This window comes from Pseudomonas sp. NFACC56-3, from assembly GCF_900100025.1.
GTDB classification, from domain to species: domain Bacteria; phylum Pseudomonadota; class Gammaproteobacteria; order Pseudomonadales; family Pseudomonadaceae; genus Aquipseudomonas; species Aquipseudomonas fluorescens_AA.
The window spans coordinates 113,431-169,750 of the sequence record NZ_FMTK01000002.1 but is presented as its reverse complement, the minus strand read 5'-3'; the positions used below and the strand labels follow the sequence as shown (position 1 = coordinate 169,750).

50 protein-coding genes, 3 tRNA genes and 3 pseudogenes (2 of these 56 running past the window's edge) are annotated in these 56,320 nt (G+C 60.2%); 34 read left to right on the top strand and 22 right to left on the bottom strand.

The annotated features are described in order from the left end of the window. Positions 1–545: the 3' portion of an NAD-dependent epimerase/dehydratase family protein gene (locus BLO80_RS03825; RefSeq protein WP_092197308.1), read on the top strand. The gene continues 271 nt to the left of window position 1, outside the view; only the last 545 of its 816 coding nucleotides appear in the window; its start codon lies beyond the left edge, outside the window; its stop codon occupies positions 543–545. Between the two features lie 514 nt (positions 546–1,059). Here the strand turns inward: BLO80_RS03825 and BLO80_RS03820 are convergent. From BLO80_RS03820 to BLO80_RS03810, 3 genes and pseudogenes are all read right to left on the bottom strand, one after another. Beyond that, positions 1,060–1,815: a metallophosphoesterase gene (locus BLO80_RS03820; RefSeq protein ID WP_256574101.1), complete on the bottom strand. Its 756-nt coding sequence runs from the start codon at positions 1,813–1,815 to the stop codon at positions 1,060–1,062. 57 nt (positions 1,816–1,872) lie between these two features. Continuing rightward, positions 1,873–2,471, bottom strand: a pseudogene (locus tag BLO80_RS03815) (putative adenosine monophosphate-protein transferase Fic). Next, entirely contained in the window at positions 2,471–2,641 is a 171-nt protein-coding gene (locus BLO80_RS03810) for a YhfG family protein (protein WP_003199786.1), read from the bottom strand. The pseudogene BLO80_RS03815 and the gene BLO80_RS03810 overlap by 1 nt, the downstream one beginning before the upstream one ends. Before the next feature lie 164 nt (positions 2,642–2,805). Between BLO80_RS03810 and BLO80_RS03805 the strand changes: the two genes are divergently transcribed. The 3 genes from BLO80_RS03805 to BLO80_RS03795 all read left to right on the top strand — a co-directional run bounded on the left by BLO80_RS03805 (position 2,806) and on the right by BLO80_RS03795 (position 5,865). After that, the gene (locus BLO80_RS03805; RefSeq protein WP_092326885.1) at positions 2,806–4,026 is read left to right on the top strand and encodes a putative DNA modification/repair radical SAM protein; all 1,221 of its coding nucleotides are present in this window, start codon (positions 2,806–2,808) and stop codon (positions 4,024–4,026) included. Further along, on the top strand, positions 4,017–4,895 hold the full coding sequence (locus BLO80_RS03800; RefSeq protein WP_092326883.1) for a TIGR03915 family putative DNA repair protein: 879 nt from the start codon (positions 4,017–4,019) through the stop codon (positions 4,893–4,895). Before BLO80_RS03805 ends, BLO80_RS03800 begins: the two co-directional genes overlap by 10 nt. A gap of 694 nt (positions 4,896–5,589) precedes the next feature. Further along, the gene (locus BLO80_RS03795) at positions 5,590–5,865 is read left to right on the top strand and encodes a hypothetical protein (protein ID WP_092326882.1); all 276 of its coding nucleotides are present in this window, start codon (positions 5,590–5,592) and stop codon (positions 5,863–5,865) included. 204 nt (positions 5,866–6,069) lie between these two features. Here the strand turns inward: BLO80_RS03795 and BLO80_RS03790 are convergent, their stop codons facing one another. Continuing rightward, a complete protein-coding gene (locus tag BLO80_RS03790; protein ID WP_092326880.1) occupies positions 6,070–7,005 on the bottom strand; it encodes a LysR substrate-binding domain-containing protein in 936 nt (311 codons plus the stop codon). A 182-nt stretch (positions 7,006–7,187) separates the two neighbouring features. On the opposite strand from BLO80_RS03790, the gene BLO80_RS03785 reads away from it, so the two are divergent. Then, a complete protein-coding gene (locus BLO80_RS03785) occupies positions 7,188–8,483 on the top strand; it encodes a dicarboxylate/amino acid:cation symporter (protein ID WP_092326879.1) in 1,296 nt (431 codons plus the stop codon). A 10-nt stretch (positions 8,484–8,493) separates the two neighbouring features. Next, the gene (locus BLO80_RS03780; RefSeq protein ID WP_092327190.1) at positions 8,494–10,008 is read left to right on the top strand and encodes a cysteate racemase; all 1,515 of its coding nucleotides are present in this window, start codon (positions 8,494–8,496) and stop codon (positions 10,006–10,008) included. Positions 10,009–10,069: 61 nt separating this feature from the next. Here the strand turns inward: BLO80_RS03780 and BLO80_RS03775 are convergent. Beyond that, positions 10,070–10,590, bottom strand: a pseudogene (locus BLO80_RS03775) (AraC family transcriptional regulator N-terminal domain-containing protein). 420 nt (positions 10,591–11,010) lie between these two features. Between BLO80_RS03775 and BLO80_RS03770 the strand changes: the two are divergent. Beyond that, positions 11,011–11,538 (top strand): annotated as a pseudogene (locus BLO80_RS03770) (MFS transporter); the annotation flags it as partial. A gap of 358 nt (positions 11,539–11,896) precedes the next feature. Continuing rightward, entirely contained in the window at positions 11,897–12,133 is a 237-nt protein-coding gene (locus BLO80_RS29835; RefSeq protein WP_175459444.1) for a hypothetical protein, read from the top strand. Positions 12,134–12,178: 45 nt separating this feature from the next. Here the strand turns inward: BLO80_RS29835 and BLO80_RS03760 are convergent, their stop codons facing one another. The 3 genes from BLO80_RS03760 to BLO80_RS03750 all read right to left on the bottom strand — a co-directional run bounded on the left by BLO80_RS03760 (position 12,179) and on the right by BLO80_RS03750 (position 13,404). Continuing rightward, complete coding sequence (locus BLO80_RS03760; RefSeq protein WP_092326877.1) at positions 12,179–12,667, bottom strand: hypothetical protein; 489 nt, start codon at positions 12,665–12,667, stop codon at positions 12,179–12,181. A 132-nt stretch (positions 12,668–12,799) separates the two neighbouring features. Further along, entirely contained in the window at positions 12,800–13,087 is a 288-nt protein-coding gene (locus BLO80_RS03755) for a helix-turn-helix domain-containing protein (protein ID WP_058545613.1), read from the bottom strand. A 2-nt stretch (positions 13,088–13,089) separates the two neighbouring features. Continuing rightward, the gene (locus tag BLO80_RS03750) at positions 13,090–13,404 is read right to left on the bottom strand and encodes a type II toxin-antitoxin system RelE/ParE family toxin (RefSeq protein ID WP_092326876.1); all 315 of its coding nucleotides are present in this window, start codon (positions 13,402–13,404) and stop codon (positions 13,090–13,092) included. 126 nt (positions 13,405–13,530) lie between these two features. On the opposite strand from BLO80_RS03750, the gene arsN2 reads away from it, so the two are divergent. Next, on the top strand, positions 13,531–13,962 hold the full coding sequence (gene arsN2, locus BLO80_RS03745; RefSeq protein WP_092326874.1) for an arsenic resistance N-acetyltransferase ArsN2: 432 nt from the start codon (positions 13,531–13,533) through the stop codon (positions 13,960–13,962). On the opposite strand, the gene chrA is transcribed toward arsN2, so the two are convergent. Beyond that, entirely contained in the window at positions 13,959–15,317 is a 1,359-nt protein-coding gene (gene chrA / locus BLO80_RS03740; RefSeq protein WP_092326872.1) for a chromate efflux transporter, read from the bottom strand. The genes arsN2 and chrA overlap by 4 nt on opposite strands. A 325-nt stretch (positions 15,318–15,642) precedes the next feature. On the opposite strand from chrA, the gene BLO80_RS03735 reads away from it, so the two are divergent. The 5 genes from BLO80_RS03735 to BLO80_RS03715 all read left to right on the top strand — a co-directional run bounded on the left by BLO80_RS03735 (position 15,643) and on the right by BLO80_RS03715 (position 23,426). Beyond that, positions 15,643–17,214 (top strand): sensor domain-containing diguanylate cyclase, encoded by a 1,572-nt coding sequence (locus BLO80_RS03735; RefSeq protein ID WP_092326871.1) that lies wholly within the window; start codon positions 15,643–15,645, stop codon positions 17,212–17,214. A 203-nt stretch (positions 17,215–17,417) separates the two neighbouring features. Continuing rightward, positions 17,418–19,994, top strand: coding sequence for a bifunctional diguanylate cyclase/phosphodiesterase (locus BLO80_RS03730; protein ID WP_092326869.1), 2,577 nt, complete (start codon positions 17,418–17,420; stop codon positions 19,992–19,994). Positions 19,995–20,064: 70 nt separating this feature from the next. Further along, positions 20,065–20,859 carry an exodeoxyribonuclease III gene (xth, locus tag BLO80_RS03725; RefSeq protein ID WP_072405365.1) on the top strand — a complete coding sequence of 265 codons (795 nt, stop codon included), beginning with the start codon at positions 20,065–20,067 and terminating at the stop codon, positions 20,857–20,859. Between the two features lie 102 nt (positions 20,860–20,961). Further along, positions 20,962–21,786: an arylamine N-acetyltransferase family protein gene (locus BLO80_RS03720; RefSeq protein ID WP_092326868.1), complete on the top strand. Its 825-nt coding sequence runs from the start codon at positions 20,962–20,964 to the stop codon at positions 21,784–21,786. A gap of 122 nt (positions 21,787–21,908) precedes the next feature. After that, entirely contained in the window at positions 21,909–23,426 is a 1,518-nt protein-coding gene (locus BLO80_RS03715; protein ID WP_092326866.1) for a nucleobase:cation symporter-2 family protein, read from the top strand. 80 nt (positions 23,427–23,506) lie between these two features. On the opposite strand, the gene BLO80_RS03710 is transcribed toward BLO80_RS03715, so the two are convergent. Beyond that, complete coding sequence (locus BLO80_RS03710; RefSeq protein ID WP_092197252.1) at positions 23,507–23,860, bottom strand: hypothetical protein; 354 nt, start codon at positions 23,858–23,860, stop codon at positions 23,507–23,509. A 257-nt stretch (positions 23,861–24,117) separates the two neighbouring features. Between BLO80_RS03710 and BLO80_RS03705 the strand changes: the two genes are divergently transcribed. Then, the gene (locus BLO80_RS03705) at positions 24,118–24,939 is read left to right on the top strand and encodes a shikimate 5-dehydrogenase (protein WP_092326864.1); all 822 of its coding nucleotides are present in this window, start codon (positions 24,118–24,120) and stop codon (positions 24,937–24,939) included. A 6-nt stretch (positions 24,940–24,945) separates the two neighbouring features. Here the strand turns inward: BLO80_RS03705 and BLO80_RS03700 are convergent, their stop codons facing one another. Beyond that, complete coding sequence (locus tag BLO80_RS03700) at positions 24,946–25,593, bottom strand: YceH family protein (RefSeq protein WP_053120815.1); 648 nt, start codon at positions 25,591–25,593, stop codon at positions 24,946–24,948. A 130-nt stretch (positions 25,594–25,723) separates the two neighbouring features. Here BLO80_RS03700 and BLO80_RS03695 point away from each other — a divergent pair, with 130 nt between their 5' ends. Continuing rightward, positions 25,724–26,233, top strand: coding sequence for a DUF1993 domain-containing protein (locus tag BLO80_RS03695; RefSeq protein WP_060738333.1), 510 nt, complete (start codon positions 25,724–25,726; stop codon positions 26,231–26,233). Positions 26,234–26,442: 209 nt separating this feature from the next. Here the strand turns inward: BLO80_RS03695 and sstT are convergent, their stop codons facing one another. Beyond that, on the bottom strand, positions 26,443–27,675 hold the full coding sequence (gene sstT, locus BLO80_RS03690; RefSeq protein WP_092326863.1) for a serine/threonine transporter SstT: 1,233 nt from the start codon (positions 27,673–27,675) through the stop codon (positions 26,443–26,445). Positions 27,676–27,957: 282 nt separating this feature from the next. On the opposite strand from sstT, the gene BLO80_RS03685 reads away from it, so the two are divergent. Beyond that, on the top strand, positions 27,958–29,118 hold the full coding sequence (locus BLO80_RS03685; RefSeq protein WP_092326861.1) for an MFS transporter: 1,161 nt from the start codon (positions 27,958–27,960) through the stop codon (positions 29,116–29,118). On the opposite strand, the gene nhaR is transcribed toward BLO80_RS03685, so the two are convergent. After that, positions 29,115–30,011 (bottom strand): transcriptional activator NhaR, encoded by an 897-nt coding sequence (gene nhaR, locus BLO80_RS03680; RefSeq protein WP_063322135.1) that lies wholly within the window; start codon positions 30,009–30,011, stop codon positions 29,115–29,117. The genes BLO80_RS03685 and nhaR overlap by 4 nt on opposite strands. Before the next feature lie 139 nt (positions 30,012–30,150). On the opposite strand from nhaR, the gene BLO80_RS03675 reads away from it, so the two are divergent. Together BLO80_RS03675 and BLO80_RS03670 are read left to right on the top strand one after the other, a co-directional pair. Next, the gene (locus BLO80_RS03675) at positions 30,151–30,402 is read left to right on the top strand and encodes a hypothetical protein (RefSeq protein ID WP_092176397.1); all 252 of its coding nucleotides are present in this window, start codon (positions 30,151–30,153) and stop codon (positions 30,400–30,402) included. A 26-nt stretch (positions 30,403–30,428) separates the two neighbouring features. Beyond that, positions 30,429–31,178 carry a TerC family protein gene (locus BLO80_RS03670; protein WP_092326860.1) on the top strand — a complete coding sequence of 250 codons (750 nt, stop codon included), beginning with the start codon at positions 30,429–30,431 and terminating at the stop codon, positions 31,176–31,178. Positions 31,179–31,258: 80 nt separating this feature from the next. On the opposite strand, the gene BLO80_RS29830 is transcribed toward BLO80_RS03670, so the two are convergent. Then, a complete protein-coding gene (locus BLO80_RS29830) occupies positions 31,259–31,423 on the bottom strand; it encodes a hypothetical protein (RefSeq protein ID WP_170842391.1) in 165 nt (54 codons plus the stop codon). Between the two features lie 224 nt (positions 31,424–31,647). Here BLO80_RS29830 and BLO80_RS03665 point away from each other — a divergent pair, with 224 nt between their 5' ends. Further along, positions 31,648–32,325 carry a hypothetical protein gene (locus BLO80_RS03665; protein ID WP_092326858.1) on the top strand — a complete coding sequence of 226 codons (678 nt, stop codon included), beginning with the start codon at positions 31,648–31,650 and terminating at the stop codon, positions 32,323–32,325. 101 nt (positions 32,326–32,426) lie between these two features. Continuing rightward, positions 32,427–32,621, top strand: coding sequence for a DUF6021 family protein (locus BLO80_RS03660; RefSeq protein ID WP_092326857.1), 195 nt, complete (start codon positions 32,427–32,429; stop codon positions 32,619–32,621). A 114-nt stretch (positions 32,622–32,735) separates the two neighbouring features. On the opposite strand, the gene pbpG is transcribed toward BLO80_RS03660, so the two are convergent. Together pbpG and folD are read right to left on the bottom strand one after the other, a co-directional pair. Continuing rightward, positions 32,736–33,674, bottom strand: coding sequence for a D-alanyl-D-alanine endopeptidase (pbpG, locus tag BLO80_RS03655; RefSeq protein WP_092326855.1), 939 nt, complete (start codon positions 33,672–33,674; stop codon positions 32,736–32,738). A 331-nt stretch (positions 33,675–34,005) separates the two neighbouring features. Then, positions 34,006–34,860, bottom strand: a complete 855-nt coding sequence (gene folD / locus BLO80_RS03650; RefSeq protein WP_092326854.1) for a bifunctional methylenetetrahydrofolate dehydrogenase/methenyltetrahydrofolate cyclohydrolase FolD — start codon at positions 34,858–34,860, stop codon at positions 34,006–34,008. Between the two features lie 281 nt (positions 34,861–35,141). On the opposite strand from folD, the gene BLO80_RS03645 reads away from it, so the two are divergent. From BLO80_RS03645 to BLO80_RS03595, 10 genes are all read left to right on the top strand, one after another. Then, a tRNA-Arg gene (locus tag BLO80_RS03645) sits at positions 35,142–35,218 on the top strand. Positions 35,219–35,259: 41 nt separating this feature from the next. Further along, positions 35,260–35,335 (top strand) — tRNA-His (locus tag BLO80_RS03640). 58 nt (positions 35,336–35,393) lie between these two features. After that, a tRNA-Leu gene (locus tag BLO80_RS03635) sits at positions 35,394–35,478 on the top strand. Between the two features lie 422 nt (positions 35,479–35,900). Continuing rightward, entirely contained in the window at positions 35,901–37,211 is a 1,311-nt protein-coding gene (gene tig, locus BLO80_RS03630) for a trigger factor (protein ID WP_092326852.1), read from the top strand. A 93-nt stretch (positions 37,212–37,304) separates the two neighbouring features. Next, entirely contained in the window at positions 37,305–37,946 is a 642-nt protein-coding gene (clpP, locus tag BLO80_RS03625; RefSeq protein ID WP_003183177.1) for an ATP-dependent Clp endopeptidase proteolytic subunit ClpP, read from the top strand. A 107-nt stretch (positions 37,947–38,053) separates the two neighbouring features. Further along, positions 38,054–39,337 (top strand): ATP-dependent Clp protease ATP-binding subunit ClpX, encoded by a 1,284-nt coding sequence (gene clpX / locus BLO80_RS03620; RefSeq protein ID WP_092326851.1) that lies wholly within the window; start codon positions 38,054–38,056, stop codon positions 39,335–39,337. A 161-nt stretch (positions 39,338–39,498) separates the two neighbouring features. After that, positions 39,499–41,895, top strand: a complete 2,397-nt coding sequence (gene lon, locus BLO80_RS03615) for an endopeptidase La (protein ID WP_014339302.1) — start codon at positions 39,499–39,501, stop codon at positions 41,893–41,895. Positions 41,896–42,045: 150 nt separating this feature from the next. After that, positions 42,046–42,318, top strand: coding sequence for an HU family DNA-binding protein (locus BLO80_RS03610; protein ID WP_003183171.1), 273 nt, complete (start codon positions 42,046–42,048; stop codon positions 42,316–42,318). 224 nt (positions 42,319–42,542) lie between these two features. Then, positions 42,543–44,414 (top strand): SurA N-terminal domain-containing protein, encoded by a 1,872-nt coding sequence (locus BLO80_RS03600; protein ID WP_092326849.1) that lies wholly within the window; start codon positions 42,543–42,545, stop codon positions 44,412–44,414. A gap of 341 nt (positions 44,415–44,755) precedes the next feature. Further along, positions 44,756–45,640 (top strand): DUF2242 domain-containing protein, encoded by an 885-nt coding sequence (locus BLO80_RS03595; RefSeq protein WP_092326848.1) that lies wholly within the window; start codon positions 44,756–44,758, stop codon positions 45,638–45,640. Positions 45,641–45,919: 279 nt separating this feature from the next. On the opposite strand, the gene BLO80_RS03590 is transcribed toward BLO80_RS03595, so the two are convergent. Continuing rightward, the gene (locus tag BLO80_RS03590) at positions 45,920–46,957 is read right to left on the bottom strand and encodes an AraC family transcriptional regulator (protein ID WP_092326846.1); all 1,038 of its coding nucleotides are present in this window, start codon (positions 46,955–46,957) and stop codon (positions 45,920–45,922) included. Between the two features lie 2 nt (positions 46,958–46,959). Beyond that, complete coding sequence (locus tag BLO80_RS03585; protein ID WP_092326845.1) at positions 46,960–48,090, bottom strand: carbon-nitrogen hydrolase family protein; 1,131 nt, start codon at positions 48,088–48,090, stop codon at positions 46,960–46,962. A 342-nt stretch (positions 48,091–48,432) separates the two neighbouring features. Between BLO80_RS03585 and BLO80_RS03580 the strand changes: the two genes are divergently transcribed. Together BLO80_RS03580 and BLO80_RS03575 are read left to right on the top strand one after the other, a co-directional pair. Then, complete coding sequence (locus tag BLO80_RS03580) at positions 48,433–50,472, top strand: oxidoreductase (RefSeq protein WP_092326843.1); 2,040 nt, start codon at positions 48,433–48,435, stop codon at positions 50,470–50,472. A 184-nt stretch (positions 50,473–50,656) separates the two neighbouring features. Then, on the top strand, positions 50,657–51,565 hold the full coding sequence (locus BLO80_RS03575) for a 1-aminocyclopropane-1-carboxylate deaminase/D-cysteine desulfhydrase (RefSeq protein WP_092326841.1): 909 nt from the start codon (positions 50,657–50,659) through the stop codon (positions 51,563–51,565). 7 nt (positions 51,566–51,572) lie between these two features. Here the strand turns inward: BLO80_RS03575 and BLO80_RS03570 are convergent, their stop codons facing one another. Continuing rightward, the gene (locus BLO80_RS03570) at positions 51,573–52,121 is read right to left on the bottom strand and encodes a cytochrome b (RefSeq protein WP_092326840.1); all 549 of its coding nucleotides are present in this window, start codon (positions 52,119–52,121) and stop codon (positions 51,573–51,575) included. A 123-nt stretch (positions 52,122–52,244) separates the two neighbouring features. Continuing rightward, positions 52,245–53,651: a type VI secretion system Vgr family protein gene (locus BLO80_RS03565; RefSeq protein WP_092326838.1), complete on the bottom strand. Its 1,407-nt coding sequence runs from the start codon at positions 53,649–53,651 to the stop codon at positions 52,245–52,247. A gap of 218 nt (positions 53,652–53,869) precedes the next feature. Between BLO80_RS03565 and BLO80_RS03560 the strand changes: the two genes are divergently transcribed. Beyond that, positions 53,870–54,574 carry a YebC/PmpR family DNA-binding transcriptional regulator gene (locus tag BLO80_RS03560; protein ID WP_003183149.1) on the top strand — a complete coding sequence of 235 codons (705 nt, stop codon included), beginning with the start codon at positions 53,870–53,872 and terminating at the stop codon, positions 54,572–54,574. Positions 54,575–54,577: 3 nt separating this feature from the next. Here BLO80_RS03560 and BLO80_RS03555 read toward each other — a convergent pair whose 3' ends face one another. Beyond that, positions 54,578–55,930 (bottom strand): leucine-rich repeat-containing protein kinase family protein, encoded by a 1,353-nt coding sequence (locus BLO80_RS03555; RefSeq protein WP_092326837.1) that lies wholly within the window; start codon positions 55,928–55,930, stop codon positions 54,578–54,580. A gap of 231 nt (positions 55,931–56,161) precedes the next feature. Beyond that, on the bottom strand, positions 56,162–56,320 hold the 3' end of the coding sequence (locus BLO80_RS03550) for an ABC transporter substrate-binding protein (RefSeq protein ID WP_072405345.1). The gene runs 903 nt beyond the window's last position; 159 of the gene's 1,062 nt are visible here — the last part of the coding sequence; its start codon lies beyond the right edge, outside the window; its stop codon occupies positions 56,162–56,164.

The following is a 56,320-nucleotide window of genomic DNA, read 5'->3' as shown; positions in this document are numbered from 1 at the left end:
TCGCGGCGGCCAGAGCCAATGCGCCCGGCGCCCGCTTCATCATGTCGAGCACCACCAACATTTATAACCCCGACAGCCCGCGTCCTGGCCGTGAAGACGATGCTGCCGATCCACAGCACGCTTACCCGGCCAGCAAACTCGCGGCTGAACAGCTGTTACGTGAGAGCGGGCTGAACTGGTCAATCCAGCGGTTTGGGTTTGTCTACGGAGACCAGGACGGGCATCTGGAAATGCTGCCCAAATATGTTGTTCAGGGCAAATGGCACCCGGCTCAGAAAATGAGCTTGATCCATCATCGTGATATTGCCACGGCCATGCTGCTCGGATTGACTGGGGCAATGGACGGCCATGTGGTCAACATCGTCGATGAGGCACCGACGTCCTACTACGAACTCATTGAGTTGTTGGGCGAAACTATGGAGCCGTCAGCGGAGCCAGTCATCAACCCATGGCACTTGCATGTCGATGGGGCGTTGGCCCGTCGCCTTGGCTTTGTGCCGACGTTCGCCACGATCTACCAAGCTCAGCGGGAGGGAGCGCTTTAGAGCATTAATTGCACGAGTTTGAGGCGTGGTAGTCAGGATGAATGGCTGCTGCTAGCCGATTCTGTTGAATAAAGTCGATCTTGGTTTCCACGATAGAAAATTACGCGCTTCAGATTGAAATCTTTACATTAAGCAGGGGATTCCTTGCTCAGATTTCGCGTAACCTCCGAACACCAAGCTGAACTGAACCCAGTCTACATAGCGGTGTGGATTCTGGCCCAGCGGCGCACCGATCAAGTAAGGAACCCAGTTGGAGGGCGCTAAATATTTGCTACAGGGAAGACTCAAAAAGCGCCTATAAGCAAGCATAACGGGAGGTAAAGCGGTTAATCCATCCAATCCATCATCGGGGCCACGCTGAAGCGCCGAGAGAGAGGCTGTGATGGAATATGTTCTAGGGGCATGGTGATCGGATACAAATTGCGAAAGGGGCACAGTTTATCAGGTCTGGGGTGGCGTGAATGAGAGGGAGCTCGTGCTCCGGCATTCAGAATAAATAAAACTCGCCCTGACCTCACTCGTTCATGCTGATGCTCACGACAGTTTCGAATGGGATTTCTATCAGGCTTAACGCGCCATCAGCAAATCCACAGCCCGTATCGATATAGACGACATTGCCCAGCCTCATGACCCCGGATACGGTTGAGTGCCCTACATAGAGCTGGCTTATTCCGTTGATGGAAGAGTGGTCTTGCCGCTCGATTTTTTTCCTGGCATACAGCGCTGTTTTCAAGGCTTGTCGTTGATTCGACTTTCCAGATTTTCCGCTAATAGCGTCCTTCGCTTCCTGCCAGCCATCGTTACTTTTAATGATTGGCGCTTCGGCATGTACTACTCCAACTGTTTGATCGCTTGGTAGATTGATTTCAATGATCAGCGGAAGTGCTTGCAAGGCTTGCAGGAGTTCATGTTGGAGAGTGGGTTGTAACTCGTAGAGCCAGGTCCCACCATTTCGGATATGCCTAGGTATATTCCCGTGGCCGGAGATGCAGTCAATGAGCATCTGCTCATGATTGCCGCGCACGGCATGGAACCATGGTTTCTCAAGCCAATTCAGTACATCTGAAGAGTCGGGGCCTCGGTCGATGAGGTCGCCCACAGAAAAGATACGGTCTGCTTCGGTATTGAAATTTACTTTGCCCAAGGCTTTTTTCAGAAGCTTGAAATGCCCGTGAATGTCGCCCACTACAAAGTCACGACCTTTTTGGTTGGGTGGGAAGGATTTTGTCGTGAGCATTTTTATGCTTTGGCAGATGTTAGTTGCTGACAACTGTAGCACTTTGACGGGATGCACCGTGAGGCGCTGAGCAGGGTGACGTCGAGGCGATCAAAGTTGAATCGTTTGCCCGATACATTTCTCGAAGACCTGCTCCATAGGCTCCATAACGCCGTTATAGGCCGCAATATTGGCGTAGACCCACTCGTCCTTCTCAATCCCCCACCAACTGATTTCAAACCCGGCGTTCATGATCAGGTGTTCAAACAGAATTCGCTGGGCACGGCCATTGCCTTCGCGGAAGGGGTGTACGACGTTGATGTCGGAATAGGTTTCTGCAACGGCGACGATCAGGTCTGCTCTGTCGAGCCCTTCGAACCAGTTGGCCGTCGCCATGTTCATGAAGATTTTGTTGGCTTCCGCCTCCATGTACTGGGGTTGGCAAAAGCGGGTCACTTGCTTGGACATGCCGACGGTGCGCACTCGCCGGCCCACTCGAACAAATCTGCAAACAGGATTCGATGAATGTTTTGAAGGTAAGCCAGGCTGTAGGGAGGAGGGCTGAATTCGACGTTGTCCGCTGCGATGGCCGAGAGTTGTTGTTCGGCTTCGCTTAGGGTCGGTTCGTCCCGAAGATCGAGCTTGTTGCGAAGGACCGTGGAGCCGGGATAGCAATAAGCGTCCTCGCCGACTCCATATTTGTCAGCCATCAGGTTCTGGTCTGGGTGAAGGCCTTCAAGACCTCTTCGCGCGTTGGCATTTTGCGTTCGCCGTCCGCGAAGGTCGTTTTGAAGCCCTCCAGGCGGAGGCTGGCCGCGTAGTTGGATCTACGCGTTCTGGCGGCATAGGCCTTTTTGGTTTCAAGGCTGACATTGCCCATGGGCTGGACCTCAATCGCGTTGGTTGGCCGATTATAGCCCATCCCACTGGCATGGCCTACGTCACGGCCAGGCGACTCATGGCAGGTGTTGAATGGACCAATGGCGCTTGCATTGAGGCGTATCTCAAAATACTGTGTTTATATCCAGTATCTGAGTTCTCTTCATGCAGCTTATCGCCAAGCTCGGCATTCTCGCCGATGCTGCCAAGTACGACGCCTCCTGCGCCAGCAGCGGTGCCCCCAAGCGTAGCTCCCGTGGTCGTGAGGGCCTGGGGGCCACCGACGGCGTGGGCATTTGCCATAGCTATACGCCGGATGGACGCTGCGTTTCGTTGCTGAAGGTGTTGCTGACCAATTTTTGCCTGTACGACTGCCAGTATTGCGTCAACCGTCGTTCCAGCAACGTGCCGAGGGCGCGCTTTACGCCGGAGGAGGTGGTGCGGTTGACCCTGGATTTTTATCGCCGCAACTGCATCAGTGGGTTGTTTCTGAGTTCCGGCATCATTCGCTCGGCCGATTACACCATGGAGCAGTTGATACGAGTGGCGCGGTTGCTGCGGGAGGAGCATCAGTTTCGTGGTTATATCCATCTCAAGACCATTCCCGATGCCGATCCGCTGTTGATCGAGGAAGCGGGGCGGTTGGCTGATCGCTTGAGCGTGAATATCGAGCTGTCCTCGGATATCAGCCTCAAGCGTCTAGCACCGGAAAAGCAGTTGACGACCATCCGCCAAGCCATGGGCACCATCCACCAGGGGCAACAGGCGGTGGCCGGCGAGCCGCGGGCGCCTCGCTTCGCCCCGGCCGGGCAGAGCACGCAGGTGATTGTGGGGGCGGATGCCACTGATGATCACGCCATCCTGAGCAACGCCGAGTCGCTCTATCAGGGGTATGGTTTGCGACGGGTTTACTATTCAGCGTTCAGCCCGATTCCCGACAGCCCCGCCAGCGTGCCCCTGGCGGCGCCGCCGTTGCTGCGCGAGCACCGGCTTTATCAGGCCGACTTTCTCATGCGCGGTTATGGCTACAAGGCGGGCGAGCTTTTGAGCGAAACCCACAACCTGGACTTGGACATCGACCCCAAGCTGGCGTGGGCGCTGGCCAATCGCGAGGTGTTCCCGCTGGATATCAATCGCGCCGAACCCGCATTGTTGGCGCGTATTCCGGGGATTGGCCTGCGTAGTGTGCAACGCCTGGTTGCACTGCGCCGGGAGCGGCGGGTGCGTTATGACGACCTGGTGCAGTTGCGGTGCGTGCTGGAGAAGGCGCTACCGTTCATTGTCACCAGCGACTACCGGCCTGCTGACGCCCAGGTGCGCAGCGGTCTGCTGCGGGCGCGGTTGCGTGACCCCCAGCGGCCGGTGCAGATGGGGCTTTGGCCGTGATTGCCCTGGATTGCGAGGATGATTTCGCTACGTGGCGGGACCAGGCTCGAACGCTGCTCGGCCACGGTATCGACCCGAGCGATGTCACGTGGGCCCAGGGCCCAATGGCCGACTTGTTGGCCGTGCCGGCGCCGCTGCCCCAAGGGCCGGGCCCGTTCCGCACGCGGGTTCCCGCAGCCTTGCTGACCCAACTCGAACAGGCTGGTCGCTACCAGGGCGAACAACGTTGGAATCTGCTGTATGAGGTGCTTTGGCGGGTTGCCCATGGCGACCGCACTGCAATGCTCGCGGGCGACCGCCTGGGCAGTGAGCTGCAGCGGCGGATCAAGCAGGTCCAGCGCGAGGCTCATCATCTGCATGCCTTCGTCCGCTTCGTTCCCTTGCCGCAAGCATTGGCCGAGCGACTGCAGCTGGATCTGGTCGCCTACCACCAGCCGGCCCATGACATCCTCGAAAGCGCCAGTGGCCATTTTGCCGAGCGACTGGGACAACAGCGCTGGCTGATCGCAACGCCTCGCGACGGTATCCGTTTCGATGGGCAATCGTTGGATTACCAGCGACGTTGCCCTGAGCAGTGGCAGCATTGGGCGCGTCACGCTGAAGATCCTGGGGCTGAGCTGTGGCGGACCTATTACAGACACATCTTCAACCCGGCGCGGCTCAATCCCCAGGCGTTGCGTCAGCATATGCCAGGGCGATTCTGGCAGCACTTGCCGGAAGGCGAGTTGATTCCGCGCCTGGTGGGTTTGGCGCGGCGGGGGAAGCAGCGGGATGGGCAGGCGTTGGAGGTGGGGGAGAAAATGGGCAAGCGGATTATTGTGGGTGTGGGTGAAGGCACTGGGTTAAGACAGTGCCTTGCTCCTGAGTAAATCGATCTTCTCGGTTCATACCGATGCTTTGGCTTTACCGGGCCTGGATGCGTCCACCATCTTGTGCAGCTCCTCAGTCATGGCGGCTAGGCGCTTTTCCAGATCCTTCACGTCGGACCGGGTAATACCGTTTGCGTAGGGTTTGACTCGAAATCATTCTTGCTTCCCATCGCCTGAACTGTTGAGTCCAGCGCCGGACACCCCCATCGGAAATTTCCCTCAAGCTGCGTCGCTCCCCGCTGACTATCCACCCAATCACCCCGTGCGCTAAGTTTTCTCCGTCGCTGCAAATTCAGCGAGAGGGTGTGGAAGCCCTTGTGAAAACCTAGCGCGTTGCACCGCTAAATTAAAAAGCAGACGCTTTTCCTAGGTCTGCTGTTAAATTACGGCGGCTGTACGCGGGGCGCCTTCGGGTGCGCCGGGTCCTAGGTTCTCGGTCTTCCACACCCGCGTACAGCTGCCACCCACCAGGTGGAAGTGGTGAAGGCAGTTCCTTTACATAACCTAGGTACAAGCCAATGAAAAAACTCACCCCCAACCCTCCGACAGCCACAGCCAATCCAAGGTGGCTTTCGTCTAGCGTCACCCACGAACATCTCCTGCCAAGTATCCGAATCTCGATCCAGGATTCGCTCCCTTTGCCAGCGGCATCCCAATCCGCCACTGACCTCCCATTCCCGCAGGAGTAACCGCCATGTCCCGCTACATGCCCATCACCGGTATCGAAAACAATTTCCACGCGCTCCTGATCGACACTGAAGCACCGTTGGACGTGTTGCACGACACCGCCGCTTACCGCATCGCCGCTGTCACCCAGTTACTGGAAAACCTCGCCATGCGTTCCGACATCAGTACGGACGCGGTGGTACTCCAGGATTTTGCCCAAGTGCTGGCGATCCCCCTGCGCGACGGGTGTGATTTGCTGGATGTGATCGGGCGGCGATTGCAGGCGCAGGTGTTGGCGTCGTAATGGAAGTGGGCGACCTCATGAGGTCGCCTGCATTGCCTTGCTCATCATCTGTGCAGCCTGGAACCTGTGGGAGCGAGCTCGCTCGCGATAGCGGCGGGTCAGTTGATGGCGATGCTTGATGTGCTGCCGTCATCGCGAGCAAGCTCGCTCCCAGAGTCAATCGGCGTGTACCTACCATTTGCCAACAACGCTTGGGTGGCGTGATCAGTTCGCACTCGGTGCGCTGCCCAGCCGATGCAACGATGCACCTTCCAATGTCTTCCACAACTTGCGCATCGTCGGATTGCGATTGGCAATCGCACAATACGAGCGAATTTCTAATCGCGTGCTCCATTGCTCGCCGCCGGCCCGCACCAATAGCCCACGCTCCAACTCGTCGGCCACCGCACTCTGCGGCAACCAGGCCACGCCATAGCCCTCGATGGCCATGCGCATCAGCAGCATCGCCATGTCCGCTTCATAACAGCGCTCCAGCGCGATCGGTTCAGGGCCGTTGTTGATGACGATGTCGGCGACGCGCCCGAGGAATGTCGTTGCCGTATAGGCCAGGTAGGGCACCGGTTTGCCGGCGCGGCCGGGCAGGCGGAACAGCGGTTCGCCCTTGGGGTTGGGCGCGCATAGGGGAATGAACGCGTCGTGGCCGAGCACCAGGCTGCCAAAACGCTCGGCGTCCAGCAGGATGGGGGCAAGCGGATGATGGTAGACCATCATCAAGTCGCAACTGCCTTCTTCCAAGGCAATGACGGCGTCATGAATGTTGGCGGCCACCACCCGGGCGTTGAACTGCTCGTTGTGTTGCTGGAATTGCGAGAGCCACTTGGGCAGGAAGGTCATCGACAGGCTGTGGCCAGCGGTGATCTGGATGGAGCGTCCCGGCATTCGTTCCACGTCGCGCAGCGTCGAGCGCAGCCTCAGCAATCCGGCGAGGGCTTCTCGGCTTTCATCGCAGAAGGTGACTCCGGCCGGGGTGAGTTGGACAGGGTAGGTGCCCCGATCCACCAGCTTGACGCCCACCCATTCCTCAAGTGAGCGGATACGCCGGGACAAGGCCGATTGCGTCACGCATCTAACCTCGGCCGCGCGGGAGAAATTTTTCCATTCGCCAATCGCCAGAAGATCATCCAGCCATTTGAGTTGCATATCGAGAACTCCCCCTGTGAGAGCGCGATTTTACTGCGCAATCCCCCGGTATAGCGCGGCCTTTCGCGAACTATTCCGAAAGCGCATGGGGTTAGCCGGATTACTCATCATCCTCCCGGATCCGCTCCTTAGAATCGATCCTGCCAAGTAAAAAACTCCAAGAACTACTTGAGGACAGCACCGTGAAGAAGAATAAGCTCCCACGTCGAATTGCAATGGGCATAGCCCTGGGCGTGCTGGTCGGTTGGGCGTGTCACCATTTCGCAGGGAGCGAGCAAAGTGCCAAAGAGATCGCCAGTTACTTCTCGATGGTCACTGATATTTTCCTGCGCATGATCAAGATGATCATCGCGCCCCTGGTATTCGCGACGTTGGTGGGCGGTATCGCCAGCATGGGCAATTCTCGTTCTGTCGGCAGGATCGGGGCCCGGGCGATGGCCTGGTTTGTCACCGCCTCGGTCGTCTCGCTGCTGATCGGAATGGGGCTGGTCAACCTGTTTCAACCCGGTGCCGGGCTGAACATGGACGTGGCCCAGCAAGCAACGGCGGCCGTGCCGGTCAATACTGGCGACTTCAGTCTCAAGGCGTTCATCGGCCACGTGTTTCCCCGCAGCATTGCCGAAGCGATGGCCAACAACGAGATCCTGCAGATCGTGGTGTTTTCGCTGTTTTTCGGCTTTGCGTTGGCGGGGGTAAAGCGGGCGGGCTACACCCGGATCACAGACTCCATCGAAGAGTTGGCGAAGGTGATGTTCAAGATCACCGACTACGTGATGGCCTTCGCGCCGATTGGGGTGTTTGCCGCCATCGCCTCGGCAATCACCACCCAGGGGCTTGGCTTGCTGGTGGATTACGGCAAGCTGATCGCCGAGTTCTACCTGGGGATCCTGATCCTCTGGGCGTTGCTGTTCGGTGCCGGCTACCTGTTCCTCGGTCGCTCTGTTTTCCACCTCGGCAAGCTCATCCGTGAACCGATTCTCCTGGCCTTTTCCACCGCCAGCAGTGAGTCCGCCTACCCAAAAACCATCGAGGCGCTGGAGAAGTTTGGCGCGCCAAAACGTGTGTCCAGCTTCGTGTTGCCCCTGGGCTATTCGTTCAACCTTGACGGCTCGATGATGTACCAGGCGTTCGCCATCCTGTTCATCGCCCAGGCCTACAACATTGATCTGAGTCTCACTCAGCAGTTGCTGATTCTTCTGACGCTGATGGTCACCAGCAAGGGCATGGCCGGTGTCGCCCGAGCTTCGGTGGTCGTGGTCGCGGCCACGTTGCCGATGTTCAATCTTCCCGAGGCAGGGCTGCTGTTGATCATCGGCATCGACCAGTTCCTCGACATGGCCCGCACGGCCACCAATGTGGTGGGTAACAGCATTGCGACGGCGGTCGTCGCCAAGTCCGAACCCCACGAAGAAGCCGGCGAGGAGGAGGGTGGACATGCCTCGGCTCGTTCACGATCCGAGCCGGTGCCGGTGGTTTGAGGACAGACTCATGAAGGTTAAAGCGAAGTCCAGCCACAAGGCTTCTGTGGTGCGCAAGTTGGGAATCGTCGGTGGCCTTGGGGCACTGGCCGGGGGCGATCTGTTCTACAAGTTGGTCAAGTCCCGGGCGGTGCTCGAGGATCAGGGGCGCTACCATTTCCTGTTCGAGCAGCACCCCTTCAAGGACGTGCTGCTGCCGCTGGACCGGGGCGCGAACATGACGTCGCGCAAGTTCTATGTGTTCCAGGTGTGCAAGTCGTTCGAGGACAGTGGCTTCGATGCGGTGATGCTCCCATGCTTCGCCAGCCACACCTTTCGCGCTGAAATCGAGGAGGCGCTGGGCATTCCCGTGCTGGACATGATGGCCGCCTTGTCCCTGCACGTCAGCCACACGGTGCCGTCCCAGGCGACGTTGGGGGTGATCGCCTCCGACTTTGTGCGCCATTGCGGGTTGTTCGAGCGCCATTTCGGCAAAGACTTTCAGATCGTTTACCCCGACGCAGACGCTCAAGCAGGGTTGATGGAGGCGATGTACGGCCTCAACGGCATCAAGGACGGTCATCTCGAAGGCGTGCCGCTTGAGGCGGTCTATCGGGCGTGTCGCTCAGTGCAGGCCCAGGGTGCGACGGTGATCCTGCCCGGCATGACCGAGCTTTCCCTGGTCTGTGCCGACTTGCAACGTCGCGGGATCAGCGTGCTGGACATCAATGAGATCTACGCCGACTTCGCGACGCTGGACCAGCAGCCCAGGCGCCCCCCCTTCAAGCTGGGCATCGTGGGGGGCGTCGGGCCTGCCGCCACGGTGGATTTCATGGCCAAGGTGGTGGCCAATACGCCAGCGGTAAAGGACCAGGACCATATCAAGATGGTGGTCGAGCAAAATCCGCAGATACCGGACCGGACGGCGAACCTGTTGCGGGATGAGACCGATCCGACGATGGCGATGTACGCCACGTGCAAACGTCTCGAAAGTGCCGGCGCCAACGCCATCGCAATTCCCTGCAACACCGCCCATGCCTTCGTCGAGCGGATCCAGGCGCACCTGAGGGTGCCCATCGTGAACATGCTGAGTGAGACGGTGGCGTGGATCGCGCGCACTCATGGTTCGGGCCAGGCGATTGGCCTGCTGGCAACGTCCGGTACGGTGCAGAGCCAGGTTTATCACCAGGCGGCGCGTCATGCCGGGCTCCAGCTCCTAACGCCAGGTGTCGATTACCAGGCGATGGTCATGGACGCGATCTACGGACCGCGGGGTATCAAGGCTGGCTTCACGCAAGGGCTTTGCAGGGAGCAATTGTTGCTGGCGGCTGAGCACCTGTGCGAGTTGGGGGCTGGGGTGTTAATCCTGGGGTGTACGGAGTTGCCGCTGGTGCTGGCGCATTGCGAGGCGTTCGATATCAATGGGCACACGGTGGCGCTTGTTGATCCGACGATGATTCTGGCGTTGAGGTGCGTTGCGTTGGCGCAAAGGCATGGCTCTGTGGGAGCAAGGCTTGCCCGCGATGAAGCTGATGCGGTCTTCTGAAAGCCAAGGTAACGGCATCGCGAGCAAGCTTTGCTCCCACAGGGCCATGCTCGATGATGAGTCAGCCAGCCTTGGCCGGCCCACGCAATGCCGCAATGTCCCGCTTGGGCGGGACGCCAAACAAGCGGGCGTATTCGCGGCTGAATTGCGAAGGGCTTTCATAGCCCACCTTGAAGGCCGCACTTGCTACGCCGATTCCGATCGCGCGATCACGCGGCGCGACAGGCTGCCTTGGGCGACCAGATCGGCCACCATGCGCAAGTCGAGCCTCAGGACCAGGCCCAGGCAGGGTTGTTCCGGGCTTGCCTGCAGCACTTCGGAATTGGCCGGGATGTCCAGGGAGGTCATGAGGAACCGCCCGGTGTCGTAGCCATAGGATTCACCACCGATCCACACCTGCTTCTCGCCTTGGGCCACCAGCACGATGCTCGGTTCGATCATGCAAATCACCGGCGGCGCCGGGGTTTCACGCCGGAAGAAGACGACGCCGGGAATGGGCGTTTCGAAGTCGCCCGGGTGTGGCGTCCAGGCGCTGATGATGGCGGTCAGTGTCTCTTGTACGGATCTGCGTTGGACGGCCATGTCGGCTCCGGGGTGTCATCTTGGCTCAAGCGCTATAGGCAGAACATTAACGTGCTAAACGAAGCGCTGCCTATACGCGACGGAAGAACTCATAGGATCAGGCAAGCATCCCAGCGTAATGCGTTAACGGCCGGCCGGATTGAGCGCTGAAAATACTCCCCCGCTCAATCCACAAAGAATCGCGAGCAAGCTCGCTCCCACAGGGGAGGTGTGGCGGGCACGAAATAGGTGAATCCCCCCGTTCAAAACTGTGGGAGCGAGCTTGCTCGCGATAGCGGTCTGCCTGAGGCACTGATGTTGAATGCGCCGCCGTTATCGAGAGCAGGCTCGCTCCCACAGCTCCATCAAGCAATACAGGATTGTCATTCAACCGATAACCCATTGTCACAAGACCCGCCCGCCTGGGGCGCGGTACTTGCCATGGCGCTCGCCGCGTTCGTGCTGGTTGCCTCGGAGTTCATGCCCGTCAGCTTGCTGACGCCGGTAGCGGCCGATCTTCATGTCAGCGAAGGGCAGGCCGGTCAAGGCATTGCCGTCTCTGGTGCCTTTGCCCTGATCACCAGTCTATTTATCGCCTCGATTGCCGCACGGGTCGACCGTAAATGGCTTCTGCTGGGGCTGACCTTGCTGATGATCGTTTCAGGCACCGTGGTGGCGTTCGCACCGAATTACTCGGTCTTCATGGTCGGTCGCGCGTTGATCGGCATAGCCATTGGCGGCTTCTGGTCGCTGTCGGCGGCCACGGCCATGCGGCTCGTGCCGGACGCTCAGATTCCTCGGGCACTGGCTATCGTCAATGGCGGCAATGCCTTGGCGACCGTGGTCGCTGCACCGCTGGGCAGCTTCCTGGGGGCGATCATCGGTTGGCGTGGCGCGTTTTTCTGCATCGTGCCGATCGTCGCCATCGCCCTGGTCTGGCTGCTATTGCGCCTGCCCGCCCTCCATGCCTTCGAAGGCGAAGCAGGGCAGTAGCAGGGCCCGATCAGGAAGGTGCCCAGCAGCCCCGCCACACCGATCACTAACAACATGAAGGACACGAAACCAGTGCGTCCGTGTTGGCTATGGCCGCTGTGCTGACTGTGCTGACTGTGCTGGCTGCCCGGTCAGCGGTCCGGGAGTCGTCATCGACTGGGGGGCGGCGTCCTATGGCGCGGCGGGTTGAGGCGAATCATGCACGCCAGGAAGGGCGACCGTTGGGCGCCTTGAGTTGGTGGCATATTAATGGCTTGTTATGCTCTGGGTTTGTTATCCATCACGTTGGTTCATTGTGACGACCGAGCGAATTTCCCAATTAGAGCAAGCCCTTATGGCCGTGATCGCCGCAGCCGGGAAGATGGGCATCAGCAGCGATGAATTGTGCGCACAGGCGGTGGGCGGGCTGATATCCGATCCGTACTGGAGCTGGGCGGATGTTCGATATGCGCAAGGCGCGGCTGACGAAATCGACAATGCCTTGAATAGACTTGTGGGAAGGCCGGCCCAAGAACTGACGCTGCCAGTGCCCGGAAGCGATCCAGCACTCGAATCAGCGCCGCAGATCTAGCGTGTTCTCCAATGGAAATGGGCGATCAAGGGTCGCCCATTTACGTTACAGGCCAAGGCCTTCTTCTACCAGCGAGAGCAAGGCGTCTTCGTCCAGAGTGGCAGGTTCAGGGCGCTCTTGCCCGGTCGAGCGCAGGGCCTGGATATGCCAGCGCGATTCACCATGCTCACCGAGCGTGCGCACGATGCAGTGTTCCTGCCCCTTCATATGGACTTCAATGCAGCCCTCTCCCTTGGCCGAGAAGCGCGCAATCGGGTCGAATAAAATGCGGCGATGATTGCCTTCGATCATCAGTTGGTCGATGGCGTAGTTGTACGTTGAACCGCTGGAATGACTTTCAAAGACGTGGGTGGGGTTGCGCCGGATGTCCAGGCCCGCCTCGCACACGGGCGTCAGCCAGGTTTCGATCTGGCGATACAGCTCGTAGACCTGGGCCGGCCAGTGCTCGATCGCCAGGTCGGCGCAGTTGTCGGTATCGGCGCGGGTCTGCTGGGTTTTCCTCAGTTTGGCCGCTAGCTCGTCTGCCTTGCTCATGTCGATTCCCTGTCGTGATGATAGGTTGAGCTTAGCTGATGGGCTGGGGTGTCCATTTGCGCTGGGTCATGGGAGCAAGCGCCTTCGCCACATGAAAGCATTGCCTGAGCGTTCTGTTCATTTCGGCAATGCTTAAACGGCTAAGGCGCTGATCACGTGTTTCGGATCATTATGAATCGCCCGCAGCAGCGCTTTGGCGGGGCCGGTAGGCTCGCGTCGTCCTTGCTCCCAGTTGCGAAGCGTGCCCAGTTGGACATCGATCAGTGCTGCGAATTTGGCTTGGGTCAGGCCGGTAGCCTTGCGTATCTCCTTAACTTGCAACGCATCGACGATGAATTCCCGTGACGGCTGGCGTTCGCCTCGGACGATTTCATCCATCTGTTGTACGCTTTCCATCAGCTCATCGAAAAATTTGCTCATGGTTATCTCCAGTGCTCGACAATCAATTTCAACGCTTTTCGTTGATCGACAGTCAAGTCTTGCTGTTCATTTTTCGGATATATCATCAGTAACGCGATCCGCGAAGCATGGACGAAGTGGTAGTAGATCACCCAGGCTCCCCCCCGTTTGCCATGGCCTTTGGCTGCGATACGAATCTTTCGGATCCCCCGGGTGGCTTCCATAACCTCACCAGCGGAAGGGCTGCAGACCAGTATTTTCTGTAGGACAGCGAAATCATCGTCATCCATCAGTTCTTTGACCCGACGGGTAAAAATTGGAGTTTCAATAAAAATCATTGCTAATGTACGCCAGTGGCTTACTTTCGAGCAATCCTATTGAACCCCGCTCTCCGATGCACCCGTGGGTTGTAACCAAATTCGGGGTGCCCGATGATCAAGGCAAGACATAGACGAGCACCCACCATGCACATGACCGCTCTAAGCAATAACGACCTGGGACCATTGCGCGATGCGCTCACCCAGGCCGGGCTACCCGTGGACGACCTGTCATATTCCGGTCGACAGTTCTTCAGCTTCAACCACCAGGGTGTCGACGTGGGATTTGTGGGCATCGAGGGGGAGGGGGCCGAGCGGTTGCTGCGCTCGTTGGTTGTCCTTGAGGGACAGCGGGGACGGGGGGCTGGGGTGGCGGTACTGGCCGCTGTCGAAGCGTTTGCGAGACGCGAGGGGGTGGAGCGGCTCCACCTGTTGACCGACAGCGCCACCGCGTTTTTTACCGGCCAGGGCTATCTGCCGGAGGATCGCTCGCTGGCGCCCGCTTCGATCAGCGCGACGGCCCAGTTCAAGACCTTGTGCCCGGCCTCGGCGACGTACCTGATCAAGCGCCTCGTCTAGCGCAGCAAATGCACCGCCAGCCCGGCCAGCCCGCACGCCAGTAACACCTGGATCACCCCGCGCTTGTAGCGAAACAGCGCAACCGCCGCCGCAATCGCGATGATCGCTGACGGCCAGTCGAGGGCACCTGCAAAACCGTTGGGCCAGAGCACGTGGTAACCGAAGAAGCAGGCCAGGTTGAGGATTACCCCGACCACCGCCGCGGTAATCGCCGTCAGCGGTGCGGTGAATTTCAATGCGTTGTGGGTCGATTCCACCAGCGGGCCGCCGGCCAGGATGAACAGGAACGAGGGCAGGAACGTGAACCAGGTCACCAGCGTGGCCGCGACGGCGCCGGCGAGGAAGGCCTGTTCAGGGCCGAACACCTGCATCACGTAACCTCCGACGAAACCGACGAAGGCCACGACCATGATCAGCGGCCCGGGGGTGGTTTCGCCCAGGGCCAGGCCGTCGATCATTTGGGTCGGCGTCAGCCAGCCGAAGTGCCCGACGGCGCCCTGGTACACGTAGGGCAAGACCGCATAGGCACCGCCGAAGGTCAGCAGCGCGGCCTTGGTGAAGAACCAGGCCATTTGCGTCAATGTGCCGCCCCAGCCGAATACGGCGGTCAGCAGGCCCATGGGCACCATCCACAACAGGGCACCGACGACCACCAGGCGGGCCAACCTGGCGGCGCTGAACCGGGCGTGGTCCGGGGTCGGCGTGTCGTCGTCGATCAAGGCGGGGCCGAAGGATTGGTGCTGGGTAGCGTGACCGCCCAGGCTGAATTTTTCCGGTGCCCAGCGGCCGCCGAGATAACCGATGGCAGCCGCCCCCAGCACGATCAAAGGGAAGGGAAGATCAAGGGCAAAGATCGCGGTGAACGATGCGGCCGCGATTGCCCACAGCCAATTGTTCTTGAGTGCGCGAGAGCCGATCCGGTGTGCGGCATGCACCACGATGGCTGTCACGGCCGGTTTGATGCCATAGAAAATACCCGCCACCACCGGCACTTCGCCAAAAGCGATGTACAGCCACGACAACGCGATAAGGATGAACAGCGAAGGCAGTACGAACAGCGCGCCGGCGATCACTCCACCCCAGCTTCGGTGCATCAACCAGCCCAGGTACGTCGCCAATTGTTGGGCCTCAGGCCCCGGCAGCAACATGCAGTAATTGAGGGCGTGCAGGAAGCGTCGCTCGGAAATCCAGCGCCGCCGCTCCACCAACTCCTGATGCATGATCGAGATCTGCCCCGCTGGGCCGCCGAAACTGATGAAACCCAGTTTGAGCCAGAACCAGAACGCCTCGCGCAGACTGACGGTGCCGGGGCGGGTCAGGGCCTGTTCATCATCGCTTCGGGTCGGTTGGCTCATGGTCGACGGGGCACTTGGAAGTCAAAGGCGACCATACGTTATGGGGCGTCACGCAATTTAGATAGCCCCCCAGGAAGGTTTGCTTGTAAAAAAACAGTCTTTCAACGCTGTCGAACGTGCGGGTGTGCATGCCCTCGCCACGGAGATTTATTCGTTCTGAAGCGGACATTCTTACTGGCCCAGGGGCGGGGTTTTGGATCCACTCCAGCCACCCATCGGCTCCGCTGCACGGGCAAATTGCCGCGTCACAAGCGGTAGGCTAAGCTCACGAATATTGGGGGTTATGCGCGAATTCGCACATGCTTTGCCCTCTTCAGGAATTCGCTTGCCAATCTCCATCTACGATCCTTTTCATATCCCTGCCGGTGCCCTGAAACGCCTGCCGCTGCTCAAGGCTGCGGTTATGTTTATCGCGGCGGTGTGCCTGTGCCTGTGTGGTTTGCTTTACCTGCAGTTGGAGCAATCGCGCAGCCACGACGTGGCGTCGGCCCGCATCGCCTCGGCCACCCTTACCCGAGCCATGGCCCAGCAGGCCCAAGACACCTTCATCCAGGCCGATCTGGTCCTGGCCAGTCTGGCGGATTGGATCCAGGTCGACGGTTTGGGTCCTGCGGTTCAGCCACGCTTGCAGCAAACCTTTGCCCGCCGCGTGCAATCGCTTGAACAGCTGCATGGCCTGTTCCTGTTCGACAAGCACGGCCACTGGATCACTACCTCCTTCGACGACCTGCACAGGGGCGCAGGAGTGGCGGATCGAGACTATTTCGTTTTCCACCAGCAGAACGCCTCCCTGATCGTCCATATCGGTCCGGCGATCCGCAGTCGGCAAAACGGTGAGTGGATCATCCCGGTTTCCCGGCGTTTGAATGACCGAGACGGCAACTTTCAGGGCGTGTTGCTGGCCGGCATCAAAATGTCCTACTTCGATCGGTTCTTCAAAAGCTTTAGCCTGGATGAGCAAGGCGAGATGGCCCTGGCTTTGTCTGACGGGACGCTGTTGGCCCGGCGCCCTTTCGATGAGGCGCGGATCGGCCTCCCGTTGGCCGAGGAAGAGATCTACAACCATACCGCGACCGACGGAATGTCTGGCGATGCGATCATCCGTTCGGCCATCGATGGTGTCGTCAGGCTGTATGGGCATCAACATTTACAGGCTTATCCGTTGGTGGTCACCGCCGCGGTGTCCGAAGAATCGATCCTGGCGGGCTGGCATGAGCGGGCGTTCCAATCCAGCCTTATCGTGGGCCTGGTGGTCCTGGGCATTTGCTTGTTCGGCTGGGTCTTCGTGCGCCAGGTACGTAACAGCGAAAAGATCGAAGCGGACTTGCGCAAGGCGCAGGAGGCGTTGGAACTGATTGCCACCCATGACAGCCTCACCGGGCTGGCGAACCGGCGTCTGTTCGAACGGGCCCTGGACATCGAGTTCGGCCGGGGCGCTCGTCAGCGCAGCCCCTTGAGCCTGATCATGCTCGACATCGATTTTTTCAAACGCTACAACGACGCCTATGGGCATGTGGCCGGGGATCACTGCCTGGCGGAAGTGGCCAAGGTGCTCAAGAGTTGCTGCCATCGCAAGGCCGATCTGGCGGTACGGTATGGCGGCGAAGAGTTTGCGGTACTGCTGCCCGACACCAACCTTTCGGGGGCCATGGCGTTGGCCGAGCAGATCCGCCGCAACGTCATCGACAAGCACATCACCCATTCCGGCTCCCCGACCGGCTTCCTCACGGTGAGCCTGGGCTGCTATGCCTTTGTACCCAGCAGCCTGGACAGCATCGAAGTCTTCATTCAGCGCGCCGATGCGGCGCTTTACCAGGCCAAGCACAGTGGCCGCAACCGGGTGGCGGTGTTATCGACAGAAAGCGGGCTCGATACGCTGGCGCGCTCGGATCGTTGAGATCGATTGGAATCATCGGCCATGGGCCACGGTCAACTGTTCAGGCATCGCGCTGGTGACCTTCAAAAGGTGTGTAGGCTCTTTCGCAAAAGACCGTGGGCTCGCCAACTGATCGAGTAGTGGCTGCTAAGGTTGGGAGCGACTGGCCTCGGTCCTTACCTTTCCACTCGTCGAAGCCAGCGTTGACAGGATAGGAGCAGGTAATGGATTCCACTGCCGATACCCCTTCGAGCACTGCACGTCACACCCCGATTACCCGTCGCCTGGTGGTGGCCGTCGCGGGGCTGTTTGTCCTGGGTGTTCTGGTGGCGATTGCCGCGCTGTTCAACATTGCGCAAAAGCTCGACGTGGAGGATGTGCGCAAGACGCACTTCTATATCGAGCGCGCCCTCGAGAATCGCATCACCGCTTCGAAAAACTACATCGCCAGTTATGCCTACTGGACCACGGCCTACGAGCGCCTCAACGGTGAAGTCGATGTGCAGTGGGCCTACGCCGAACAAAACATGGGCAAGACCCTGTTCACCAATGATGAATACGAAGGCGTGTTCGTCATCGATCGGCAACGCACCAAATATGCTGTGGTGCGTGGGCGCAATGTCCAAGGTGATGCCGCGGTTTACATGAACGCGCCGCTCACCGACCTGGTGGACCAGCTCCAGGCGCAGCCCGACCTGACAATGTCGACGATCCGTTACACGTTGTTCGAGGGCTGGCCGGCCATCGTCACCGCTTCGGTGATTCTGCCCAACGATGAACGGCCCCAGGTCGAGGCCAAAGGCACCTCGGTCCTGTTGTTCGTCGACCAGCTGACGCCCGTCAAGCTACGCAAACTGGGCAAGAGCTATGGCCTCACCGATTTGAATCTCAAGAAGGACACCGAGCTTGAGCCCGGCCAGCCGGCCGTACCGCTGGACAGTACCGGCTACAGCCTCGTGTCCCGCCTGGATCGCCCGGGCCAGCACTTGCTCTGGTCCCTCGTGCCGCCACTGGGGGGCGCCTTGCTGATTCTGGCACTGCTGACCGCTTACTTTTTTCGCTATGCACTGCGCACGGCACGGCATGTGGACGCCAGTTACGACAGCCTGGAAAGATCGGCACACGCCCTCGAGGCCAGCGAAGAGCGCTTCCGGGCCGTGGCCGAGGCCGCCTCCGACTGGATCTGGGAAATCGACGGGCAGCAGCGCATCACTTATCTGTCGGGGCGCTTCAGTACGGTCACCGGGTTTTCCGACCAGCAATGGCTGGGGCAAGACATCGAGCAACTGTTGTATTGCGACACCACGCCAATTGCCCTCTGGTTAGGCAAGCTGACGCAGGAGCAGAGCGCCAGCAACTTGCGCTGTTCCTACCGCGATCATTCCGGGCAGTTGCGCTTCTGTCGGGTGTCGGCGCGCCCGATCTACAGCAAGGCCGAGGTGGTGGGTTATCGCGGCACCGCCAGTGATATCACCGACGAAGTGGCGGCCCACGCCCAGGTCCAGCATCTGTCGATGCACGATGCGCTGACCGGCCTGCCAAACCGCAACAAGCTGGCGCGGCACCTGGATGATGCGCTGGTGGCCAAGGAGCATTCCACCCCCCTGGCGTTGCTGATGGTGGACCTGGACAACTTCAAACCGATCAACGATTCCCTCGGCCATCCGGCCGGCGACGCGGTATTGCTGGAAGTGGCCCAGCGGCTGCGCGACGGCACCCGCGAGCAAGACCTGGTGGCGCGCCTGGGGGGCGATGAGTTCGTGGTGGTGCTCAACGGGATGGAGCACACCACTGAGATCGATCGATTCTGTGAACGGCTGATCGACAGGCTGCAGCAACCGATCCTCTACGAAACCCATTCGCTGCACATCGGCGCCAGCATCGGTATCGCCGTGAGCCGCCGCCAGGGTTATGTGCCCGGTGAACTGATCCGCTGCGCCGACATTGCCTTGTACCAGGCCAAGTCCGAGGGCAAGAAAACCTGGTGCTATTTCGCTTCGCAAATGAACGATCAGATCCAGCATCGTCGCCAATTGGAAAGCGACCTGCGCCAGGCCGTGAAGAACAACGAATTCGTCCTGCACTTCCAGCCGCGCTATACCGTCGATGGTCGGGATATCGTGGCGGTCGAGGCCTTGGTTCGCTGGCTGCATCCGACCCAAGGCTTGTTGGGGCCCGATGCCTTTATTCCATTGGCCGAGCACACCGACCTGATTGTCCCGCTTTCCCGTTGGGTGTTGCGCGAGGCCTGCGAAACCGCGCTGACCTGGCCGGGGGAACTGATGGTTTCGGTCAACCTGTCGCCGGCGCAGTTCCAGCGTAGCGACGTGGTGGAAGATGTGCGACAGGTGTTGATCGAAACCCGTTTCCCGGCGAGTCGCCTGGAACTCGAGATCACTGAAAACGTGATGCTCAACGACGTTGATGGCGCCCTTCAGGTCATGAATGCCCTGAAGGAACTGGGCGTACGCTTGAACATGGATGACTTTGGTACCGGTTATTCCTCCCTGGGTTACCTGCGCACCTATCCATTCGACGGCATCAAGATCGACAAGCGCTTCATCGCTTCCATGAGCAACAGCAGCAACGACCGCGCCGTGGTGCAGGCGATCATCAACCTGGGCAAGGCCATGGGGCTGACGGTCACCGCCGAGGGCGTGGAAACCCTGGCCCAGCTCGGTTCATTGGGCTCGGACCAGTGCCATGAAGTACAGGGTTATTTCCTCAGCCGGCCGATCGACAAACAAGCCTTTGCGCAGTTGCTGGAGAGTGGCCGGCCCTTACCGAAAACCGGCTCCTGAAGACCCGTTGCAACCACCGCGCCGGGTTGACGGTCACAGCCAGTAACGTGACATTTTGAGTGCTGGGTCTATGAAAAACCTGCGGATCGCGACGTTCAATATCAATGGCATCCGGGCACGGCTGCCCAACCTGCTGGAATGGCTGGAGCGGGAAAAACCCGACATTGTCTGTTTGCAGGAGCTCAAGGCAGTGGACAAGGATTTCCCGGCGGCGGAGCTGGAATCGGTGGGGTACGGAGCAATCTGGCACGGGCAGGCGTCCTGGAACGGTGTCGCGATCCTGGCCCGTGACGCGCAGCCGTTGGAGAGCCGCCGTGGCCTGCCCGGCGGGGATGACGACAGCCACAGTCGCTATCTGGAGGCGGCGGTTCACGGCGTGCTGGTGGGGTGCCTCTACCTGCCCAACGGCAATCCGCAACCGGGTCCCAAGTTCGACTACAAGTTGGCCTGGTTCGAACGGCTGATCGAATACGCCCAGGGGCTGCAGGCCAGTGACCATCCTGTGGTGCTCGCCGGTGACTACAATGTGGTGCCCACCGACATGGACATCTACAACCCGCGTTCCTGGCTCAAGGATGCGCTGTTGCAGCCGGAAAGCCGGGAGTGTTACCAGCGCTTGCTGGACCAGGGCTGGACCGATTCGCTGCGCCACCTGTATCCGGACGAACGCCTCTACACCTTCTGGGATTATTTCCGTCAGCACTGGCAAAAGAACTCCGGGCTGCGCATCGATCATCTGCTGCTCAATCCGGTCGCCAGCGCCTACCTGAGCGAGGGCGGCGTGGACGCCTGGGTCAGGAACCAGCCCCACCCCAGCGACCATGCGCCCACCTGGATCCGGCTGGCTTCGCGTAAACGGCGCTGACAGGGCCGATTGTTGTCTCGGTGAGAGGAATGCCTTATACCTGCGCCCATGAGCCGTGCGCTTGTTGTGAGCGCTGGCCGACCCCGGGAAAAGGACACCCTCATGAGTCATCCCCAACTGAGCGATACGACCCGTTATTTGCGGCGCCTGGGTTTCGACGCACCACCGGCGCCGACGCTCGACACCTTGCGCCAGCTGCAATGGCGCCATACCGCTGAATTCCCCTTTGAAACCCTGTCGACGTTGCTGCGCCAGCCTGTGCCCATCGACCTTGAATCGGTCGAGCGCAAGGTTTTTGAAGACGGGCGTGGTGGCTATTGCTATGAACTCAACCAGCTATTCCTGGCGCTGTTGCAGACATTGGGTTTCGATGCCCGTGGCATCACTGGGCGCGTGGTGATGAATGCGCCGGAGGACGCCTGGCCTGCCCGGACCCATCGGCTGAGCCTGGTGACGATCGACGGTGTGCGCTATATCACCGACGTCGGTTTTGGCGGCATGGTGCCCACCGCGCCGCTGCTGCTGGACAGCCGCGAGACCCAGGTCACGCCCCATGAGCCGTACCGCATCGAGACCCCTGCGGACGGCTATCTGTTGCGCGCCAACGTTGCCGGCGAATGGCGGCCGATGTACCTGTTCGACCTGCAACGCCAGGAAGACATCGACTACACCGTCGGCAATTGGTACGTCTGCAGCCATCCGGAGTCGCCGTTCATGGGCCGGTTGATGGTGGCCCGCACCGGTGACGGATTGCGCAAGACCCTGAACGGCAACAGCTATGCCGTGCACCGCATAGGGCAGGAGAGCGAGCGGCGGGTGATCATCGATGCCGATGAGTTGATCGATCTGCTGGAACAAGAGTTCAGCCTGCGCGTGCCGCCAAGGGAGCTGTTGCGGCCCGCGCTTGTGGGGTTGCTTCAAGGATAAAGGCGGTTGACCGCAGGTCTGTTCCAGATGTGCATGCTGTAAGTTGTATACAACTCTATGGACATTTGTCCTGAGTTTTGAATACAGTGTGCCCATAACAAAAAACAGGGAATCCCCGAACCATGAAAACGCCCCATGTTTCACTCCCACGGCCCGAGGACGAAAATCTCGGCGTCGGCGCGAATATGGCTTACGGCCTGCAACATGTGTTGACTATGTACGGTGGCATTGTCGCCGTACCGTTGATCATCGGCCAGGCGGCCGGGCTTTCGCCGGCGGACATCGGCCTGTTGATTGCCGCGTCATTGTTCGCAGGGGGCCTGGCCACGTTGCTGCAAACCCTCGGCCTGCCGTTTTTCGGCTGCCAGTTGCCTTTGGTGCAGGGCGTATCGTTTTCGGGTGTCGCGACCATGGTGGCGATTGTCGGCAGCGCAGGGGAAGGGGGCTTTCAAGCCATTCTCGGCGCGGTGATCGCAGCGTCGCTGATCGGTCTGCTGATCACCCCGGTGTTTTCACGCATCACCCGGTTCTTTCCGCCACTGGTCACTGGCATTGTGATCACCACCATCGGCCTGACCCTCATGCCGGTGGCGGCGCGTTGGGCGATGGGCGGCAACAGCCACGCCGCCGATTTTGGCAGCATGGCGAACATTGGCCTGGCCGCAGTGACCTTGGTACTGGTGCTGCTGTTGAGCAAAATGGGCAGCGCGACCATCTCCCGGTTGTCGATTCTGTTGGCGATGGTCATGGGGACGGTCATCGCGGTGTTCCTCGGCATGGCGGACTTTTCATCGGTCAGTCAGGGCCCGATGTTCGGCTTCCCGACACCGTTCCATTTCGGCATGCCGACGTTTCATATCGCCGCGATCCTGTCGATGTGCATTGTGATCATGGTGACCCTGGTGGAAACCTCCGCCGACATCCTGGCGGTGGGCGAGATCATCGACACCAAAGTCGACTCCAGGCGCCTGGGTAACGGCTTGCGAGCTGACATGCTGTCGAGCATGATCGCGCCGATCTTCGGTTCCTTCACCCAGAGTGCCTTTGCCCAGAACGTCGGGCTGGTGGCCGTGACGGGAATCAAGAGTCGTTTCGTGGTGGCGACCGGTGGGGTGTTCCTGGTGGTGCTCGGCCTGTTGCCGTTCATGGGCCGGGTGATCGCCGCGGTGCCGACCTCGGTGCTGGGCGGCGCCGGTATCGTGCTGTTCGGCACGGTGGCTGCCAGCGGCATCCGCACGCTGTCGAAAGTCGATTACCGCAACAACGTCAACCTGATCATCGTCGCCACCTCCATCGGCTTCGGCATGATTCCTATTGCCGCGCCGAATTTCTACGACCATTTCCCGAGCTGGTTCGCGACCATCTTTCATTCGGGCATCAGTTCTTCGGCAATCATGGCGATCGTGCTGAACCTGGCGTTCAATCACTTCACCACGGGCAATTCCGACCAGCAGTCAGTCTTCGCCGCCGGCACCGAGCGGGTGCTGCGCTACCAGGATCTGGCGGCGCTGCGCGAAGGCGACTATTTCAGTGACGGCAAGCTGCATGATTGTGATGGCAACGAGATTCCGGTGGTGGAACCTGTCCACGAGCCAGCGGAGCATGGGCCGATCCGGTTGAAAAGCAGCGAGCACGTCTGACCAATACCGGTTTATCCAGCAGACATGAAAAAGCCTGTGATCAATGATCACAGGCTTTTTTTGTGCCGCCCGGGAGCCGCTTACCAGCGGCCGTAATGACCCCGAGGTGGACCATAGTAGTAGCCCCGTGGTGGCCCGTAATACACCGGCGCCGGGCGATAGTAGATAGGCTGTTCTACATACACCGGCTGCGGCTGGTAGTAGACCGGTGGTGGTGGCTGCACATAGACCGGCTGCGGTTGGTAGTAGACCGGTTGTTGCTGCACATACACCGGCCGATCACGGTTGATGATGGCTGAGCCAACGATGGCCGAACCGACGATGGCACCAAAAACGGCGGGCCCCTCCCAACCACCACGACCGTGGGCGGATGCCTGGCCGGTGACCGCGAGTGCCCCCATGAGCAGGGCGATGATGGGAAGTCTACGATTCATGGCTGTTCCTCGTTTCGGCCCCGGCGCCTATGGTCTGCAACAGACCCGATGAGTGTCGCGGGGATACTTGCTATGACAGCGATTTTCTCAGGATTTGCGACGCCGTTGGGTAAATATTGTGTAAGGTCTGTAGCGCTTTTCTTTACCGCGCCGCGTCATCCAGCGGCCTGAGATCGGGCCGGACCTGGCGGTATCATCGAATAAACCTTTGGCGACGGTGTTTCCGTCTGTCCGAAAGTGAATGCAAGGAGACACGCATGCAGATCAATCCCAACAAAGACACCCAGCTGTGCATGTCGCTCTCGGGGCGTCCCGGAAACTTCGGCCTGCGCTTTCATAATCATTTGTATGAACAATTGGGGCTGAATTTCTACTACAAGGCGTTCAGCAGCCAGGACCTGCCTGGGGCGGTGGGTGGTATCCGCGCGCTGGGCATCCGCGGCTGCGGCGTGTCGATGCCGTTCAAGGAAGCCTGCATCGCCCTGGTGGACGAGTTGGATCCTTCCGCCGCCGCGATCCAGTCGATCAACACGATCGTCAACACCAACGGCCATCTGAAGGCTTACAACACGGACTACATTGCCATCGCCCAATTGCTGCAAAGCCATGCCGTGCCCCAGGATTCGACCTTTGCCCTGCGCGGCAGCGGTGGTATGGCCAAGGCTGTGGCCAGTGCCTTGCGCGATGGGGGCTACAAGAACGGGCTGATCGTTGCCCGCAATGAAGCCTCCGGGCGAGCCCTGGCCGAGTCCCTGGGGTATGAATGGCAAGCGGAACTGGGCGCCCGGCGGCCGCAGATGCTGATCAATGTCACGCCGATCGGCATGACCGGCGGCCCGGAAGCCGATCAGCTGGCGTTTGAACCCGAGACCATCGCCGCGGCCGAGACCGTGTTCGATGTGGTGGCGATCCCGTCGGAAACGCCGCTGATCGTACGCGCCCGGGCCGAGGGCAAACGGGTCATCACCGGGTTGGAAGTCATTGCGATCCAGGCCCTGGAGCAGTTCGTGCTGTACACAGGTGTGCGGCCCAATCTCGAGCAATTCGAAAAAGCCGTGGCCTTCGCTCGGTCGGCGTAAGCGCTGCTATTCCAGCCGCGCCAGGCGTTCTTCCAGCGCCGCGATCCGCGCTTCGAGCTCCTCGATGCGTTCCAGCGAGACACCGCCGCCGGCGCCACGCTCCACCGGGTGCTGACGGGCGGCGAGAATCGCTTCGATGTCCGCCGGGTCGCCCATGGCGTGCACATAGCGGTCTTCGCGCTGGCCGGCCTGGCGTGGCACCAGCAACGCCAGGCCGCGGGCGATCAGACGTTCGAGCTGGTGCACCACTTGTTCGGCGTCTTCGAAGTCGTGCATCCGTCCGCTGCGGGTCAACAATTCATTGACCGTTTGCGGGCCACGCAGGAACAGCAGGCCCATCAGGACCACTTGGGCCGGTACCAGCTCCAGGGCTTTGTCGACCCGATGCTCCCAGCGGTCGGCGCGGCTGCCCATCACCAGCTTGGTGAAACCGCGGCCTTCCAGCGCCCGCAGGCTCTGGCCGACCTGGCCCGGGTTGAGGTTCATCACCGGTTCGCGGCTGGTTTTCTGGTTGCAGGCCAGTACCAGGGCGTTGAGGGTCAGCGGGTAGGTCTCGGGGTTGGTGGCCTGTTTCTCGACCAGCGCGCCGAGGATGCGGATTTCCGTGCTATTGAGCCGTGGTTCTTCAGCCTGCTGTTGTTCTTCGATGCTCATCGCGCGTTCCCTATGCTGTGGAAGCCGCCTAGCCTAATCCTTGCGCAATAAAAGACAAGCCGTGCAACAAGGCGTGGCTATAATCGCAGCCGTTTGATTCATTCTTCCCTGCCACCTGCATGAGATTGCCATGACTATTTCCCTGTACGCCGCTTCCGTCCCGGTTTTCAAGCAGATGCTCAACGCGTTGAGCGATGTTCTGAACAAGGCCGAAGCCCACGCCACCGCGAAGAACATCGACCCGAACGCTTTCCTGCAAGCCCGCCTGTACCCGGACATGTTCCCGCTGGTGCGCCAAGTGCAGATCGCGGTGGATTTCGCCAAGGGTGTGTCCGCCCGCCTGGCCGAGGTCGAGGTGCCGAAGTATGAGGACAGCGAGACCACGTTCGCCGAGCTGCAAGCCCTGATCGCCAAGGTCCTGGCCTTTATCGACGGCATCAGCCCTGCGCAGATCGATGGCAAGGAAGGCATCGAAATCGTTACCCGTCCGGGGACGCCGAAGGAGAAGCGCTTCAGCGGCCAGAATTATCTGCTGACCTACGGCCTGCCGCAGTTCTTCTTCCACGTCACCACCACTTATGCCTTGCTGCGCCACAATGGCGTGGAAGTGGGCAAGCGCGACTACATGGGCGCGTTCTAACCCCGCAGGCATGAAAAAGCCCGGGACGATGTGGGCCGTTCCCGGGCTTTTTTGTGGCTGTCTGTTACATCCTCGGCGGGTTTGCCGCCGCTATCGCGAGCAAGCTCGCTCCCACAAAGGATTGGTGGCGTGGCGGCTATTGTGTGAGCGCCGCTGCCCCTGTGGGAGTAAGCCTGCTCGCGATGACAAGCCCACAGCCACGGCAATTGTCACGCCGTACGCGCGAGCTTCTCTTCCTCGCCCAGGCACGCCGCCGCCGTGAACAGCACATCCGTCGATGAGTTCAACGCCGTCTCCGCCGAGTCCTGCAGGACACCGATGATGAAGCCCACCGCGACCACTTGCATGGCGATCTCACTGGGAATGCCAAACAGGCTGCACGCCAGGGGAATCAGCAACAGCGAACCGCCGGCCACCCCGGATGCACCGCATGCGCAAATGGCGGCGACAACGCTCAGCAGCACGGCGGTTGGCACGTCCACCGCAATACCCAGGGTTTGCACGGCCGCCAGGGTCAGTACGGTGATGGTGATGGCGGCGCCGGCCATGTTGATGGTCGCGCCCAGGGGGATCGACACCGAATAGGTGTCTTCGTGCAGGCCCAGGCGTTTGCTCAGTTCCAGGTTCACCGGAATATTCGCCGCCGAGCTGCGCGTGAAAAACGCCGTGATGCCACTTTCCCGCAGGCAGGTGAACACCAATGGGTAAGGGTTGCGACGCAGTTTCCAGAACACGATGAGCGGGTTGACCACCAACGCCACGAACAGCATGCAACCGATCAGCACGGTGAGCAGTTGCAAGTAGCCGAGCAGGGCGCCGAAGCCGGACGTGGCCAGGGTCGAGGCCACCAGCCCGAAGATCCCCAGCGGGGCGAAGCGGATGACCAGGCGCACGATCACGGTCACGCCGTTGGACAGGTCTTCGAGCACGGTCCGCGTGGTCTGGCCCGCATGGCGAATGGCGATGCCCATGCCGATGGCCCAGGCCAGGATGCCGATGAAGTTACCGTCCATCAGCGCTCGGACCGGGTTATCCACCACGCTCAGCAACAGGCTTTGCAGCACCTCGCTGATGCCACCGGGCGCCGTGACCGCGACGTTTTGGGTCGACAGCACCAGGCTGGACGGAAACAGCGTACTGGCAACCACCGCGACCACTGCTGCGGCGAAGGTGCCCAGCAGGTAGAGGAACAGGATGGGGCGGATATGGGTTTCCTGGCCGTGTTTGTGGTTGGCGATGGACGCCATGACCAGCACGAATACCAGGATCGGCGCCACGGCCTTGAGCGCGGACACGAAGACCTTGCCGATGAATGCGGTGGATTTCGCCAGGTCGGGCGCCAGCCATGCCAGGACAATACCGGCGATCAGGCCAATGATGATTTGCGCCACCAGACTGGTGCGTTTGAGGCGTTGCAAAGGGGTAACGGACGAAGCTGTCATAGCGGCATCTCTGATTTTATTGTGTTCAACGGTCGACGAATCAGGGCAACAAGCGGGCAGGCCACATGAGCGGACCGAGAGAAAGTACGGCATTTGCAGGCCGCGGACTTTATCACAGCCGATGAAAAATCTGACGGACCTGTGACAGTCCGTCACCCTTATCCGGGCCATGCCGAGCGTTTGTATGAGACGCGCATTCTGTTAGGCTTTGCCGCTCTCACTTTCTTTCCGCCAGCGGGCCTTTCGGCTAACGCTGGTGTCGTCGTTTTGCTGGAGTTCTGCATGTTGTTACCCATTTTTCTGTTGTCGGCCGCCGGTTTTACCGTGCTGACCACGGAATTCGTCATCGTTGGCCTGTTACCGTCCATTGCCCGCGACCTGCACGTCACCATTCCCCAGGCTGGGCTGCTGGTGACGTTGTTCGCGTTTACGGTGGCGGCGTTCGGGCCATTCCTGACGGCCTGGTTCGCTCGCTTCGAGCGGCGCAAGCTGTTTATCAGCGTGCTGGTGATGTTCGGCCTGGCCAACCTGCTGGCCACCTTTGCCCCCAACATCTGGGTGATGGCCATTGCCCGGTTGATCCCGGCCCTGGGCCTGCCGGTGTTCTGGGCGCTAGCCAGTGAAACGGCGGTGGACATTGTCGGGCCGCAGCTGGCCGGGCGGGCCATCGCCCGGATCGGCTTCGGCATCGTCTGCGCCACGGTGTTCGGCATTCCAGTGGGCACGTTGATTGCCGATGCGTTTGGCTGGCGCAGCGCGTTTGCGATCCTGGCGGTCATTGCCTTCGCCAAGGCTTTGTTGCTGTTTATCTATTTGCCGAAAACCAATTTGCACCAGCATCAGGTGAGCTTCCGCTCCCAATTGAAGATCCTGCGCAGCCCACTGATGCAGGGGCACGTGCTGTTGTCGATCCTGGTGTTCAGCGGCATGTTCACCGCCTACACCTATCTGGCGGATATCCTCGAGCGCCTCGCCGGATTCGATGGCACCCTGGTGGGCTGGTGCCTGATGGGCTTTGGCGCAGTCGGGCTGTTGGGCAATTCCCTGGGCGGTCGTGCGGTGGACCGGCATCCGTTGATTGCGTCGATGGTGTTCTGCCTGTTCCTGATCGGCGGCATGGTGGCGTTGGTGCCGAGCATTCATTCGCCCCTCGCGCTGGCGGCGGCGATGGGTATCTGGGGCGTGACCCAAGCCGCGTTGTTCCTGGTCAGCCATGTGCGGCTGATGAAGGCGGCCCCGCAGGCCCCGGCGTTTGCCGCCTCGTTGAACATCGCCGGGGCCAACCTGGGGATTGGCCTGGGGGCGATGGTCGGTGGCCGAGTCATCGATAACCTGGGCCTGGGCAGTGTCGGGTTCGCGGCAGCCGGGTTCATCTTTGTATCGATTCTGCTGGCGTTGCTGCTGATGACCGTCAAGCCCCGCGGGACTTGCATGGATGGCTAAGCACTGAACAACTCGCGACGCGCACCTTCGGCAATCGCGACGATGCCGGGGTGGCTGACCTTGCGTTCCACGGAAATGGCGTAGAAGGATTCACTCACCGCATCGGTCTGGCCGATCACTTCTACGCCGTATTGGCGCTTGACCTCTTCGGCGATCACGCTCGGGCCGATGAAAATCCCGCTGCCGGATTGACCGAAGGCCTGCATCAGTGCGCTGTCGTCGAATTCGCCGACGATGCGCGGCTGGATCTGCTGTTCGGCGAACCAGCGTTGCAAGCGGCTGCGCACCACGGTTTCCGGCCCGGGAATCAGCAGCGGAGCGTCATGCAGGCCATGGGGGAAATCCTGCCCGTAGCGTTCGGCCAGCGCGGCGGTGGCGAAAAAACTGATCCCGCATTCCCCCAGTTTCTGGCTGTAGCCCTTGATGTCCAGGTGAGTCGGCATCGGGCTGTCGGAAATCACCAGATCCAGACGTTGGATCGCCAGGTCCGCCAGTAGCCGTTCGAGCTTGTCCTCGCGGCAGGTGATGCGCAGCGGCTCGCTCAACTCCATGGTCGGCGCCAGCAGTCGATAGACGATGGATTTGGGCACCACATCCGCCACCCCGACCCGGAACAGGGTTTGCTGTTCGTTGGGCTGGGCCCGCAGCATCAGTTCCAACTCACCGCCCAACTGGAACATGTGTTCGGCGTAGGGGAGCGTCTGGCGGCCGGCTTCGGTCAGTTCCAACTGCCGCCCGACACGACGAAACAGTTTGATGTTGTACGTCTGCTCGAACAGGGAAATCTGGCCGCTGATGGTCTGTGGCGTCAGGTTCAACTGCTCGCACGCGCGCACGATGCTGCCGGTTTTCGCCACCACCCAGAAGTAATGCAGTTGTCGATAATTGAGCATGGGATCACATGGCTTCGTAAAAACCGAAGTATAACCGCTGAAAATACGAATTTTCCTGAAGTATTCGCGTCTCTAGAATGCCTCGCCATGGGTGGGCCACTTTCCTGCTCCTTTCATTCTCCCAAGAGGCATTCATTCCATGACATACAAATCCCTGGGGCTGGCAGCCCTGTTGGTGATGTCCGTAACGACACTGGCGGGTTGTGAACAGGCTGAAAAAAGTGCCCAGCAACTGATGGGACAGGCAGCGGAAACCGCCAAGCAGGCCATCGACGATACCCACAAGGCCGCCGAACAGGCGATCAGCGAAGCCACCGGTGGCTTGATCAGCCCGAAGAAAGAGCCGGCGGACGAAGCTGACGAAACACAAACCCCTACCAAAACCATCTAACGCGTCACATCAGTCAGGACTGACCCATGGATTATCTTTTACAGCTCGCCGCCAGCCCCACCGCGTGGATCGCCCTGGCGACTCTGGTCGTGATGGAAATCGTGCTTGGCATCGATAACCTGATCTTCATTTCGATTCTGACCAACAAGCTGCCTGCACAGCATCGTGCCAAGGCGCGGCGGATCGGTATCGGCATGGCGCTGATCCTGCGCCTGGGCTTGTTGAGCACCATTGCCTTCATTGTGCAGTTGACCGAACCGGTCATCGAAATCCTGGGCCAGGCGTTCTCTTGGAAAGACATGATCCTGATCGCCGGTGGCCTGTTCCTGCTGTGGAAAGCGACCACTGAAATCCACCACAGCATGGACCCAGCGCCAAATGATCCCAAATCGGAGACGTCCGGCGTGACCCTGGGCTTTGCCGCGGCCATCGGTCAGATCCTGATGTTGGACCTGGTGTTCTCCATCGACAGCATCATCACCGCCGTGGGCATGACCGAGCACTTGCCGATCATGATCATCGCTGTCGTCGTATCGGTGCTGGTGATGCTGTTGGCGGCTGAGCCGCTCGCCAAGTTCATCAATGACAACCCGACCGTGGTCATGCTGGCCCTGGGCTTCCTGATCATGATCGGCATGACGCTGATCGCCGAAGGCTTCGGTGCCCATGTACCGAAAGGCTACATCTATGCGGCCATGGCGTTCTCGGCGGCGATCGAGGTGTTGAACATGTTGTCCCGTCGGGCCAGGGAAAAGGCGCTGGCCAACAACGCCTGATTCCAGGCACACAGAAGCCACCCGGGGCCAGGCCCGGGTGGCTTTTTTTATTTGAACGCTATGGGTTTGAATGTGAAAGATCAGTGTGCGGCGGCGTGGCGCCGGGCAGGTTTGGCGGCTTTTTCCGATGGCGCAGGTGGCGCATGATGATGGCGCCGAGCGATTCGAAGCACTCCCCACAGCATGGCCGTGGCTACGCTCAGCCAGCCGAATATCAGCATCAGGATTGTCGTCGTCAGGCTCATTTGTGCCTCCTTCTATCCCCGGTTCGGGATATCGCACCCAGTACAATGGACAGTCTAGTCGCTCAAGTGTTGCAGCTAATCGATGCACGGCGCTGGGGTTCGGATCGGTTCGTTCTATTGCCGCCGTAAAACGATGCTTATGGCTATACCCAGGGCTGTGCGCACCTTATGATCGTCGACCCAAGCCCGGCCCGGATGCCGGGTGCCTGAACAAGAGAGTCGTCATGTCGCCGGTCATTCCATCGTTTCGATCACTGGTACTGGCGGTGTCTTGCCTCGTCGCCCTGGCGGGTTGCGCGGGCAGTGTATCGCCGCAGATCCAGCGCCTGCCCGAGCGGGTGGAGCTCAATAGCGTGCCGTTCTACCGTGGCGAAATGTACCAGGGGGCTCCGCAGTCCCTGGCCGCCTTGCTGACGTTGCAAGGCACTGTCATCACCCCGGGGCTGCTGGAAAAGCCATTGCACCTGCCCGGTGGCGAAGCCGATTTGCAGCAGAATATGCCCACCCTGGCGCGGGAGTACGGGTTGCTGGTGTATCCCCTGGACGCCAAGCTGCCTGCGCTGTTGGAGCAGGTCGCGGCGGGCTATCCGGTGCTGGTGCGCTATATCGACGGTTCGGCGTTCTGGGCCGCGCCTCGGTATGGGATTCTCGCCGGCTACAACCGCCAGAAACAGACGGTGTTGCTGCGTGCAGGCATGAACCGGCGGCAGTTAATGAGCTTCAGTGCCTTTGAGTCGGCCTTCCAGAGCGCGGGCGGTTGGGCGGTGCTGGTCCAGCGACCCACGCAGCTTCCCGCCAATGTCGACGCGCAGCGTTGGCTGAAAGCGGCGGCTGATCTGGGTGGGGCAGGGCAGGAGCAAGCCGCAGCGCGGGCCACCAAGGCCCTGGGCGCTGCGCATTGATCGAGCGCCCCGTTCGTCACTTGCCGGGCACGACCCGGCAAGCCCGAGGCTCCTATCGTCAGGGTTGGGCATTTTTCCGACCGTGATTGGAGGAGGCACGAATGGCACAGTCGAAAACACCTACGGGGCCACATTCATCAGAGCATTCCAGCGGTGATGACCTGGGATTCGATCCGGACTCGCCGGACCTTGAGGATCCTCAGGTCGACCCGGTAGGGCCGGCCAAGGCGCCCCTGGACAAGGAGGCTGAGCGCAAGCCCAAGCCCTATGATCCGCTGGGTGACTTGAAGTCATAAATAACCTGTGGGAGCAAAGCTTGCTCGCGATGGTGGCAGACCAGTCAGCGGCATTGTCGACTGGCTTATCCCTATCGCGAGCAGGCTTCGCTCCCACAGTTTTGTGCCGTTGGGTTATTTGGAGGCTTCCACCACGCCACTCTGGCGGCTCTTGAGATTCTTGGCGGCCTTGTATTGCAGGGCCACCGCTGGCACCGCGGCGCTTTTTCCGGTTTCCACCCAGCTACGAATCCGGCTGGCGTCGGCGAAGTGCGTGTACTTGCCAAAGGCGTCGAGGATCACCAGCGCCATCGGGCGATTGCCCATTTTCGTCACCAGCACCAGGCAATGACCGGCCTGGTTGGTGAAGCCAGTCTTGGTCAACTGGATATCCCAGTTGGCCTTATGGATCAGGTGGTCGGTGTTGCGAAATCCCAGGCTGTACACAGGCTTGCGAAAGGTAACGGTCTTTTCCTTGGTCGTGCTCAGTTCGCTTAGCAGTGGGTACTTGCGGGCGGCGATCAACAGCTTGGTCAGGTCCCGGGCGGTGGAGACGTTGTTGATCGACAAGCCTGTGGGTTCGACGTAATGGGTGCTGGTCATGCCCAGTGCCTTGGCCTTGGCGTTCATGGCCGCAATGAATGCCGCATAGCCGCCCGGATAGTGGTGGGCGAGGCTGGCGGCGGCGCGGTTTTCCGAAGACATCAACGCGATCAGTAGTACGTCCCGGCGCGACAGTTCGCTATTGAGCTTGACCCGGGAAAACACGCCCTTCATCTCCGGGGTGTTGGCGATGGTGATGGAAATGTATTCATCCAGGTTCTGTTTGGCGTCCAGCACAATCAGGCCGGTCATCAACTTGGTCACCGAAGCGATGGGCACCACCACGTCCGGGTTGCTCGAATAAACGACTTTGTCCGTCTGCAGGTCCAACAGCATCGCGCTGCCCGAGGCGACTTGCAGCTTGGCCGCATCCCGAGGGGCCGCGATGGTTTCCTGTGCAACGGCATTTTGCGTGATGAAGGGGCCTGTGAAAGCGATGAACAGGCTGATGATCGAAAGACGGATTTTCACGCGAGTAGACTCGATGGAGTTGAAGGTGCCGTTGAGCAACGACTTTTAAAGAAAACGTCGCATTTTAGGAGTATGGGCGATAGCAGCGCTACATGCCTGTATCGCAAGGCTTGTGAATAAATAAAGTTTAATGAAGGGCGATTCTGGCGAATCGAATCTGAAAATTTTGTAGTTTGCGCGACCGACATACCTGGCGGCTAAGTCCGGGCCCGGAAACACCTGTGGGAGCGAGCTTGCTCGCGATGGCAGTGTGTCAGTCAACTTGGATGTTGGCCGGTGCACCGCTATCGCGAGCAAGCTCGCTCCCACAGGGTCTTTGTTGGCGCGTCGATCAGCTATGCAGCGTCTCGGCCGCGTACAACGTGTTTTCCAGCAGGCAGGCGCGGGTCATCGGGCCTACGCCGCCGGGAACCGGGGTGATCCAGCCAGCACGGGGCAGGGCGGTCTCGTAGACCACGTCGCCCACCAGCTTGCCGTCTTCCTGGCGATTGATGCCCACGTCGATGACGATGGCGCCTTCCTTGATCCACTCGCCCCTCACCAGCCCGGGTTTGCCGGCGGCCACCACCACCAGGTCGGCACGGCCGACATGGCCGGCCAGGTCCTTGGTGAAGCGATGGGTCACGGTCACGGTGCAGCCGGCCAGCAGCAACTCCATGGCCATCGGACGGCCGACGATGTTGGACGCCCCCACCACCACGGCATCGAGGCCATACAGGTCCACGCCAGTGCTTTCCAGCAGGGTCATGATGCCTTTGGGGGTGCAGGGACGAAGCAGTGGGATGCGCTGGGCCAGGCGGCCGACATTATAAGGATGGAAACCGTCGACATCTTTGTCCGGGCGGATACGCTCCAGCAGCTTGGAGGCGTCGAGGTGTTCAGGCAGCGGCAACTGGAGCAGAACACCGTCGATGTTCGGGTCGTCGTTCAGGCGGTCGATCAGATCGGCCAACGCTTGCTGGGTGGTTTCGGAAGGCAGGTCGTAGGCCTGGGAAAGGAAGCCGACCTCTTCACAGTCTTTACGCTTGTGCGAGACATAAACCTGAGAGGCAGGATCGCTGCCGACCAGGATCACCGCAAGGCCGGGCGTGCGCAGACCTTGCTGGCGGCGCTCGGTGACTCGTTGGGCGATCTGCTGGCGCAGGCTGGCGGCGATCGATTTGCCGTCGATAAGTTGTGCAGTCATTGCGCGTGGTTAACCATCGAGAGGGGAAAAAAAGAGAACGCATTCTCGCATGCCGGGGCGTGAGGGCAAAGGCGCTTGGTCTGCAAATTCCCCTAACCCCTTTAATTAAATGAATTTTTTTTAAAAAAGAGTTGACGACCTATCGGGCCGTCTATAACATTCGTCGCACTTGTCGGGCACAGCCTAGCACTGGTTAAGAAGGTGGAGCGGAGTTGGTTGTTTCAACTCGGCAAAACTGAAAGCACTTAGTTTGTAATCGTCCAAGAATACAGATTAAAAAGGCGCCCGTAGCTCAGCTGGATAGAGCATCCGCCTTCTAAGCGGATGGTCGCAGGTTCGAGTCCTGCCGGGTGCGCCAATTAGGCAGCTTTGGCACAAGTAAGGCAGCAAGGCAATATGGTGGGCGTAGCTCAGTTGGTAGAGCACGGGATTGTGACTCCCGTTGTCGTGGGTTCGATCCCCATCGTCCACCCCATATTCTAGAAAGGCGCCAGATCTAACAATCTGGCGCCTTTGCTTTAAAAGCTTGATACGCGGATGTGGTGGAATTGGTAGACACACTGGATTTAGGTTCCAGCGCCGCAAGGTGTGAGAGTTCGAGTCTCTCCGTCCGCACCATACAAGTGGCTATTTAAATAGCAGAAAACGGCGCAGTACCTGAAAGGGGCTGCGCCGTTTTTGTTTTGGTGGTTCTGTGTTTGGCGTCGGTGCTGTTTTTGCGGTTGTGCGCAATGGTCGATTTGTCGCGAATGTGTTTCGTGATGATGCGCGGTATGCCCGTTGGTCTCCTTGTGGGGGCAGGGCGCTGTGCGACCGGACAAGCCGCTTCTATATATAGGAGCGCTGGCGCAGAGCCTTGGACTGAATCGACTGTATTTGCAATCCGGCTGGGGCATGACCGTTTGCCCCAGCCTAAATCCGGCGCCTGTTTCCAGCGCGTTTTCAGTAGGGTGACTTCTTGAGTTTGACCTACTAGAATGCATGCCCTTGATTCTGGGGTCGGAAACGCCCGGCCAACGTCTGTGCAACGAGGAATATCCATGCAAGTTTCTGTTGAAAATACTTCTGCTCTTGAGCGCCGCATGAGCATCACCGTGCCGGCTGAGCGCATCGAGACTCAGGTCAACAAGCGTCTGCAGCAGACTGCCCAAAAGGCCAAAATCCCAGGTTTCCGCCCAGGCAAAGTGCCAATGAGCGTGATCCGTCAGCGTTACGAAGCTGATGCGCGTCAGGAAGCCGTGGGCGACGTGATCCAGTCTTCGTTCTACGAAGCGGTCGTCGAGCAGAAGCTGAACCCCGCCGGCGCGCCGTCCGTCGAGCCTAAAGTGCTGGAAAAAGGCAAGGACCTGGAATTCGTCGCCACGTTCGAAGTGTTCCCGGAGTTCACGGTTGCCGGTTTCGAATCCATCGCTGTCGAGCGCCTGAGCGCTGACGTGTCGGATGCCGACCTGGACAAGATGCTGGACATCCTGCGCAAGCAGAACACCCGTTTCGAAGTGACCGAGCGTGCGGCCCAGAACGAAGACCAACTGAACATCGATTTCGTCGGCAAGGTCGACGGTGAAGCGTTCGCGGGTGGTTCCGCCAAGGCCACCCAGCTGGTGCTGGGCTCCGGTCGCATGATTCCTGGTTTCGAAGACGGCCTGGTTGGCGCCAAGGCCGGTGAAGAGCGCGTTCTGAACGTGACCTTCCCCGAGGATTACCAGAACCTGGACCTGGCTGGCAAAGCCGCCGAGTTCACCGTGACCGTCAACAGCGTTTCCGAGCCGAAGCTGCCTGAGCTGAACGAAGAATTCTTCGCCCAGTTCGGCATCAAGGAAACCGGTCTGGAAGGTTTCCGCGCCGAAGTTCGCAAGAACATGGAGCGCGAGCTTCGCCAGGCCATCAAGTCCAAGGTCAAGAACCAGGTCATGGACGGTCTGCTGGCCTCCAACCCGATCGAAGTGCCAAAGGCCCTGCTGGACAACGAAGTGAACCGTCTGCGGGTGCAGGCTGTTCAGCAGTTCGGCGGCAACATCAAGCCGGACCAACTGCCAGCAGAGCTGTTCGAAGAGCAAGCCAAGCGCCGCGTCGTGCTGGGCCTGATCGTTGCCGAAGTGGTCAAGCAGTTCGAGCTCAAGCCTGACGAAGCCCGCGTTCGTGAGCTGATCCAGGAAATGGCCTCGGCCTATCAAGAGCCTGAGCAAGTCGTGTCCTGGTACTACAAGAACGACCAGCAGCTGAACGAAGTCCGTTCGGTTGTGCTGGAAGAACAAGTTGTGGATACTGTTCTGCAGAAAGCTAGCGTGACCGATAAAGCGGTCTCTTACGAAGAAGCGGTCAAGCCGGTGGAAGCTCCACAAGCCGATTGATGGTTCTGCGGTAAGAAATAAACACCCATAAGCCAGCCTTCGTGCTGGCTTATGCGTATTCAAGACATAACTATTTGGGAGTGACTGCGAGACATGTCCCGCAATTCTTTTTATCAGCAGAGCTCTGACATCCAGGCCGCAGGCGGCCTGGTCCCGATGGTTATCGAGCAGTCCGCCCGCGGCGAACGTGCCTATGACATCTACTCGCGTCTGCTCAAGGAACGCGTCATCTTCCTGATCGGCCCCGTTGAAGACTACATGGCCAACCTGGTCGCGGCGCAGCTGTTGTTCCTTGAAGCGGAAAACCCGGACAAGGATATCCATCTGTACATCAACTCACCTGGCGGTTCGGTGACTGCGGGCATGTCGATCTACGACACCATGCAGTTCATCAAGCCTGACGTCTCCACCATCTGCATCGGTCAGGCCTGCAGCATGGGTGCCTTCCTGCTCGCCGGCGGCGCAGCGGGCAAGCGTCACTGCCTGCCTAACTCGCGGATGATGATTCACCAGCCATTGGGTGGCTTCCAGGGCCAGGCGTCGGATATCGACATCCATGCCAAGGAAATCCTCCACATTCGTTCGCGCCTGAACTCGTTGCTGGCCCATCACACCGGCCAGAGCCTCGAAACCATTGAGCGCGATACCGAGCGTGACAACTTCATGAGCGCCGAGCGTGCAGCCGAATACGGCTTGATCGACTCTGTGATCAACAAGCGTCAAATGCCTGCCTAAGCCGCTCAAAATGCAGGTGGTTGGGATGACCGGCCGCCTGCGGGCTTGAAAAAGCCCGCAATTGCCTTCATCTTGTGTTGCAAGCCTATCGGATTTGGATCGATCGAATGACTGACACCCGCAACGGCGAGGACAACGGCAAACTGCTTTATTGCTCCTTCTGTGGCAAAAGCCAGCATGAAGTGCGCAAATTGATTGCCGGCCCCTCGGTCTTCATTTGCGACGAGTGCGTCGACCTGTGCAATGACATCATCCGCGAGGAGGTGCAGGAAGCCCAGGCCGAGAGCAGCGCGCATAAATTGCCTTCGCCTAAAGAAATCAGCGGCATCCTTGATCAGTATGTGATTGGTCAGGAGCGTGCGAAAAAGGTACTGGCCGTAGCGGTGTACAACCACTACAAGCGCCTGAACCAGCGTGACAAAAAGAATGACGAGGTCGAACTCGGCAAGAGCAACATCCTGCTGATCGGCCCGACAGGCTCGGGTAAGACCCTGCTTGCCGAAACCCTGGCTCGTTTGCTGAACGTTCCGTTCACCATTGCCGACGCAACCACCCTCACCGAGGCGGGTTATGTAGGTGAAGACGTCGAGAACATCATTCAGAAGTTGTTGCAGAAGTGCGACTACGATGTGGAAAAAGCCCAGATGGGTATTGTCTACATCGATGAAATCGACAAGATTTCCCGCAAGTCCGACAACCCGTCCATCACCCGGGATGTTTCCGGTGAGGGCGTGCAGCAGGCCTTGCTCAAGTTGATCGAAGGCACGGTCGCTTCCGTTCCACCCCAAGGTGGTCGCAAGCATCCGCAGCAGGAATTCCTGCAGGTCGACACCCGTAACATCCTGTTCATCTGCGGTGGTGCGTTCTCCGGCCTGGAAAAGGTTATTCAAAACCGTTCCACCCGTGGTGGCATCGGCTTCAATGCCGAAGTACGCAGCAAGGAAGAGGGCAAGAAGGTCGGTGAGTCCCTGCGTGAAGTCGAACCTGACGATTTGGTCAAGTTCGGTCTGATCCCGGAATTCGTCGGTCGTCTGCCAGTCCTGGCGACGTTGGATGAGTTGGATGAAGCGGCGTTGATGCAGATTCTGACCGAGCCGAAAAACGCCCTGACCAAGCAGTATGCCAAGCTGTTCGAAATGGAAGGTGTAGACCTGGAATTCCGTTCCGACGCGCTGAAGTCGGTTGCCAAACGTGCCCTGGAGCGTAAGACCGGTGCCCGTGGGTTGCGCTCGATTCTCGAAGGCGTATTGCTCGACACGATGTATGAGATCCCCTCGCAGTCCGAGGTGAGTAAAGTCGTGATCGACGAAAGCGTTATAGAAGGCAAGTCCAAACCATTGTATCTCTACGAAAACAGTGAGAAGACTGCCAAGGCCGCACCGGACGCGTAAGCGTTCCGCTGCCGGAACAAAGAAGGGGCCTTCGGGCCCCTTTGCTTTTAGCGCGTTTTAGAGGTGTCTTAGCGCTTGTTTTTTTTCAAGGCTGCCCCCATCTTGGTTTCAAGCTTACTTCCATCTGTTTCCGGCCCTAGGGCCGCCGTAGAGGCGAAATCATGAAGACAACCATCGAATTGCCTCTCCTGCCATTGCGCGATGTCGTGGTGTATCCGCACATGGTTATCCCGCTGTTCGTGGGGCGCGAGAAGTCCATCGAAGCCCTCGAGGCTGCGATGACGGGTGACAAGCAGATTCTTCTGCTGGCTCAGAGAAATCCAGCCGACGATGATCCCGGCGAAGACGCACTGTATCGCGTAGGTACGATTGCAACGGTTCTGCAATTGCTCAAGTTGCCCGACGGTACCGTCAAGGTCCTGGTCGAAGGCGAGCAGCGCGGGACTGTCGAGCGTTTCAGCGAAGTGGACGGTCATTGCCGCGCCGAGGTGTCGCTGATCGAAGAAGTCGATGCGCCCGAGCGTGAATCAGAGGTGTTTGTCCGCAGCCTGCTGTCACAGTTCGAACAATACGTGCAACTGGGCAAGAAGGTGCCTGCAGAGGTCCTGTCGTCGCTCAACAGCATCGACGAGCCTGGGCGGCTGGTCGATACGATGGCGGCCCACATGGCCCTCAAGATCGAGCAGAAGCAGGAAATTCTCGAGATCATCGACCTGTCGGCCCGTGTCGAGCACGTGTTGGCATTGCTCGACGGCGAGATCGATCTGTTGCAGGTCGAGAAACGCATTCGCGGTCGCGTCAAGAAGCAGATGGAGCGCAGCCAGCGCGAGTACTACCTGAATGAGCAGATGAAGGCCATTCAGAAAGAGCTGGGCGATGGCGACGAAGGTCACAACGAAATCGAAGAGCTGAAAAAGCGCATCGATGCCGCCGGCTTGCCCAAGGATGCCTTGGCCAAGGCTCAGGCTGAGTTGAACAAGCTCAAGCAAATGTCGCCGATGTCTGCCGAAGCCACCGTGGTGCGCTCCTACATCGACTGGCTGGTCCAAGTGCCGTGGAAAGCCCAGAGCAAGGTGCGTCTGGACCTGGCACGCGCCGAAGACATCCTCGACGCCGACCATTACGGTCTGGAAGAGGTCAAGGAGCGCATCCTTGAGTATCTCGCCGTACAGAAGCGCGTGAAAAAGATTCGCGGCCCGGTCCTGTGCCTGGTCGGCCCTCCCGGGGTCGGTAAAACCTCCCTTGCGGAGTCGATTGCCCACGCGACCAACCGCAAATTCGTACGCATGGCCCTGGGTGGTGTGCGTGACGAGGCGGAAATTCGTGGTCATCGCCGGACCTACATCGGTTCGATGCCAGGAAGATTGATTCAAAAAATGACAAAGGTCGGCGTGCGCAATCCGCTGTTCCTCTTGGACGAAATCGACAAGATGGGCAGCGATATGCGCGGCGATCCCGCCTCTGCGTTGCTCGAAGTGCTCGATCCTGAGCAGAATCACAACTTCAACGATCACTACCTCGAGGTCGACTACGACCTGTCGGACGTGATGTTCCTCTGCACCTCCAACTCCATGAACATTCCGCCGGCATTGCTGGACCGGATGGAGGTGATCCGTCTACCGGGCTACACCGAGGACGAGAAGATCAACATCGCCGTGAAGTACCTTTCGCCCAAGCAGATCCAGGCCAATGGCCTGAAAAAAGGCGAGCTGGAATTCGACGAGGAAGCGATTCGCGACATCATCCGCTACTACACCCGCGAAGCCGGCGTGCGTGGCCTGGAACGGCAGATTGCCAAGGTCTGCCGCAAGGCGGTCAAGGAACATGCGCTGGAAAAACGTTTTGCGGTCAAGGTCACTGCAGACCTGCTGGAGCACTTCCTGGGGGTGCGCAAGTTCCGCTACGGCCTGGCAGAGCAGCAGGACCAGATCGGCCAGGTGACTGGCCTGGCATGGACTCAGGTCGGTGGCGAGTTGCTGACCATCGAAGCGGCCGTGGTACCGGGCAAGGGGCAACTGATCAAGACCGGTTCCCTGGGCGACGTGATGGTCGAGTCGATCACCGCGGCGCTGACGGTGGTGCGCAGTCGTGCCCGGAGCCTGGGCATTCCCCTGGACTTCCATGAGAAGCGCGACACGCACATCCACATGCCTGAAGGGGCTACGCCCAAGGACGGTCCAAGCGCCGGCGTAGGCATGTGCACGGCCCTGGTCTCGGCATTGACCGGCATCCCGGTGCGCGCCGACGTCGCCATGACGGGTGAAATCACGCTGCGCGGCCAGGTCCTGGCGATTGGCGGCCTGAAGGAAAAACTGCTGGCGGCACACCGTGGCGGGATCAAGATCGTGATCATTCCCGAAGAGAATGTCCGCGATCTGAAGGAAATTCCTGACAACATTAAGCAAGATCTTCAGATCAAACCGGTTAAATGGATTGACGAGGTCCTGCAAATTGCGCTGCAATACGCGCCGGAGCCCTTGCCGGATGTGGCTCCAGAGATTGTCGCGAAGGAAGAAAAGCGGGAGTCTGACTCTAAGGAAAGAATTAGCACGCATTAACACGCATTTGCCTGGGGGGCCTTCCTTGACAGTTTTTTAGAGCCCTTGTTATAAAGCGGCTCTTAAGTGTCTGCAGGCCATTTAGCACTCGTTTTTGCTTTCACCAAAAAAAACTTAGAATCATCTCAAATAGATATAAGGGGACTTAGAGTGAACAAGTCGGAACTGATTGATGCTATCGCTGCATCCGCTGATATCCCGAAAGCTGCTGCTGGCCGTGCGCTGGACGCTGTAATCGAATCCGTCACTGGCGCTCTCAAGGCTGGCGACTCCGTTGTTCTGGTTGGTTTCGGCACCTTCTCCGTGACTGATCGCCCAGCTCGTACCGGTCGCAACCCGCAGACCGGCAAGACGCTGGAGATTCCTGCTGCCAAGAAGCCAGGTTTCAAAGCTGGTAAGGCACTGAAAGAAGCCGTTAACTAAGGTTTCGTTGAGTTTATCCGGGTCGGGGTCATGCCTGGCTTGGCAGCGGAGCGGTAATGCGACCGGTTGCTACCGGTTTGTGACGCCAGGGCTTGCAGGTTCGAGCCCGGTCCGCTCCGCCAGTTACGAGAAGGCGCATCCTCGGATGCGCCTTTCTTCTATCCGGATTCTACCCACGCTCCACGGTTGCCTAAATTTGAAGTTCAACCGTTTCTGGGGGACGCATGCTGCAGAATATCAGGGACAATTCACAAGGCTGGATTGCCAAGACCATCATCGGGGTCATCGTCGCATTGATGGCGTTGACCGGTTTCGATGCCATTTTCAAAGCCACTACCAACAGTAACGACGCGGCCAAGGTCAACGGCGAAACTATCAGCCAGAACGAGCTGAGCCAGGCGGTCGACATGCAACGTCGTCAGCTCATGCAACAGCTGGGCAAGGATTTCGATGCCTCCCTGCTGGACGAAAAAATGCTGCGCGATTCGGCGCTCAAGGGCCTGATCGACCGCAAGTTGTTGCTGCAAGGCGCACACGATGCGAAATTCGCTTTCTCGGAAGCTGCGCTCGATCAAGTCATCCTGCAAACGCCTGAGTTCCAGGTCGATGGCAAGTTCAGCCCCGAGCGTTTCGATCAGGTGATCCGCCAGTTGGGTTACAGCCGTATGCAATTCCGCCAGATGCTGGCCCAGGAAATGCTGATCGGTCAGTTGCGCGCCGGCCTGGCGGGCAGCGGTTTTGTCACCGATGCCCAAGTGTTGGCCTTCGCCCGCCTGGAAAAGCAGACCCGTGATTTCGCCACCTTGAACATCAAGGCCGATCCGGCGTCGGTGAAGCTGACCGATGATGAGGTCAAGGCTTACTACGACCAACACGCCAAGGAATTCATGACGCCTGACCAGGTGGTCATCGATTACCTCGAGCTGAAGAAAGCCTCTTTCTTCGATCAGGTCAGCGTCAAGGACGAAGACCTGCAAGCGGCCTATCAGAAAGAAATCGCCAACCTGTCTGAACAGCGTCGCGCTGCGCACATCCTGATCGAAGTGAACGACAAGGTGACCGAAGCTCAGGCCAAGGCGAAGATCGAAGAGATCCAGGCTCGCCTGGCCAAAGGCGAATCGTTTGAAGCCCTGGCGAAGGAATTTTCCCAGGATCCGGGGTCGGCGAACAACGGCGGCGATCTCGGCTATGCCGGCCCAGGCGTCTACGATCCGGAATTCGAAAAGGCCTTGTACGCCTTGAGCAAGGACCAGGTCTCGGCACCGGTCCGCACCGATTTCGGTCTGCACCTGATCAAGCTGCTGGGTGTCGAAGCGCCCGAAGTGCCGACCTTCGCCAGTCTCAAGGACAAACTGACCCGCGAGCTGAAGACTCAGCAGGTGGAGCAGCGTTTCGTGGAGGCGACCAAGCAACTGGAGGATGCCTCGTTCGAAGCGTCCGACCTGGCGCAGCCGGCTCAGGACTTGAAGCTGACCGTCCACACATCGGCCCCGTTCGGTCGTGAAGGCGGTGAAGGGATTGCGGCCAATCGCGCCGTGGTCACTGCGGCGTTCAGCCCGGAAGTGCTGGATGAAGGTGCCAACAGCACCGCCATCGAGCTGGACCCGGAAACCGTCGTGGTACTGCGTGCCAAGGAGCACCGCAAGCCAGAGCAACTGTCGCTGGACAAGGTGGCCGGACCCATTCGTGCTCAATTGGCCAAAGAACACGCCAGCGCAGCGGCCAAGACCCGCGCCGACGAGCTGATCGCCAGCCTGCGCGACGGCAAGACGGCACTGGACAAACCGGTTGACGGCCAAGGCTGGAAAGCCATCGAGGCGGCCACCCGCAACCAGGAAGGCATCGACCCGGCGGTGCTGCAAGCACTGTTCCGCATGCCCAAGCCTGAGTCCAAGGACAAGCCGACGTTCAGCAGCGTGACCTTGCCTGACGGCAGCCTGGTGGTCGTGCGTCTGAACGGCGTGAACGAAGCCGCGGCACCGACTGACGAAGAGAAAGCGGAATATCGTCGCTACCTTGCGTCCCGTGTGGGTCAGCAGGACTTCGCGGCCTATCGTAAGCAGTTGGAGAGTCAGGCGGATATCAAGCGTTTCTAATCGCTTGATGCTTCTCCAAACCTGGCTGTGATGCTGCTCACTTGAAAAAACGGCGCTTCTTCAGAAATGGAAGCGCCGTTTTTTTTGGGAGTTTTTCGGGGCAGGTGAGGGATATCCCTTTCTTCGGTAAGGCTCAAGTGAACGGTATCAGGCCAAAATGCCAGGGTTTTTGTATCTGCTTGTTGCCCAAAAGTGCGTGTTCGTCGATCTGCCGGCTTAGCGTCTTTTTCCTGCAAACAACCGCCAGTAAACTTGTAACCCCATTGAAACAAGATTAGCCACGCTGCCAGGTCGCGTTCTGTTGCACAATACGCCCCGGACCGTTTTTCTCAGGATGTTCAATGTTCAAATCATTTCACATGCGCACCGTCGGGCTTGCATTGGTGCTGGCCGCCGCAGCCGGTTGCTCGTCGAAAAAAACCGCCATCTACGAGCACGAGAACTTCGATGATTCCGGCACGTTCTCGCGCACTTATCCAGTGAGCGACACGGTGACCTGCGAGGCCGGGCGCCGGGCGTTGCTCAGCCAGGGCTACATCATTACCAGCAGCGATCCGAAGCTCGTCAGTGGCCACAAGAGTTTCCAGCAGACCGGCGAGACCCACATGGAGATCAGTTTCAACCTGGTCTGTGCCGAGGACGGCGGTGCCGGACACCGTGCGACCATGTTCGCCAACGCCTTGCAGGACCGTTATGCCCTGAAGAAAACCAACAACTCCGCCAGCCTGGGTGTGGGCGTGCTGGGTTCGGTGTCGATGCCGATCGGCTCTTCGGATGATTCGATGGTCAAGGTCGCCAGCGAAACCGTGTCGGCTGCCAAGTTCTATGAGCGTTTCTTTGCCTTGGTGGAGCTGTTCCTGCCCCCCGAAGCGAAGAAAGCTGCCGAGAAGGCTGAGAATACCGATAAGCCAAAAACTGAGCTGGGTGTCCCGGAACCCAAGGCTGAACCGGCCGCCTTGATGCCTGCTCCGGCTCCAGTTGCAGCGCCTGCGTCGGAACCCGCTGCGCCTGCACCAACAGCCACGCCGGTAAAGGAGGCTGTGCCGGCCCCCGTCGAAACCGCCCCTGCGGTGTCGGAGCCTGTCGCACCGCCGAGCGAGCCAGCGCCGATTGCGCCTGAGTCGTTCGAGTCTGCGCCGACGACGGAAACCGTGACACCGCCACCACCACCGTCCAGTTCATTGCCGGCCCCGAGCGAGCCGATCCAGCCGCTTCCGGCTTCCTGAGGTCCCCGTGGCAGGGTGTTACGCCCTGTCACACTTCACGCGGTAATTTCCCGACCCTGTGCTACGTTTAATTCATGAAGCCTTTGCTTCATGTTTTGTTCATAAAGCAGCTTTATGCTGATGCCAGCGCCATCAGGCATTGGATTCAATGACAGGGGAAGGACACGTAATGGACGATTATCAGGAAGAGCTGCTGGAATACCAGGCCTATGAACTGGACCCGCTGGAACCCGCCGAAGATGCAACGGAGTTGTAAGAGAGCAGGCTAGCGCTTGAAGCTCAACGCCCTCTGTGACTACGACGAAATTCCCCAGGCGTCTGGTCGTTCCAGCGCTTGAAGGCTCGTTGAAAGGCCTCGGCTGAAGCAAACCCCAACAAGTAGGCGATTTCGCCGAACGCCAGTTCGGTATCGCGTATGTAGGTCATGGCCAGGTCGCGGCGGGTGTCGTTGAGGATGGCGCGAAATTGTGTGCCTTCCTCGGCCAGCTTGCGACGTAGGGTCCAGGTCGGCAGTTTCAGGCGGGCCGCCACTTCTTCCAGGTCGGGTTCCCGGCCCCCGTTGAGCAACGGTCCCAGCAGTTGAATGATGCGCTCACGCAGGCTGCGAGTGCGGGTCAATTGTTCCAATTCCCGTTCACACAATTGGACCATATGGTGCCAGGTGCTGGGGCAATGCTGTGGGTTGCGCTGGGCGAGGCTGTCCAGGCCCAGTCGCAGTTGGTTCTGTTCGGCGCCAAACTGGATCGGGCAGTCACCGAGCGTGCGGTAAGCCTCCAGGTACGCCGGTTCCTCGAATTCGATGTCGATGCGTTCGGGCCGCAGCGCGATGCCGCTGACGCTGGACAGTTGGGCCAGCCAGCCGGCGATGATCGAATCCACCACGAAGCGGTTGTAGGCGTTATACGGGCTGATGGAATAGAACCGTAGCCAGGCGCCGCGGGCATCCTCATGAAAACTCGATTGGCCGCGATAGTTGGAGCCATACAGCGGCTCGAAGCGGATCATGCAGCGGGCCGCCTCGCGCACGGTTGGCGCCTGGGCAGCGGTAACGCCCGCCAGCCCGGCCTGGCTCAGGCGCCCGAGCTGGCCCATGCGCAGGCCCAGGGCCGGGTCCTGGGTCTGTTGAATCGCGGCGTGGCCCAGGCGCATGTAGCGTGGGATCGACAGGCGTGCGCCGGGCTCGGCCAGGCGCGCGGCATCGAGGCCGTACTGCTCCAGCAAAGGCTTGGGGTCTTGCCCATGGCTGGCAATTGCGTCAGCCAGGCTGTGGACGAAGCCTACTGACAGATCCCCCAGGCGCATCGGCTGAGGTTTCATGGTCACAACCACAGGTTAAGCAGGCGCGCACCACGGGCTTCGCCATCGGGGAAGTGCTGGCCGTTGTGGCTGATGAAACTCTGGCCGGCGCTGCCGCTGTCCCAGAACTGGCCACGCAGGAATACGCTGACACCGCCCCGGGCCTGGCTAATGGGCAATTGGCCGGTCAGTGTCAGGCGATGCCAGGCTTGCCCCTCGCTCACTTCACCGGGCTTGAGGCTCACTTCGCTCGGTGTGGACAGGCCTTTATACCCGCTCCAGGGCTTGTCCCAGGCGCCGCGACCAATGACGAAGGCGGGCACCGCGATCAGTTGCGCGCCCTGTTCGTTGAGCTGCCGGTAGTGGAGCGGGTACCAGCTGTCACTGCCGATCAGCACGCCCAGGCGCCCGGCGGGGGTGTCTATGACGAGGGGGGAGACCGGATGGTCGGCGCCCAGCACATCCCGCTGTTCGAATACCGGATGTCGTTGGCGTTGCGGCTGGCCGATCGGCCGGCCATCGCTGCTGAATACCAGGCTGCTGTTGTACAACGCGCCGCGGCCAATCTTCAGTTCGCCGTTGCTGACGCTGGGCTCGGGTAGCACGATGGAGCCGGCCACCAGGGTGATGCCGAACTCCTTGGCCAGTCCGCCGAACAGCGCTTGATAGTCGCGGGCCATGTTATCGGCCTTCATGCGCAGGTAGGCATCCTCCAGGCGGTTATCGCCTTGAGCGCTAACGAGTGCCTGGATAAACGCCAGCGGATTGCTGACCGCCAGCCAGTGCATGGCTTCCTTCAGGGTGGTGGCCTGGTACAACTCGTCTTTTTCGCCACCGATCATCAGCCAGGTGCCGATGTGCTCGGGCAGGACCACCACGGTCTTGGCGTTGAGAAAACCCTGGTCGCGAGCCGCCTGCAGGTAGGCCGCCAGTTTGCGGTGCAGGCGCTCGGGGCTCTGGTAGTCGGTGGGGAACAGTTCGGGCTGGATGCCCAGGAGGTTGCCGCGGTCGGCGGGCGTGCCCTGGTCGACCGCCAGGTTGATACGCAGGTCTGACAGGTAATGACCCGCCGGACGATCGGTCGTCCACAGTGCGTAGGTGACCAGGACGGCAATCAAGGCCAGTGAAAACAGCAGGTACAGAAATTTGCGCATGGGGGAACAGTCAGCGGCCGTGTGCAGGTTCGTGATTTTTCATCAGGAGCTACGGGGCAGGGTACGGGAAAACAAGGGATTAGCGAAGGGCGGGCGCTGATTTGTACGCACGGCAAGCCCATGCAGAAGGCGTCCAAGGAAATCACCTGAACGGCATTGATGAGGTGCTTGGGGTGATCTTCGATCCCCCGACAGCTGATCGGCGCTCTGCGCATTTGGATCATTAAATTGTCAGTTACGGTCATTGAGCGTCCGCATCCGGACTCCTACGCTGTGGGTCATGACAGACGCAAGCCGCAGAGCCTGCGCTTTTTTCCGTGATCGCCCGTTGTGGAGTTACCGATGACCGCCTCCCATTACCCGCATCTGCTGGCCCCGCTGGACCTGGGTTTCACCACGTTGCGCAACCGTACCCTGATGGGCTCGATGCACACCGGCCTGGAAGAGAAACCCGGCGGCTTCGAACGCATGGCGGCGTATTTTGCCGAGCGCGCCCGGGGTGGCGTGGGCCTGATGGTCACCGGTGGGATCGGGCCGAACGACGAGGGCGGGGTCTATTCCGGCGCGGCCAAGCTGACCACGGAAGAAGAGGCGCTCAAGCACCGGATCGTGACCCGGGCCGTGCACGAGGCCGGTGGCAAGATCTGCATGCAGATTCTTCACGCCGGGCGCTATGCCTACAGCCCCAAGCAAGTGGCACCGAGCGCGATCCAGGCGCCGATCAACCCGTTCAAGCCCAAGGAACTGGACGAGGAGGGTATCGAGAAGCAGATCAGCGATTTCGTCACCTGTTCGGTCCTGGCCCAGAAGGCCGAATACGACGGCGTCGAGATCATGGGCTCGGAAGGTTATTTCATTAACCAGTTCCTGGCGGCCCACACCAATCACCGCACCGACCGTTGGGGCGGCAGCTATGAAAACCGCATGCGCCTGCCGGTGGAAATCGTCCGTCGGGTGCGCGAAGCGGTGGGCCCGAATTTCATCATCATTTTTCGCCTGTCGATGCTCGATCTGGTGGACGGCGGCAGCACCTGGGACGAAATCGTCCAGTTGGCCAAGGCCATCGAGCAGGCCGGCGCGACAATCATCAACACCGGTATCGGTTGGCACGAAGCACGAATTCCCACCATCGCCACCAAGGTTCCGCGAGCGGCGTTCAGCAAAGTCACGGCCAAGCTGCGCGGTTCGGTGAGCATCCCGCTGATCACCACCAACCGCATCAACACCCCGGAAGTGGCCGAGCAGATCCTGGCCGAAGGCGATGCCGACATGGTCTCCATGGCGCGGCCGTTCCTGGCCGATCCGGAGTTCGTCAACAAGGCCGCTGCCGGTCGCAGCGATGAAATCAACACCTGCATCGGCTGCAACCAGGCGTGCCTGGACCACACCTTTGGCGGCAAGCTCACCACTTGCCTGGTCAACCCACGGGCCTGCCATGAAACCGAGCTGAACTACCTGCCGGTGACCCAGGTGAAGAAAATCGCCGTGGTCGGTGCCGGCCCCGCCGGGTTGTCCGCGGCCACGGTGGCGGCCGAACGTGGGCACCAGGTGACGCTGTTCGATTCGGCCAGTGAAATCGGTGGTCAGTTCAACATTGCCAAGCGCGTGCCGGGCAAGGAAGAGTTCTTCGAAACCCTGCGCTACTTCAAGCGCAAATTGCAGACCAGCCATGTCGAGCTGTGCCTCGACACCCGGGTGGATGTGGCGCAATTGGTGGCGGGCGGTTACGACGAGATCATCCTCGCCACCGGCATCGCCCCACGCGTGCCGGCGATTCCCGGGGTGGAGCATGCCAAGGTCTTGAGCTACCTGGACGTGATCCTCGAGCGCAAGCCGGTGGGCCGCAGCGTCGCAGTGATCGGTGCCGGCGGTATTGGCTTCGACGTGTCGGAGTTCCTGGTTCACCAGGGCGTCGCCACCAGCCAGGACCGCGAGGCGTTCTGGAAGGAGTGGGGCATCGACACCCACCTCGAGGCCCGCGGCGGCGTGGCCGGGATCAAGGCTGAACCCCATGCACCGGCGCGCCAGGTGTTCCTGCTGCAACGCAAGACCTCGAAGGTCGGTGACGGCCTGGGCAAGACCACCGGCTGGATTCATCGCACGGGCCTGAAGAACAAGCAGGTGCAGATGCTCAACAGCGTCGAATACCTGAAGATCGACGATGACGGACTGCACATTCGCATCGGCGAAACCGGCGAGCCGCAAGTGCTGGCGGTGGATAATATCGTGATCTGCGCCGGCCAGGATCCGCTACGTGAGTTGCAGGAAGGCCTGGAAGCGGCGGGGCAGACCGTTCACCTCATTGGCGGCGCCGACGTGGCGGCGGAACTGGATGCCAAGCGAGCGATCAACCAGGGGTCGCGGTTGGCGGCGCAGTTGTAAGGCTCAATCCCAGGAAAACCCTTGTGGGAGCGAGCTTGCTCGCGATTGCGGTGAGTCAGTTGCATGGATGTTGGCTGATCTGCCGCTATCGCGAGCAAGCTCGCTTCCACAGTGGGGAGGGGTGAACCTGAAGTCCCCCGCCAGCTGTTAAGATACCGGCCCGTTTTCCACCCGATCTGCCGCCATGCTGCTTCCCGCCCTCGACTGGCACCCCCAACCCCGACTCGAACCCCTTCACCTGGACTGGCTCGCCCGTGCCGGGGTCGAAGTGGCGGTGTTGCGCCTGGACCGGATCGATCCGCTGATCAGCGGCAACAAGTGGTTCAAACTGGTCCCGCATCTGCGCGCCGCCCATGAGGTCGGTGCCGAGGGGGTCATGAGCCTGGGCGGTGCCTATTCCAACCATTTGCATGCGCTGGCGGCGGCCGGCAAGCGCTTCGGCTTTCCCACGGCCGGGCTGTTGCGCGGTCATCCCCAGGACACGCCGACGGTGCGCGACCTGAAAGCGTTTGGCATGGACCTGCAATGGTTGGGGTATGGCGGATACCGGGAGCGGCACGCCGCGGATTTCTGGGAACCGTGGCAGATTCGCTATCCACATTTGCATCCGGTGCCCGAGGGCGGTTCGGGATTGCCTGGGGCGCAAGGTTGCATGACGTGGGTGGCCAGTGTCCGTGACCAATTGGCGGCGCTGGGCTGGGCGGATTACCACGGCTGGTGGTTGGCTTGCGGTACTGGAACATCGCTGGCCGGACTGGTGCTGGCCGAAGCGGGCGAGCGCCCGGTCTACGGCGTACTGGCCGTGCCCCCGGACCATGGCGTGGCCCGGCAGGTCGAGCGCATCGTGGGAGAAGCGGGGCTTTCCAGCCCGCGTCATGAGTTGTTCGACGGCAGCCGTGGCGGGTTCGCCCGGGTCGATGCCGAGCTCACGGCCTTCATCGAAACCACGACGGCCATCGAACTGGAGCCGTTGTACACCGGCAAAGCCTTGATGGTGCTCAAGGCGCGGGTCGAGGCGGGAGGCTTTGCCCCCGGCATGCGCCTGGTCTTTGTCCACACCGGCGGTTTGCAAGGCCGCCGAGGGTTCGATTGACGGGCGATCAGCCGCGTTTGGGCATCATCCGCAGCAGCGTGTTGTCCCGTACCACATAGTGGTGATACAGCCCCGCCAAGGCATGCAGGCCAATCAACCAATAGCCGATGGTGCCGCCCAGCACGTGCCAGCCCTCCAGTTGCTTGGCGAACGCCTTGTCTTGATTGATGAGCAACGGCAGATCGAAACCGTAGAACATCACTTGGTGCCCTTCGGAACTGGTGATCAGCCAGCCCAGCAGCGGCATGGCGATCATGAACAGGTACAGCGCCCAGTGCATCAGGCGGGCGAGGACGGTTTGCCAGGCAGGCGATGCCGGGAAAATCGCCGGTGCCTTGCCCATGCTGCGGGCGAACAGGCGCAGCCAGACCAGCACGAACACCGTCAGGCCGAGCATGAAATGCGCTTCTTTGATCAACGTCCGGCCGCCGCTGCCCTTGGGAAAAATCCCCCGCAGCTCAATGCAGGCATAAACCACGGCCAGCAGGACCAGCATCAGCCAATGCAAGGTTACCGTGACGGTACTGTAGCGGCTTTCCGAGTTTTTCCAGGGCATTGCGGGTATCTCCAACAATCAGGGTCGAGCGCCGTCTAGCGCGGCGTGTCTTTACTGTAAGCCCGTTTCGCTGGGTTTGCATGAACCAGATCAGGGTTGCTGGCAAGAAGCCAAAAGGCAGGATCAGGGTGTGAAGTCTGGCGGGTTCAGCAGCCAGTCCAACAGCAGCCCGGCATCGTGATTGCCACGGGACGGTTTCGGTGGGGCGGCGGCGTGTCCTGCGCCGGTATCGACAGCCCCTGGGCACAGCACCGGTCGGTCGGGGTCGCCATCGAGAAAGCTCACCAGCACTTCGCTGCCGGCCATCAGGGGAGGGCTGTCGCCCAGCGTCAGTCGCGACACGGGCAGCGTGATGCCTTCCTGGTCCGGTGCCCAGAGGCTGACACTCACTTGGCCGTGTTCATCGAACGGGGCCGGCTGGCCGGTGCGGCCGAGCACGTGGGCCAGGTGATACCCGGGAATGCACGGTTTGGGATGCTTGAGGGCCGGCCTGAACACGGTGGACCAGGGAATGGCGGTGAAGCGGTTGCGGTAGTCACGGGCCGACGGTGTGCTGGGCAGGTCCGGTTCAAGGATCGAAAACTGCCGCCCGCGATGCTGGACCTCGGTGATCAGCCATTGATCGTTGAAGGTGGAAACCGGGTGTTCGCAGATCTGCACGATGTCGCCGCTGTGCAGGGCCGGTTGATCACTGTGGCCATGGATTTCCCGTTGCCGACAGCGCAACCGTTCCAGATGGCGGCGTCCGGCCTGGTAACGGTGAGTCAGGGCCGGGTCGCCGTGCATGGCCTCATGGTCGATCTGCTCGAGGGGGTGATTCGCCGCCTGGGCCTCGGTTTCGGTCACCGCCCGGTCACGGAACCCGCCAGGCACGCCAGGCACCATCGCGTGATGGCGCAAATACAAGCGCTTGATGGCCGGTATCAAGTTGTCGTTCGGGCGCAGGGGCAGCTCGACGGGGCGCGCGGGGAAACTCTTCGGGTCTTCGGCAAACACCAGGACGTGGCCCTGGGGAGTGTGTTCGAAGTGGTAATGAATGCCTTCTTCCTCACACAGCCGTTGCAGGAGGGCCAGGTCGCTTTCGTCGTACTGGATGCAGAATGGGCGACACGGATACTGCCCATGGGGCAGCTCGAAACGGTAACTGTCAGCGGGCAGAGCATTGTCTTGCAGCAGGCGTTGCAGCAGTTGCACCACGGTGAGCCGATGGAAAACCCGGCGCCGCGGGCCTTGTTCCAATCGCTGCAGGTAGGGCACCAACGTCAAGCGGTAGCTGATGCGCTGCGGTGCCGAGGCACTCAGGCTGACGCTGTGGACAACCCCATGGATGCCCGACTCGCCGTCCAGGCGCAGGAATGCCGGGTGCCCCAATAGCAGGTCGGGATTTATCGGTGGGGCCAGGCCGATCAGTTCGAGGTCAAAGCGGTACGGCTGGTTGAGGGCTTCGCGGCCATTGAAGCGCAAGACTTGCAGCTGCAAGTCGTTTTGCGTGAGCGTCAGGCTGAAGGGACTTTCCGTGTCGTTGCGCATCGCGCCTCCTACTGGCAGGGACAGAGGCCCAGAGGGTACGAAACCACGGGGGGGAACGGTGCTTGCGAGCTGCTATTTCAGAAAAGCCCTACAACACACTGTGAAAATGTCGATCCGGCGGCATGAATTTTTGGTCGATCAGCCGGTTTAGGCCGTATAAACTTGCGCCACAGCGCCGGCCGGCAGATGTCTCGGCGCGTCAGACAAGAGAGTGAGTAATGGGCGCACAGTGGAAGGTTAAACACAAAGAAGCGGCTGCCAACGCCAAGGGCAAGATCTTCGGCAAACTGGTGAAGGAAATCACCATTGCCGCGCGCAACGGGGCCGATACCGCGACCAACGCGCACTTGCGCCTGGTGGTCGAGCAGGCGAAGAAGGCCTCGATGCCCCGCGAGACCCTGGAACGCGCGATCAAGAAAGGTTCTGGCCAGCTCGGTGAAACCGTGCAATACCACCGCGTCACCTACGAAGGGTTCGCGCCGCACCAGGTGCCGCTGATCGTTGAATGCGTGACCGATAACATCAACCGTACCGTCGCTGAAATTCGCGTCGCGTTCCGCAAGGGCCAACTGGGCGCCTCGGGCTCGGTGGCGTGGGACTTCAACCATGTCGGCATGATCGAAGCCGCGCCGGACAGCCCGGACGCCGATCCGGAAATGGCCGCCATCGAGGCCGGTGCCCAGGATTTCGAGCCGGGCGAAGATGGGGCGACGTTGTTCCTCACCGATCCTGCCGACCTCGATGCCGTGCAGAAGGCTTTGCCGGAGCAGGGCTTCACCGTGTTGTCGGCCAAGCTGGGCTACCAGCCGAAAAACCCGGTCAGCGGCTTGACCGACGAGCAGATGGCTGAAGTCGAAGCCTTCCTCGAAGGCCTCGACAACCATGATGACGTGCAGGACATGTTTGTCGGGTTGGCGGGTTAAGCATTACCCGCATTGCCCTGTGGTGAGGGAGTTTGCTCCCTCGCCACGGCCGCGCAGCAAGCCTTCGATTTCATCGAACCCTGGCCGTGCCAGCACCTCCGGCTGACAGCAGCGCGCCTCCAAATCCAGCAGCCATGCAAGATCCTGCGCACTGAGCGTCGGTTCGATCCGCGCCAGCAATTCCCCCAGCAAGATCCCGAAGGCCCGGACCTCGATGCGTTGCAGTGCGCGGGTTTGCACGGTGTCTGCAGTGGTGTGGAACGACGCCGCGCCAAAGTCTCCCAGCAGGCAATCGCCCTGGTCGTTGCACAGGATATTGTGCCCGTACAGATCCCCATGAGTGATGCCCTGACGGTGCAGGTGCGCCGCCACCGAGGCGATGCCGTGGGCGATGTGCAAGGCCACCGGGGCGCTCAGGCGCAGTTCATCGGCATACACGTCGCGGGTGCATGACGCCAGGCTCGGCAGCCCGGCGAGGTTGCGATAGCGGGGCTCGATCAGTGCCATGACCAGCCCAGCCTGTTGCTCGGGGTGCCCGGCAACCTGGCCCAACACGTCAATCAGGTTCGGGTGTCGACCGGCCGTGATGCAGGCATGCATTTCATGCAGGGGGGAGCCGTCGCTGGTCATCTGGCCTTTGTACAGCTTCACCGCGACGTTTCGCGCCACCTGGCCGGGCGCCTGCCAGAGCGCTTGATGAATCACTCCGGAGGCGCCTTCACCCAGGGGTCGTTGCAGCGTCAGTTGCGACCAGTCGATGGGCGTCGTGGTGTTCAAGGCTGCGGCATCGGCCTGGGTTTCCAGTGGGTTGCCGGCGTAGGCCAGCCAACTGAGGCTCGGCAGCTCCAGCAACCATTGCGGCAGTTCGGTCAGTTGGTTGGCGGCGATGCGCAGCAGTTCCAGGCGATGACACTGGCCCAGGCTCGCCGGTAACTGCTGCAAACGGTTGCCGGCCAGCATCAGTTTTTGCAGGTGCGGGCGTTGGCCCAGCTCGTCCGGCAAGTGGCTGACGTCGTTGTCGGTCAGGATCAGCCAGCGCAGCCGTGGTGGCAGCGCGGCGCCCGTGACGCGGGTGATGCGGTTGGCCTTGAAACCGACCATGGTCAACGCGCTGCAACGGCCCAGGCATTCGGGCAGTTCAGTGAAGCGGTTGTCGGAACAGAACAGCACGCGCAGGCGAGTCAGCCGATGCAGGTCGTCGGGCAGCGTGTCCAACTGATTGCCGCTGAGGTTGAGGATTTCGAGAGAATCGGCCAGCTCGAAGATTTCCCGGGGAAACTCCGTCAAGCCGCAGGCCAGGTCCAGCCGGGTGATGCCCGAGAGCTGGCCGGCGCGTAGTTGGGCGAGGGTGTGCATGGCAGGGTTCGCTGTCGATCAAGGGGGCTGGCGCCCGTAGCCAGACAGTTAACCAATAATCAGCTCAGTACAACACCCTGTGGCGAGGGGATTTATCTGTGGGAGCAGGGCTTGCCCGCGATGCAGGTGCCTCGTTTTCTCAGAGACCGCGTCGTCTTCATCGCGGGCAAGCCTTGCTCCCACAGCAGTTTTTCCACAAAAGTGCTGCTCCGCTGGCCATAGTCACTCGGGCTAGCGCTCGATGCTGCGGTTCCAACGGGCGTTCCAGGCCGGGCGTTGTTCGTTGACCTGGTCCCAATCCACGGCAATCGCTGTTTCCAGGTATTGCTTCATCGCCTCCACCTGGCCACGGGTCTTGTCGGTGGTCGGGGTGTTGGGGTTGGAAGGGAT

Bases quoted from the DNA above. Each gene is read 5' to 3' on its own strand.
- BLO80_RS03810 (WP_003199786.1), bottom strand. From the start codon at position 2,641: ATGGGCAATGTCAGCCTTGAAACCAAAAAGGCCTATGCCGCCAGAACG.
- BLO80_RS03805 (WP_092326885.1), top strand. From the start codon at position 2,806: ATGCAGCTTATCGCCAAGCTCGGCATTCTCGCCGATGCTGCCAAGTAC.
- BLO80_RS03795 (WP_092326882.1), top strand. From the start codon at position 5,590: ATGTCCCGCTACATGCCCATCACCGGTATCGAAAACAATTTCCACGCG.
- BLO80_RS03790 (WP_092326880.1), bottom strand. From the start codon at position 7,005: ATGCAACTCAAATGGCTGGATGATCTTCTGGCGATTGGCGAATGGAAA.
- BLO80_RS03780 (WP_092327190.1), top strand. From the start codon at position 8,494: ATGAAGGTTAAAGCGAAGTCCAGCCACAAGGCTTCTGTGGTGCGCAAG.
- BLO80_RS29835 (WP_175459444.1), top strand. From the start codon at position 11,897: ATGGCCGTGATCGCCGCAGCCGGGAAGATGGGCATCAGCAGCGATGAA.
- BLO80_RS03760 (WP_092326877.1), bottom strand. From the start codon at position 12,667: ATGAGCAAGGCAGACGAGCTAGCGGCCAAACTGAGGAAAACCCAGCAG.
- BLO80_RS03755 (WP_058545613.1), bottom strand. From the start codon at position 13,087: ATGAGCAAATTTTTCGATGAGCTGATGGAAAGCGTACAACAGATGGAT.
- BLO80_RS03750 (WP_092326876.1), bottom strand. From the start codon at position 13,404: ATGATTTTTATTGAAACTCCAATTTTTACCCGTCGGGTCAAAGAACTG.
- arsN2 (WP_092326874.1), top strand. From the start codon at position 13,531: ATGCACATGACCGCTCTAAGCAATAACGACCTGGGACCATTGCGCGAT.
- chrA (WP_092326872.1), bottom strand. From the start codon at position 15,317: ATGAGCCAACCGACCCGAAGCGATGATGAACAGGCCCTGACCCGCCCC.
- BLO80_RS03730 (WP_092326869.1), top strand. From the start codon at position 17,418: ATGGATTCCACTGCCGATACCCCTTCGAGCACTGCACGTCACACCCCG.
- xth (WP_072405365.1), top strand. From the start codon at position 20,065: ATGAAAAACCTGCGGATCGCGACGTTCAATATCAATGGCATCCGGGCA.
- BLO80_RS03720 (WP_092326868.1), top strand. From the start codon at position 20,962: ATGAGTCATCCCCAACTGAGCGATACGACCCGTTATTTGCGGCGCCTG.
- BLO80_RS03715 (WP_092326866.1), top strand. From the start codon at position 21,909: ATGAAAACGCCCCATGTTTCACTCCCACGGCCCGAGGACGAAAATCTC.
- BLO80_RS03710 (WP_092197252.1), bottom strand. From the start codon at position 23,860: ATGAATCGTAGACTTCCCATCATCGCCCTGCTCATGGGGGCACTCGCG.
- BLO80_RS03705 (WP_092326864.1), top strand. From the start codon at position 24,118: ATGCAGATCAATCCCAACAAAGACACCCAGCTGTGCATGTCGCTCTCG.
- BLO80_RS03700 (WP_053120815.1), bottom strand. From the start codon at position 25,593: ATGAGCATCGAAGAACAACAGCAGGCTGAAGAACCACGGCTCAATAGC.
- BLO80_RS03695 (WP_060738333.1), top strand. From the start codon at position 25,724: ATGACTATTTCCCTGTACGCCGCTTCCGTCCCGGTTTTCAAGCAGATG.
- sstT (WP_092326863.1), bottom strand. From the start codon at position 27,675: ATGACAGCTTCGTCCGTTACCCCTTTGCAACGCCTCAAACGCACCAGT.
- BLO80_RS03685 (WP_092326861.1), top strand. From the start codon at position 27,958: ATGTTGTTACCCATTTTTCTGTTGTCGGCCGCCGGTTTTACCGTGCTG.
- nhaR (WP_063322135.1), bottom strand. From the start codon at position 30,011: ATGCTCAATTATCGACAACTGCATTACTTCTGGGTGGTGGCGAAAACC.
- BLO80_RS03675 (WP_092176397.1), top strand. From the start codon at position 30,151: ATGACATACAAATCCCTGGGGCTGGCAGCCCTGTTGGTGATGTCCGTA.
- BLO80_RS03670 (WP_092326860.1), top strand. From the start codon at position 30,429: ATGGATTATCTTTTACAGCTCGCCGCCAGCCCCACCGCGTGGATCGCC.
- BLO80_RS29830 (WP_170842391.1), bottom strand. From the start codon at position 31,423: ATGAGCCTGACGACGACAATCCTGATGCTGATATTCGGCTGGCTGAGC.
- BLO80_RS03665 (WP_092326858.1), top strand. From the start codon at position 31,648: ATGTCGCCGGTCATTCCATCGTTTCGATCACTGGTACTGGCGGTGTCT.
- BLO80_RS03660 (WP_092326857.1), top strand. From the start codon at position 32,427: ATGGCACAGTCGAAAACACCTACGGGGCCACATTCATCAGAGCATTCC.
- folD (WP_092326854.1), bottom strand. From the start codon at position 34,860: ATGACTGCACAACTTATCGACGGCAAATCGATCGCCGCCAGCCTGCGC.
- tig (WP_092326852.1), top strand. From the start codon at position 35,901: ATGCAAGTTTCTGTTGAAAATACTTCTGCTCTTGAGCGCCGCATGAGC.
- clpP (WP_003183177.1), top strand. From the start codon at position 37,305: ATGTCCCGCAATTCTTTTTATCAGCAGAGCTCTGACATCCAGGCCGCA.
- clpX (WP_092326851.1), top strand. From the start codon at position 38,054: ATGACTGACACCCGCAACGGCGAGGACAACGGCAAACTGCTTTATTGC.
- lon (WP_014339302.1), top strand. From the start codon at position 39,499: ATGAAGACAACCATCGAATTGCCTCTCCTGCCATTGCGCGATGTCGTG.
- BLO80_RS03600 (WP_092326849.1), top strand. From the start codon at position 42,543: ATGCTGCAGAATATCAGGGACAATTCACAAGGCTGGATTGCCAAGACC.
- BLO80_RS03595 (WP_092326848.1), top strand. From the start codon at position 44,756: ATGTTCAAATCATTTCACATGCGCACCGTCGGGCTTGCATTGGTGCTG.
- BLO80_RS03590 (WP_092326846.1), bottom strand. From the start codon at position 46,957: ATGAAACCTCAGCCGATGCGCCTGGGGGATCTGTCAGTAGGCTTCGTC.
- BLO80_RS03585 (WP_092326845.1), bottom strand. From the start codon at position 48,090: ATGCGCAAATTTCTGTACCTGCTGTTTTCACTGGCCTTGATTGCCGTC.
- BLO80_RS03580 (WP_092326843.1), top strand. From the start codon at position 48,433: ATGACCGCCTCCCATTACCCGCATCTGCTGGCCCCGCTGGACCTGGGT.
- BLO80_RS03575 (WP_092326841.1), top strand. From the start codon at position 50,657: ATGCTGCTTCCCGCCCTCGACTGGCACCCCCAACCCCGACTCGAACCC.
- BLO80_RS03570 (WP_092326840.1), bottom strand. From the start codon at position 52,121: ATGCCCTGGAAAAACTCGGAAAGCCGCTACAGTACCGTCACGGTAACC.
- BLO80_RS03565 (WP_092326838.1), bottom strand. From the start codon at position 53,651: ATGCGCAACGACACGGAAAGTCCCTTCAGCCTGACGCTCACGCAAAAC.
- BLO80_RS03560 (WP_003183149.1), top strand. From the start codon at position 53,870: ATGGGCGCACAGTGGAAGGTTAAACACAAAGAAGCGGCTGCCAACGCC.
- BLO80_RS03555 (WP_092326837.1), bottom strand. From the start codon at position 55,930: ATGCACACCCTCGCCCAACTACGCGCCGGCCAGCTCTCGGGCATCACC.